The following is a 57,671-nucleotide window of genomic DNA, read 5'->3' as shown; positions in this document are numbered from 1 at the left end:
CTTGTACGCGCCGACGGCCCGGGACCCGTGCCGGCGGCTCAGATACCCGAGCACGTCGGCGCCCCGGTCGGCGTCGTCGAACAGCGCCAACGCGAGCGTCGTGGTCAGCCGCCGGGACGCGGCCACGACGGCGGCCTCGATGTCGTCGTGCGGCACACCCCGGGCTACCCGCCGCCACCACACGATCCGGTGGCAGGCCGCCTCGATCGCTGAGCGGCACAGCTCCGCCACCACCGGCCCACGCACCTCGGCGGCGATCTCCTCATTGCGGGCCAGGGCGTACGCGTCGTCCAGGTAGCGGCGTACCGGGTCGGAACCGTGCCGCAGGGTCACCACGGACCGTTCGGCGCGGGTCACCTCGACGATGCGGGACTGACCCAGATCGAGCCGGCCGAGGGCGTCGGGCAGCCGGGTGTCGTGGGTGAACACGATCACCTGCCGCTGCTCGGCCAGCTCGGCGAGCACCCGCGCCAGCCCGTCCACCTTGGCTGGATCCATGCTCTGCACCGGGTCGTCGACCACGATGAACCGGAACGGGCTCTCCGGCGCGCAGCCGCGCGGCAGGAACGTCGCCAGCCCGAGGGCGTGCATCTCACCCTGGCTCATCACCCCGAGCGCGGTGCCGTTGTCGGCGCCGTCCACGCTGACCGGGATCACCACCCGCCGCCGGGTGTTCGTACCCTCCAGGGTCATCGCGCCCAGCTCGACGTTGCTCTCCTGCCGCAGCTGCGCCCAGATCCGCTGCGAGTGCTCCGCGAAGGGCGCCACCCGCTGGTTACGCAGCTCCGCCCCGGTCGCCCGCAGCCACGCCCGAGCGGCCTTCACCCTGGCGAGGGCGGATTCCCGCTCCGGCAGCGCCCCGGCTGCCGCAATCCAGGAGCGCAACTCACCCGCCGCGGCCTGCCAGCCGGTGTCGCGCTGTCGGAGCAGGCCCTCCGCGTACGCCTGCGCGGCCTTCGCCGCCGTGAGCAGCGCCGGGTACCGGGCGGTCAGGTGGTCGGCGAGGTCCTCCGGCCCGCCCGGCGCCAACCGCAGCGCCGCCACGGCCGCCCGCAGCTCACCGACTGGGACTCCGGCGAGGTCGCCGTCGGGCACGTCGAGGTCGTCGATCAGGTAGTGCGCCCGCTGCAGCATGACGGTCAGCCGCGCGGCGGCCGCCTGGGCGGCCAGGGTGCGGTCACGCAGCTCCGACAGCGACGCGGCGGCGCTGGCCCGCCAGTCGCCGTCGAGGCGGCCGGTCGCGCAGACCGGGCACGGCCCGTCACCCCGGTCGTCGTGGTGCTCGAGGGCCAGCCGGAGCAGCTCGGCGCTGCGCAGCGACGCCCGCGACCGGCCGCCGTCGTGCCAGCGCGCCTCGGCGGCCGCCTCCCACAGCTCCCCGGCGAGCCGGGTCACCTCGTCGGCATCGGGCAGCTGCATCGCCACCAGCCGCCGGCACAGCAGCACCGCCTCGTCCGCGGTCGCCTCATCCGGCTCGGCGAGGATCGCCGCCAGCGCCGCCAGGTCGGGGCCCGTCACGAGCAGCGCCGCCGCCCGGCGCGCCCGCTCGTCCGGCACCTCAGCCAGAGCGGCGGCGAGAGTGGCGCGCTGCGCGCGTACCTCCTTGATGGCGGCGTCAAGGGGGCGCGCGGCGGCCATCAGCCGGCGGTCGGCGTCGGTGATCGCCTCCAGGCCGAGGATCGCGGAGATCGCGTCGAAGAGCTGGCTCTGCGTGCCGGCGCTGAGCCGGCCCAGCTCGGCGGCGGTGAGGAACGGCCGGTACAGCTCCAGCGGCCGGGTCAACCCCAGCTCGGCGAGATCCTTGTGGCTGCCGTGCCCGCTGGTGACGCTCACCTCGGCTTCGCCCAGCTCAGCTTCGGACGGCCATTCGCGGATCACGCGGGTGGGCGTGGCGACCCCGTCGACTCGCAGGTCGACGGCGATTCGGCACGGGTCGCCGGCGTGCAGGTTCCGCCACCCGGTACGCCACACGCTGTTGCGGTCGGCCCAGCGGGCGCTGTCGCCGGTCAGGGCCAGTTCCACCGCCTCGGCGAAGCTGGACTTGCCGGAGCCGTTGCGGCCGACCACCACGGTCAGCCCAGGGCCGGGCTCGATCGCCAGGGTGCGCTCCGGGCCGACGCCGCGGAAACCGGCGACGGTGACGGACGAGAGCCAGATCCGCTCCTGCGGCTCGTCCGCTGCCGTGCGCTGCGGTGCGAGGGTGGTCGGCTCGCCGGCGAGCGCGGCGGCCAGGTCGGTCTCGCCGCTGAGCGCGGCGAGGACCACCTCGGCGGTGTCATCGGGTACGTGGTCGGCGGCGAGCCGGTCGAAGATCAGCTCGACCAGGGGTTCGGTGCGGTTCATCAGGGCCTCCGCTGATGCGGCTCGGGGAGGGCGTGCGGTGCCGGCGGCTCGGGCCGGGCCGCTGGCATGTGTGGTGCTGCGGGGATGCTGTGGAGCTGATGTCATAGATGGATCAGGCGGGCGTGATGGTCCAGTAGCCGTCGGCGGTGACCTGGACGAGCGCGGGCGCCGACAGCGGACGGACGCCGGAGTAGCCACCGATCTCGTTGACCAGCAGCCCGCCCTCGCCCGTGTCGATCGAGTAGGCGTAGACGACGAAGTTGGAATCGCCCCGACGGTGGGTGATCTTGGCGGCGGTGGCGTCGCCACCCAGCACCAGCACGTCGTCGCCCTTGCCGGAAGCCTTGCCGGTCGGGAACTTGGTGGCCATCTGGGCGACGGTCCCGATGGTCAGCGTCCAGGATCCGCTCGCCTCGATCTCGAACTGGGTGGTCAGCGAGCCGTCCTCCAGGTTGATCCACCGCTTGCCGGTGTACGAGCCGATCTCGTTGACCAGCAGGCCGTCGCCGTCACTCTTCAGCACCGTGTTGCTCGTGCACTTGCAGGTGAACTTCACGATGGACAGGTCGCTCAGTTCGCCGACCCGCACCAGGTCGTCACCGCGTCCCTTGATCACCTTCGGCTTCGGCGTCGGAGGAGCGGTGGTGGGCGCCGGTTCCGTGGTGGCAGGGGCCGCCGACGTGGGCGCAGCCGTGGTCGGTGCGGCTGTCGTCGGCGAAGCGGTGGTGGGGGCGGCGCTGCTCGGGCTGGCCGACGTGGCGGCGATGGACTGCGGCTCAGCGCCATCGTTTCCGTTGATGGCGTTGATGGCGGCGCCGCCGCAGCAGAGGGCAACGACAAGGGCGATACCACCAACGGCCCACGCGCGAGCGTTGGACCGCTTGGCGGGAGCGGCCGGGATGGGCTGGCTGAAGAGGGTGGCGTCCTGGGGTTGAGGGGCGGGCGGAGGGCCAGCGGCGGAGAGCGGGGGCGGCGCCGGTTGCGGCGGGCCACCGGCCTGGTTGGCGGGCTGGTCAGGCGGCATCGGGCTGGTGGGGTCAGTCATGACCGTCTCCTCTGTGAACGGGAATCGGGGACGGGAAGGCTGGGGCGGGCGGTTGCGCCCGCCCCGGCGCCTCGGTTGATCAGGTGAGGGAGACCGTCACGCCGCCGGAGAACGGCGAGTCGTGCAGCTCGAGCTTGGCGAGCTTGACGTTCTTCGGGATGTCGAAGACGACGACGCCGGTGACCTGGTTGCCGGGGTTGATGTCGTTGAGGAACGTCTCGGCGTTCTTGTTGGCGTAGATCGCGGCGCCGCCATCGGCCGAGTACTCGGTGCCGTCCGCGGCGTACGCCTTCTGGCTGCTGCCGTCGAACATCTGCGACTCCTTGCCGATGTTCTTCACGTTGATCGTGACCAGGCAGAACTGGCCCTGCGCCTTCGCGCCGACCAGGTCGGTGCCGATCTTGGCGGCGCCGCACTTCGACGACTTGACGGTGAACTCGAACTTCCCGTCCCGGGCCGGCTGGCCGATCTTCGCGGTCTTCGGCTTGTCGTCTCCCTTGCCGGCGCCGGCGTCGGCCTTGCTGCCGGTGCCCTCGTCGGTGCTGCCGGCGCCGCAGCCCAGCGCGACGAGGCCGGTAGCGATCAGAGCGAGGGTCGTGGTCTTGCGCATCGTTTTCCTCCTGCTGTGAACGTTGCGGCGTCAATGAGAGCATTATCTGTGAACACTGTCAACGCACATGATGCTTGACAGGTGTGACACACTCCGAACGTGCAGGAGACCCCGACCATCACGGCGGCGGAGATCGCCCGGCTCGCCGGGGTCGGTCGCGCCGCGGTCAGCAACTGGCGCAAACGGCACGGCGACTTCCCCGCCCCGGTGAGCGGCACCCCGGCGAGCCCCGAGTTCGACCTCATCCAGGTCGAGCAGTGGCTCCGCGACCAGGGAAAACTGCCCGAACTTGCCACCGCCGACCGGCTCTGGCAGCGCCTCGCTGCCGCGAGCCAGTCACCGGCCGCCGGCCTGGCTGCCGTCGGCGCCCTGCTCCTAGCTCGGCAACGCGGCAAACGCCCCGACCGATCAGCAGGTCCGCAGCTCACGCCGCTGCTACCCGACATCGACGCGCTCGCCGACGAACTCGCACCGCAGGGCGCCTTCGACGCGCTGTGGCAACGGTTCTCCGCCCCCGGACCCGGCCGACTCTTCGCCACCCCCGACGACCTGGCCGACCTCATGGTCGGGCTCGCCGGTGTCGGCGGCGGCTCCGTCCTCGACCCGGCCGCCGGTTCCGGCGCCGTCCTCCGCGCTGCCGCCCGTGCCGGCTGCACCTCGGCGCACGGGCAGGAAATCGACGAGGACCTTGCCCGGCTCGCCGGACTGTGGCTGGCCCTGCGCGACGTTCAAGGGGAGCTGTCCACCGGCGACTCACTACGTGCGGACGCCTTCGCCGGACGCACCTTCGACGCCGTGGTCTGCAACCCGCCCTTCGGCGCCACCAACTGGGGCGACGAGGAACTCGGTCACGACCCACGCTGGATCGTCGGCACCACTCCGCGCACCGAACCCGAACTGGCCTGGGCCCAGCACGCCCTCGCCCACCTGCGCGCCGGTGCCCACGCTGTCCTGTTGATGCCACCCACTGTCGCCAGCCGCCGCGCCGGCCGGCGCATCCGCGCCGAACTGCTCCGCCGCGGCGCCCTACGCGCCGTTATCGCACTCCCGCCCGGCGTGGCCGCGCCGCACGGCGTACCCCTGCACCTGTGGGTCTTGCGACGGCCCGCGCCTGAGGCACCGCCACCCGCGCGAACGTTGCTGATCGACGCCGCCGCCGGCGATGTCGCCACGAACTACCCGCGGATCCTCGGCACGTGGCGGTCCTTTGCCGCCGCACCGGACGCCGACGTCGAGGAAGCCGGCTTCGCCCGGGCCGTCCCGGTGATCGAGCTGCTCGACGAAGAGGTCGACCTCACCCCCGCACGCCGCCAGCCCGCCGTCAGGGGCGAAGCCACCGGAGAGCATCTGGTACGCACCCAAGAGCGCCTGGCCGCCATCGTCGGCGACCTGCCGGCGATGATGCCGCAGGTCACGCCGGCGCCCGCCGAGCAGTCGTCCTCGCCGATCCTGACCGTCGCCGAACTCGCCAAAGTCGGCGCGTTGCAGCTGATCGGCCCGCTGCGCCCGACAACAGGCCGGCACACTGAAGACGAGCCGGAGACAGCCGACGAAACCGCAGTGCTCACCGCCCGCGACGTCGTGGAAGGAGCCGCTCCTTCCATATGCAGAGTTGCGGGTCAACCCGTCAGGCTCGCCGAGGGTGACGTGGTGGTGCCGATACATGCCAGTCGACTCACCGCCCGAGTCATCACCGACGAGAAAGCCCTCCTGGGCCCGAACCTCTACCTCCTGCGGCCCAACCCTGCCGCGCTGGATTCGTGGTTTCTCGCCGGCCAGCTGCGCACCTCGGCGAACGAGAAGCAGACGTCGAGCCTGTCCGGGACATTGCGCTTCGACATCCGCAGAGCACAGGTCCGCCGGCTACCGCTGGACGAGCAGCGGATACACGGGGAGACGTTCCGGCGGCTGGACGCCTTTGAGTCGGCAATCCGACAGGTGGCGGAGCTCGGGGCGGAACTCGCCCAGCTGTCAACGGATGGACTGGCGCGAGGCGACCTCACGCCGGGCGCCCGGCGTCGAGACCAGCGCAAACCGCCGGACGGGCACTAGCCGCATGATCGTCCAGCGTTGTACGGTCATGCGTCCGCCAGGTGTGGGGCCGATACGGCGGGCAGCAACTTCAGACGGGTGTCATCGTGAGGGGGCGGGATGACGCTGGGCACCATTGGTGGCTTCGAGTTGATCAAGCCACTTGGGTCGGGCGGGATGGGCGACGTGTTCTTCGCCGTCTCCCCGACCGCCGACCGGGTCGCACTCAAGGTGATCAAGCAGCACCTCATCTCGGCGCCGACCGTCCGCGAACGGTTCGCCGCCGAGGTGGAAAACCTCAAGCTGGTCTTCGGCTCACGGGTGGCCCGCTTCGAGGACGCCGACCCCTACGCCGACCCTGCCTGGCTCGCGGTGGAGTACGTGCCCGGTGCCACCCTGCGCCAGCATGTCGACGCCCGGGGAGCGATGCCGCTGCCGGTGGCAGCCATGGCCGGCGCGATGCTCGCCGACGGGCTGGCCCGGGTGCACCAGGCCGGCCTCCTGCACCGCGACCTCAAGCCGCAGAACATCATCCTCAGCCCGGACGGACCGAAGCTCATCGACTTCGGCCTGGCGATCCTGATCGGACGAGACGAATACCTCACCCAGACGGGAGAGATGGTCGGGACGCCCGCCTACATGGCTCCCGAGCAGGTGCGCGGCGAGCGCGAGCTGACCGCGGCGGTGGACATCTACGGCCTCGCCGCGACCCTAGTCTTCGCCCTCACCGGGCACGGCCTCTACCCGTCGACGAACTCCTGGAACCTGCTCCTGCGCATCAGCGAGCCGACCGACCTGCCGGACCTGTCGGACGTGCCGGGCCAACTGATCGGACTGCTCGGGGCGATGCTCGCCTACGACCCGAGCGCCCGGCCCGCACTCGACGACGTCCGCGCCCGCCTGCTCGCGGTAGCCACCGCGACCAGCGGCAAGGGCATCCTCGACCTGCGGCACGAAGTCGCCGAGCTCACCTACGACAGCGGCACCGAACTGGGCGTTCCGCCCGCCCTGCAGGATCCGAAGCAGGACCCGGAATCCGCCAGGGTCATCGAGGACGAGACCGGCCCCGAGCCGGATACCACCCCGACCAAGGCCGACCCGGAACGAGTCGCCGACCAGCGCGTCGACGTCAGCTGGCTGGTCGACAAGATCCGCCGCCAGTACGCCCGCCGCTCGACCCTGTAGGAAGGCTCCACCAGATGACCACCTCCCAGGACGCCACCTTCGCCCCGGGTTCCCGCATCGTCGTACGGGACGAGGAGTGGCTGGTCCGCAGCGTCAAGACCGGCACGGCGGACGGCACCATGATCAAGGCCGTCGGCGTCTCGGAGTTCGTGCAGGACGTCGAGGCGACCTTCTTCACCGCCCTCGACGACATCACGCCGCTGGTGCCCGAGGAGACGGAACTGGTTCCTGACCACTCGTCGCGGTTCCGACAGAGCAGACTCTTCCTGGAAGCGGTGCTGCGGCGCACTCCGCTGCCCCGCACCGAGCGCGGCGTGGCCCTGGCCGACCGGTTCCTGCTCGACCCGCTGACCTACCAGCAGCGCCCGGTCGAACTGGCACTGTCCGGCCTGCGACCGCGGATCCTCCTCGCCGACGTGGTTGGCCTGGGCAAGACCCTGGAAATCGGGCTGATCCTCGCCGAGCTGATCCGTCGCGGCCGGGGCGACCGGATCCTGGTGGTCTCCCCGCAGCAGGTGCTCGAGCAGTTCCAGCGGGAACTGTGGACCCGCTTCGCCATCCCCCTGGTGCGGCTCGACTCGACCGGCATCCAGCGCATCCAGCAGGAGATCCCCGCCGGGCGGAACCCGTTCACCTACTTCAAGCGGGCCATCATCTCCGTCGACACCCTCAAGGACGCCGGCCAGTTCGGGCACCACCTCGAAGCCACCACCTGGGACGTCGTCGTCATCGACGAGTCGCACAACCTCATCAACAAGGGCACGCAGCGCAACGAGCTGGCCCGCCGGCTCGCCGCGAAGACCGACGCGCTGCTGCTGGCCAGCGCCACCCCGCACAACGGCGACAAGGAGTCCTTCGCACAGCTCATCTCGCTACTCGACCCGGCGGCCATCGCCAACGAGAAGGACTACGACGCCAAGGACATCGCCCACCTCTACCTGCGCCGCACGAAGATCAGCCCCGAGGTACGCGACCAGATCGGCGACCGCTGGGCCGACCGCGGCCCGTCCCAGGCACTGCACTGCCAGGCCAGCCCGCCCGAGGAACAGATCTTCGACGAACTGACCGACGTGTGGCTGGCCGGCAAGTGGAGCGACGAAGCGATCACCGGCCAACACCGGCTCTTCCCGTACACCCTGCTGAAGTCCTTCCTCTCCTCCCACCGTGCCCTGCACGAGACGGTGACCAACCGGCGCAAGAAGGCCACCGGCGCCGAGCGGGCGGCTCTCGATCGGCTCGCGGAGCTCACCTCTGCGATGACCGACCGGGACTCCAGCAAGCTGCGGAAGCTGGTCGAGGAGCTGAAGAAGATCGGCGTCGGCAAGGGCAGCGACACCCGGGCGGTGGTCTTCTCCGAGCGGGTGCCGACCATCAAGTGGCTCGCCGAGGTCGTCCCCGGCATGCTCGGCCTCAAGCCGAACGCCGTACGGGTCCTGCACGGCGGCGTCGCCGACACCGACGAGCAGAAAATCCTGCAGGAGTTCGAACTGGCTGGCAGCGAGGTGCGGCTGCTGTTTACTGGTGACGTCGCCTCCGAGGGTGTCAACCTGCACCAGCAGTGCCACCACCTGGTCCACTACGACATCCCGTGGAGCCTGATCCGCATCGAGCAGCGCAACGGCCGCATCGACCGCTACGGGCAGAAGCACCAGCCCCAGTTCCGCGCGCTCATCCTCACCTCCGACCGCGACGACGCCAAGGACGACCGGACCGTCTCGGAGAAGCTGCTGAAGCGCGAGGAAGTCGCCCACCACAGCCTCGGCAGCGTCGAAGCCGCCACCGGCCTCTACGACGCAAAAGCCGAGGAGGACCGCCTGGTCCGCGACCTGCTCAACGGTAAAACCGTCGACGAGTCCTACGAAGCCGTCCACACCGAGATCGACGTGATGGCCGACCTCTTCGGCGAGGTCGGCACCGCCCCGGTCGCCGCTGATATCGGGCGAGCCCGGGTGCCGAAGCTGTTCGACTCCACCCGCGACTTCGTCGACGCGGCCCTGCACGAGATCTATGATGACCGGCCCGAGGACCACATCGACCTGCGCCGTGAGGACGAGCTGCTGACCTTCCTCGCCCCCGACGACCTGGTCCACCGGCTCACCGACCTGCCCCGCTCCTACCTGCGCGCCCATCGCGAGGGCGAGGACCTGCGGCTCAAGGTCACCTTCGACCGCAAGCTCGCCCAGCGCAAGCTCGACCAGGCCCGGCAGAGCAAGACCCCGATGTGGCCGGAGATCGCCTTCCTCAGCGACGTCCACCCGATGGTCGACTGGCTGGTCGACAAGGTGCTCATCCGCCTTGGCCGCCAGCAGGCCCCGGTGCTCACCGCCGACGTGGCCACCCCGACCTACCTGATCCAAGGCGTCTACGCCAACCGCCTCGGCCAGCCGACCGTGGTGCAGTGGATGGCCGTCTCTGGCCTGCCCGCGTCGCCGGAGATCCGGCCCATGGACGAAGTGCTCGGCGAGGCCAACGTCAGCCCGTCGATAGTCAACCGCGCGGAAGCGATCGCGGTCGAACCGCTCAGCCAGCTCCTGCCGCAGGCCGTCGAGGTGGCCCGGGAGTACCTGGAGGGCAAGCGCGCCGAGTGGGCTGCGGCCAACGCCGAGCCGCTGGAGAAGTACCGCCAGCAGCTGACCCATTTCCAGCAGGCCAGCATCTTCGACGAGTTGCCCGCGCCGCATCGCGAGAAGCGCCGTCAGCGCGTTGACGCCACCGTCCAGGAGCAGAAGGACCTGCTCGACCGCTTGGAAACCGCAGGTGACCCGTTGCTGCGGGTGCTCGCCGTCCTCGTCCCGTCCCCGGAGAGTGCAGCATGAGTTTCGAGTCGCTGACCAACCGCGGCGAATACCTCTCCGCCCACTACCTCGCCGAGATCCTGCCCACCACCCTCAAGGGCGGCTTGCTCAAGCAATGGTCCGAGGACGAGAAGGGCGGGCGAGTCACGCCCCGCGCCGGACTTCGCGGCATGCGCCGGCCCTACTTCGATGCCAAGACGGAGCTGGCCGATGAGGAGTTCTTCGACCCGGAGCGGCTACGCAAGCTGCACCAGGAACTGCTGAAGGGACTCGGCTTCGAGCCGCAGCCGCAGACCATCACCGTCGAGCGCACCGGCCAGGAACACCAGCTCACCGTTGCCCACGCCGAGCTGACCACCGCGCACGGCATCGTCGCGCTCGACTGCGGCTGGGCCGTCGACGCCGAAGCCGCCCAGGACCCGGACGACGCCGGCCGCCTGCTCCACCCGGTCACCCTGCCCGGTAACGAGACCATCATCACGGGTGCGAAGCTCGCGTCCTGGCTCTTCGCCGCCGAGAACCCGCCCCGCTACGTGCTCATCCTCAGCGGCGGCGTCATCACCCTCGCCGACCGCAGCGCCTGGGGCGAAGGCCGCTATCTCGCAGTCAGCCTCGACACCGCGTACGCGCGCAACGACGACAAGGAGTACGACGTCGTCGCCGCGCTCTTCGGCGCGGACTCGCTGCGTCCGCCCGCCGAGGGCGGCAGCGAACCCCTCGCTGACCTGGTCGCCGGCTCCCGCCAGCACGCCGTTGGCGTTTCCAGCGAACTTCGCGAGGGCCTGAAGGTTTCCGTCGAGCTCATCGCCAACGAGGTTCTCGAACGCATCCGGCAGGCCGGCTACCAGCCGCAACAGGTGATGGACCTCGACGAACTGGCCAAGGAACTCGGCCGGGAAGCGCTGCGCTACCTCTACCGGATCCTCTTCCTGCTCTACGCGGAGGCCCGTCCCGAGCTGGGCGTGCTGCCGGTCAACGACCGCGAGTACGTCGAGGGCTACAGCCTGGCCCGTATCGGCGACCTCGTCTCCCGCCGCCTCGCCCCCTCCGCCGAGGGCGGCTTCCACCTGTACGAGTCGCTCGACCTGCTCTTCCGCATGGTCAACGGAGGCCACCGGCCGCGCGGCGGCGCGGAAGTCGGAGACAAGGCCAGCGAGGGCGAGGGACTGCGCTTCGAGCCGATGCGCTCGGACCTGTTCCTGCCTGAAAAGACCAAGCTCATTGGCCAGCTCATCCCCAGGCCCGACAGCGACGACCCGGACGCCCCCGACGCGCCGACCATCGACACCCGGCTGCGCAACAAGGTCCTTTACCAGGTGCTGCGCCGGCTGATGCTCACCAAGGGCGCCAAGAAGCGCCGCGGTGGCTTCATCTCGTACGCCCAGCTCGGCATCAACCAGCTCGGCGCGGTCTACGAGGGCCTGATGTCGTACACCGGCTTCGTAGCCACCGAGCAGCTCTATGAGGTTGCCAAGAACGGCGACCCCAAGGACGGCTCCTGGATGATCCCGGCCTCCAAGGCCGACGAGTATGAGGACGGCGTCTTCGTCTACAAGGAGGACCCGTACACGGGCGTGCGCAGCCGGGTCAGCTACGCCCCCGGCGCGTTCGTCTACCGGCTCGCCGGCCGGGACCGGCAGACGAGCGCCTCCTACTACACCCCACAGTCGCTCACCGAAGTCACCGTCCAGCTCGCCCTGAAGTACCGCCTCGACCAGGACGGCACGGTCACCCCGGCCCGCGAGCTGCTGGACTGGACGATCTGCGAGCCAGCGCTCGGTTCGGGCGCGTTCCTCAACGAGGCGATCAACCAGGTCGCCGCCGAATACCTGCGCCGCCGCCAAAAGGAACTCGACGTCACCCTCGACCCCGAGGACTACCACCTGGAACTCCAACGGGTGAAGGCGTACATCGCCCTGCACAACTGCTACGGCGTCGACCTCAACCGCACCGCCGTCGAGCTGGCCGAGGTGTCGCTCTGGCTCAATGTCATGCACGCCGGCCTCCAGGCGCCCTGGTTCGGCCTGCACCTCCAGCGCGGCAACTCGCTCATCGGCTGCGGGCGCAAGCTATACGACCCGAAGCAGCTCGCCGACAAGTCCTGGCTCACCACCGCACCGGCCGAGAAGCCGTTCCGGGACGGGCCGATCGACGAGGGCACCATCCACCACTTCCTTCTACCCGCCGACGGGTGGGGCGCGGTCGCGGGGGAGAAGGAGGCCCGCGAGCTGGCACCGGAAGAGACCGCCAAGCTCAAGGCATGGCGTACGGCGATGAAGCGCACCCCGTCCGCCAAGGGAAAGAACTCGCAGGTCAAGCGGTTGCAGGCCCTCGCGCGGCGGGTGGAGTTCCTGTGGGGCCTGGTGCAGCAGCGGCTCGCCATCTCAGAGCGGGAGATCCGCCGCGACATCAAGGTCTGGGGCGCCGACGACCTGCCCGAGGTGCGCGAGGCGGTGGCCCGGGAAAAGATCCTCGCCGACCTGACCGCTCCCGGCACGCCGTACTGGCGGCTCAAAACGCTCATGGACCTGTGGTGCGCGCTGTGGTTCTGGCCGCTCGACAAGGTCGGCCTGCTCGACGGCTCCGACCCGGCGTACCCGACCGCGCCAGTCCAGGTCTCGCACGTCAAGGACGTGCCAGCGTACGAGGAACCGGTGGTCTACGAGGCAACGGACATCTTCGGGAACGTGCAGCCGCAGCAGATGAAGCTGCCGACCAAGGCGACCGGCGGCACCCGGCGGATGAGCATTGCCGAACAACTCCGCCTGCAGGTGCCCCTGACCAACCTCGACGACTGGCTCACCTTCGCCGAAGCCCTCATCGGCCGCAGCGACGTGGACGAGGACACCGAGCGGTTCTACGGCCGGAAGCTCACCAGCCTGAGTGAGATGAGCGAGTTCGAGCAGAAGCTCGACGGCGTCATCGGCGTCGACGCACCCTGGACCCTCTCCGACCGCTTCCCCTGGCTCCTCGCCGCCGAACGGATCGCCGAGCAGCAGAGCTTCTTCCACTGGGAGTTGCATTTCGGATACGCCTTCATTAAGGGAGGCTTCGACCTTCAGGTCGGGAATCCGCCCTGGGTCCGACCGGAGTGGGATGAGGCAGGCGTTCTTGCTGAGGTCGACCCCTGGTTCAAATTGGTCGGCGCGGATGAGAAATGGGCTTCGCGTAAGCGATCGACTCTAGCAAGAACACAGGACTACTTCTTAGGCGAGATGGCGGCCAACGCGGGAATGGTTGCCACGCTTGGCGCCGCCGCCACTTATCCCTTGCTTAATGGTACTCAACCTGATTTTTACCGGGCCTTTATGTGTCGCGTTTGGGAGAATTGTGGGAGGGGGGCAACCAGCGGTCTGCTTCATCCTGATACGCATTTCGAAGGGATTCGGGAGGCGGCCCTCCGAGCCGCATCATACCGTCGCCTACGTTTCCATGCTAGCTATGTGAACGGGGGGAACTGGGCGTTTGCGAGCCCGATCAGTCGAACGCTTGAGTTCGGAATGCACATCTACGGAGGTCTTCATGCCGTGGACTTCCTCCATGTAAGCCATTTGTATAGTGTCTCCGCGCTTACGGGCTCATTGACGCACGCGGGTGAGGGCGAGATGCCTGGGGTGAAGTTCCAGGGAGATTGGGATCGCCGCCCCCATTGGGGCCGCTTGATCCACGTCGACCTCACTCGACTTTCTCAGTGGGCGCAACTCCTTGACAAAACCCAAATGCCCACCGAACAGGTGCCGCTGCTGTACCCGGTCAGTGTGGCGGAGGATGGGGCGATGGCTGCACTAGTTAAGGTTGGCCGGCGCCTTGGGGGTAGAGATTTCAGCATCAGTTCTGGCTATCACGAAAAGGGTGCCAAGGTAGCGGGCGTTATTCGAGAGAAGGTTAGTAGCCCTGGGGCGTGGAGTGATGTTATTCTCCAGGGTCCGCATATCAATGTCGCCACACCTGTAGCTAAGCAGCCGCCGCGGATGGGGAATGCCGATAGGCCCGTCGACCTAAGTCGCGTCGCCGTGGACTTCGTCCCTAGCACGAAGTACCTCCGCGCTTGCAGCTTAGACCAATACATTCGGAATCAAGATACCTGGAACGGCCGCCGCTACACAGAATATTATCGAGTCGCGTGGCGAGAAATGATCGCGGATAACGGCGAGCGCAGCCTCTTCGCTGCCATCATCCCGCCCGGCCCTGCTCACGTGCATGGTGTTCGTAGCATGGCGCTGCCAACGGAGAGGGAAACCGTTCTGGTTGCAGGCTTCTGGGCGGCGCTGCCTCTCGATTATCTGCTTCGTGTCACGGGCCGCCGTCATCTCGACGTCGCGGATGCAACCGTCATGCCAGCCCCCGAGTTGGATCACCCTCTTTCGTCGGCTTTGTTGCTGCGGGCTCTACGGTTGAATTGCGTCACCGAAGCGTACGCTGATTTGTGGAGCGCGCTTTATGATCCGAGGTGGGCTTTGGCTGAAGGCTGGGCAATTGAAGATTCTGCCCTCGCTTCCCTTTCAACTGTTAGTCGTGATTGGAAATGGGAGACGCCCCTAAGAACTGAACGTGAGCGCCGAGCTGCACTTGTCGAAATCGATGCTCTCGTGTCGGTCTGGCTGGGCATCGGAATTGAAGAGCTTATCGCCGCCTATCGCTCAAGATACGGGGTTCTTGCCAATTACGAGGCAGAAATGTGGTTCGATTCCAATGGGCGGAAGGTTGCCGGAAACTTTAACCAGTACGGGCATGGGCAGACCAAGGAACACTACTCGGCGCTACTGAGGCACTTGGAGGACTCTGGCAGCACTCCAGCGCCAGAGGGATACACTCCGCCGTTTTACAAGGCGGACCGGGAGAACGAGTATCGGCAGGCGCATGCTGTGTTCAGCAGGCGGCTTCAGGATGCGATCGACGCGGGCTGGCAGCCGTCGTAGCCCGCTATCCCTTCTCACCCCCGAGGAGAACAGATGGCTCCGAGTAACCACCAGAAGCACCAGGCTGGGCGGCACCTCGCGGTGGCCGAAGCCCTGTTGCAGGGCTATTCGGCGAGCCTGCATGGGCCGCAGACGTTTGTGAAGATCAACGGCAGCATCGCGGCCGTGCAGGTTGCCGCACGGGGCGCATGGATGATTGCAGATATCGACAAGACGGTGGAGGCGTCCGTCGACCTCTACGTCCTGGTGGACGTGACCGAGGGACGGCGGGACTTCTACGTCGTGCCGGGAGAAGATCTGCGCAGCGGGGTGCGTGAGCGGCACAACGAGTTCATGACCAGTGTCGGCGGTGTTCGCCCGCGCAACCCCGACAGCCGGCATACGGCCATCTACCCCACGAACGTGGAGGCGTGGCGCAACCAGTGGTCGCTGTTCGACAACGCGGCCGAGCCTTCGGGTGGAAGCCCCGCCTCCTGATCCGCTCGCAGGTCGGAGGCGCACCCGGTGACGGTCTGCCGGAGATGCGCCCCCGTCTCACATACGGCTCAGTACGCGGCCTTTGTGGACCGTATGGTTTCGGGGCTGGCGGGCTCAGAATTCGTCGCGGTCGGCGAGCCGTACGACGAGGACGGTGCCGTCCCGGCCCACCGACCGCACTCCTTGGTCGGGCCGGGAGGCCGACCACCTGCGGTAGGCGCGCGGCGCGGCCCGCAGGTACGGCCCGATCCGGCCCTCGGTGAGCTGCCGGTAGAGGTCGGCGTCCACGCCCCGGAACACCTCCAGGGTCTTGCCGCCCGGCAGTGGCGCCCGGTAGCGGGTGCCCTCGGCGCTCAGGCCATCGGGCAGGTGAAGCGTTCGGGCGGTGCTGGACTCCCAGGGAGGATCCAACTCGAACAGCGCCGGGGGCTCGGGCGCGGGCGGTTCTCCCCGCTGCCGGGGCGTGGCGTAATCGCGGGCGGCGGCGTTGTTACCGGCGAACAGCAGCGCGGTCGCCGCTGCGGCGCGGGTCAGGATCTGGGTGAACCAGCCGCGCCGCTCGGCCGGGATGTCGAAGACGTCTGGTGCGCCGGGCGGCAGATCCTCGGCGGGGGACAGGGACGTCTCGGCGGCCGGGCCGGCGGGTTCGGCCGGAAGCTCCCACCTTCGGGCCTCGTCGGGCGGCGCTGGCCGGGGTCGCCAGTCCTGGTCATCGGGGCTGGCGCTCAGCAGTTCGTCTAGGTCGTTGTCCGCGCCGGACCACAGCTCTTCGTCCCCTGGCGGGTCGAGCACATACGAAGTGATTCGGGTCTTGGAGAGGCACGAGGCGACCATGAGGGACGGCTGGCCACGCCCGCCCACCCGCAGGGCGTCCACCTGCACGGCCGCGCGGGCGAGCTGCCCGTAGGCGAAGCTCGCCGCCTGGTGGGTGCCTTTGCACTCCAGGATCACGATCTTCACCCTGCTGCGGCGACCGGAGCTGTGGTGCCCCAGCAGGATGTAGTCGGGCCGCTTCTTGGTCTTCGACGTGGTCTCCACGTCGCCGACGCCGTCGAGGAAACCGGCCTTCAGTGCCACCTCCGCGTCCACGGCGTGAAAGTCCCAGCCCGGGTGTTGCCGGCGCAGCAGCGCCTTGGCAACCACCAGGGCCAGTCCGATGCCGAGCTGCTCGGACTGGGTCACCTTGTGGTGGTACACCACGTTGCCGGCGTGGCGGGAGAGCGCGAGGTGGCCCCGATGCGCGGTCAGCGTGGTGCAGTAGCGGACGTGTGCCCAGTGCCGGGCCACCTGCGCCAGCGGTGAGGCGTCCAGCAACGTGGTGGCCACGCCCAACTCGTGGAGTACCTGTGCTGGGCTGGTACGTACCCCTGGCCCGACCGGAATGGGAGTGGGTTGTTTGCTGTAGCGGTAGGCGTCATTCTCGCCGGCGTGCTCCTTGGCGTACTTGAGCACCTCGTCGACGAGCTGGTCGGAGGATACGACCGCCAGCGTCGACTCATACCCAAGTGAGCGTACGAGGGTTTCGATGTTCACGGCGGCCCCGATGCTGACGTAGCGCATGAACGCAGACACCCAGCGTTACCGATGCATGTGAAGGTGTCAATATGATGAGGATCGGGTGCCCCCGGTCAACCGACGGCGTCTGCGGGGGATCTGACTCGATGCGCCGGCAGAGCCCCTGCACGGGCCGGGGAACCTGGCCAGCAGCGGGACCGCCTCCGCGGCGGCGACCGGGTCGGGCCCCCTACCCCGGTCAGGCTGCCTTGCCGCCCGCCGTCTGTCAGCCGAGGTCGTGCTCTGCCGGGCTGGCCTTGAGGAGCCAGGTGAGCGGCATGGTCGCGCGGACGACGTAGTGGTCGCCGGTCAGGTGGTGCATGGTGACGGTTTGGGCTTGATCCTGGTCGACCATCCAGTACTGCGGGATGCCGGCGGCGGCGTACTCGCTGCTTTTGGTCGCCGTGTCGATGCCCTCGGAGCCGGGCGAAATGATCTCGACGGCGAGGAGCACGTCGCCAACCGGCAGCCAGACTCCGTCAGCTTGGACCGTGCTCCAGACGACGAGGTCGGGGATGCGCCCGCCGACGCCGCCGTTACGGCCGGGGATGCGCAGCCCGACCGCTTGGGCGATCCGGTTGGCGGGGACGCCACCCTGGGCGAGCCACACCGTGAGCCGGGTCGCAATGATGGCGTGGGCGTATCCCGGCGGCGGCAGGATCGAGACGACTGCCTCAGGGCTAACCTCGTACCGGTGGTGTTCGTCCGCGGCCATCATCGCCGTGAGGTCATCGAGCGCCACGACCGGGGGCATGTGCCTGCCAACCGCCTCCGAGGTCATGCGAGCACCGTACCGGCTCACAGGGGCTCGGAGGCTAATCGCTACGAGGTGAGCACGCGACGGTGAAGCCGCGCGTTGACCGACTCTTTTCGGTATGCCGGCAGATCGACACGCACCAGCCGGGCGAACTCTTGACGTAGCCCGGGGAGGTCGACCGGGCGCCCCGCCAGGCGGGTGCAGAGCTCCGCCAGCGGCCATGGCATGTAGCGCCCAAAGCGCGCGGCGTAGATACCTACCGTGTGGAGCGCGAACCTGTCGGAGTAGTCCAGCAGCACGTACCCCAGGAGTTGGTCCAGATCTTCCCGGAGCAGCTTGGCGGGCCGGCTGCCGTCCACCCGGGGCTTGCCGCCCTGTGTGGCCTTGAAGTCGACCAGCACCCCGTCGACGATGAGATCGGCGTCTGCGTTGAGGTCAGCACTGCCGTCGAACGTCGTCCCGCTCACCACCGATCCGGAGGGCAGCGCCGGCAGCAGCCGCTCGACCGCGAGGTCCCGCATCGCGACCAGGTCGGCAACCTCGTCGGCGTTGGCCAGCGCGAGCAGGTCCGCGGCCCGGCTTTCCGGGCCGAGTCGCATCAGGCGGGATCCGTCGACCCGGGGCGCTCGGTACAGCTCGACCAACAGTGCCAGCGCGTACGACACTCGCGCCCACCACTCGTCGGACCGCTCAGCGAACCGGGCGGGTCGAATCTGCCCGACGAACTCGCCCTCGTCGTCGATGGCGCCCAGGTCGTGCAGCAGTTCGAGTCCAGCGCGCCGGCAAGGTACTCGGCGTGCGCGCAGCCCGGCTGCGGCGAGACGGACCGACGGTGCCGGATCGACCAGGAACCGCAACCACCAATCGATCGCCGCGCCCTGCGTGCTGAGCGTGACCGCCGAGGACGGCAGCACGCGGGCTACTCCGGCGGCCTCCCGGAAGTCGGCCTGGACATCATGGTGATGCGGGAACGTCGACCGCAGCCACTGGGCTACGGGGCTCCTCGGATTCGACACCTCGGCCGTCAGGGTGGACATGTCCCTACCTCCCGATTGTGTGGAAGCCCGCCCGCTGAGCCGATGATTCAGGCAATCAGCGGAGCGATCGCCGGCAGCAGTACGGTCAGGTCGATCAGTTCGACATGCTCGGCACGCTCGGCGGTGAAATCGCGGATCGGCACGTCCAATGAGCCGAACCGCTCCTCGAACCGCTGCCGCAGCACTGGGGAGGACCGTTCAAGCCCCAGTCCGCCGACCCCTTCGCGGTGCGTAGGAAGTGAATCGCTGGCGGTCCGGCGACATACAGTTGGGCCCGTCGGCCGGACTTGTCCAGTGCGAGATGCACCAGATCGGCGAACGCGCCGCGCTTCCGCATCGCGTCGGCGCCCTTCCAGACCGACATCTTGAACTCGGCGATCCTGCGGTCGGTCTCCAGGTCGTACGGCCGGCTCGGGTCGTTGCCGGCCGCCAGCGACGGCCGGCGCAGCACCCGCTCGCCCTCCTCAAGGATCAGCGGTACGACCTGCGTGATCACAGCGGCGTGGACGATGTCGCTGAGCCGACCGGCGTGCTTGCGCACCAGCAGTGCGGCGAGCAGGAGATCCAGGCTCATGCCGGACTCCTCGACGAGGTTCGACGCGGCCCCAGGATCGACGCCGACCATCCGGGCTTCAAGGGCGGCGATGCGTCCGGTCAGATCGGCCGAGCCGATGAAAGTAAGCAACGTCGCGAACGCCTCCGCTGGATCCGGCTCAACGCTCGGCGCGACCGTCGGTGTCCTGGCCTCCTTGTTCTCGCCTTCGGTGGGCAGCTTGCTGGTGGGGAAGCCAACGGCTCGGAGATGCCGCAGGGCGATGTGCGAGGTGAAGGCGTCCCGGCGGAGGCCCATGGCTGCCCCGAAGACCTGCTTAACCGGCCACCGGACACCGCCGACCTCTACCCAGTGGTCGCGGATGTCTTCGCGCACCTGGTTCGTTAGCGCGGCGCGGACCGTCTCGGTGTCGATCTGGTACGTGCAGCCGTCAAGCCGAAAGGTGTGGATCATCTTCGCCGTACTGTCGAACAACGGACGCGGGGATGTTGACCCGGACCGGCGGTTTGGCGGCGTCGGGCGGGACCACGATGATGTCGAGGCCGATGTTCCCATCACCCTCGTCCACAGGCTCGGTGTAGATGCGGTGGCCCCGGATCACGGTGTCGGGCTCGCCGAACTCCGCCACGGGCCGCATCACGCCGTCCGAGGAGTTTCTCCGGGGCTTCGGGTATCCCTTCGCACCCTGCCCCTTCCGGCTGTGCCACCAGACTCGAAGCTCCCCTTCCTGATGGGCGTGCCAAGCCGGCTGCCGGGGACCCCGCGCAGCGAGAGGTTTGGGCATGGGGTTGTCCGCGTAGCGGTGTTTCAGCTTCGCACCAGGTGGTGTGGGCTTGGACCAGCGCAGGTAGTTGTAAACGGTGTCGATCTTTACCGGGGGAGCCTCGGGGTGCTGCTTCCGGCGCTCCTCGGTCCAGATGCCGGCGACGTGCTCGGGAAACAGTAGGCCGCCGAGCGGCGTGATACTCAAGGGTCGACTCCTCACTGTCGTTTCGAGGCTAGGTGGTGATCGACAGTGAGAAGTGTCGAGAATCTGACTCACTCTTTCTGTTCGCGTGGTCGGGCAGGTCGGGCCTCGGTAAGGAGTGAAGTAGCATGCGGCGGTGATGCGCTCATGAGGCCGACCATCGCCGCCGACGCCCTGCGCCGGACCCTCACGCAGTACCTGACGACCACCTTCGGGCTGACCGAGGAGGGCGTACGCCAGGGCCTGGAGGGCTTCCTCTCCCACCCAGAGCAGGGCATCTTCCGCGGTCCGTACCTGCGGATCCGCACCCCCTTCCGCCCTGCGGCGGGGGACTGGCGCGCGTGCCTGGACTGGGCGCCGGCCGACTTCACCCCCTACCTGCACCAGGCGAAGGCGTTCGCGCGGCTGTCGACCAGGGGCAAGGCGGCCGAGCCGACGCTGATCACCACCGGCACCGGTTCCGGCAAGACCGAGTCGTTCCTGATCCCCGTGCTCGACCACTGCCGCCGGCAGCGGCAGCAGGGGAAGGCCGGCGTCAAGGCGATCCTGCTCTACCCGATGAACGCTCTCGCAACCGACCAGACGCAGCGCATCAACGAGCTGCTCGCCGATCCGGCGCTCAGCGGGGTCACCGCCGGGCTCTACATCGGCGACGTTGCGGCGATCGAGTACGCGCACGTGATGACCAAGCGGTCGGAGATGCGGCGGACCCCGCCGGACATTCTGATCACCAACTACAAGATGCTGGATCTGCTGCTGCAGCGTGCCGACGACCTGCCGCTGTGGGAGGAAGCAGAGCTGGCGTACGTGGTGCTGGATGAGTTCCACACCTACGACGGTGCGCAGGGCACCGACGTGGCGATGCTGCTGCGGCGGCTCGCCGCCGCGCTCGGCCTTGACGAGCCGGACCGACCGTTGGGGCCGATCTGTCCGGTGGCCACCTCCGCCACCCTCGGCGAGGGCGGTGGCCGGGACGGCCGGACGGCGATCCGTGAGGTCGCCGAGCAGGTCTTCGGCGTCGCCTTTGACGCCGACTCGTTGGTCGGGGAGGACCGCTACGAGCCGGGCGAGTTCATGGCCCGTCAGGACTTCAGCCTGCCGCTGCCCAGCCCCGAGCAGCTCGCCGCCGTCGATGACCGCCACCCCGACCGGATGATGGCCGAGGTCGCCGAACTGGTGCTCGGCGAACCCTGCCTCGACGACCCGACTCGGCTCGGTGAGCTGCTGCGCCAGCACCCGCTGACCAAGGCGGTGCTCGACTCGCTGCAGGCACGGCCGGGCACCCTCGACGAGATCATTGACGTGCTGCCCCGGAAGAACGCCACCGGCTGGGGCAGCGCCATGAAGACCCGCCCCAGGGTCACCGCGAAGGCCCTCTCCCGCTTCGTCGGCCTGCTCTCGATGGCGCAGAATCCGCAGGCGCCGGGTCGCCCGCTGCTCAACATCGAAACCCACCTGTGGGTGCGCGCGGTCTCCCGGCTGCTGCGCGGCACCTCCCACCAGCCCGCCTTCGGCTGGTACGGCGAACCACCCCGCGAGCTCGACCCGTACGCGCCCGACGCGGACGTGGTGGTCGCCGACAACCGATACCCTCGGCTACCGGCCATCTACTGCCGGCACTGCGGCCGTGCCGGCTGGATGGCGCTGTCCCCGGAGAAGGACCCGCAGGAGCTGGAGACTGACTCGGACAAGATCTACCGGGCCAGTGTTGGCCGGGACAAGCGCCGGGTTCGCGCGCTGATCGCGGCAACCGAGGATGAGATCCGGCAGCGCCCCGGCGGCCTGCTGATTCTGGAGTACGGCCGCCGGGTGCGCCCCTTCGATCCGCAACGGGACAGCGAGCCCAGCGACGACGCGATCGTCGTGCTCGGCGATCTGTCGGCCATCGACGCGGCGGAAAAGGATCGTTGCCCGTCGTGCGAGATGGACCACGGCATCCGCTTCCTCGGTGCCGGCCTGGCCACCCTCGCCTCGGTAGCGATCACCCAGCTCTTCACCGGAGGGGAGCTGGACGAGCGCGAGAAGAAGACGCTCCTCTTCAACGACTCGGTCCAGGACGCCGCGCATCGCGCCGGTTTCGTCGCCAACCGCTCCTACACCTTCTCCCTGCGCTCGCTGCTGGCCGACCAGCTCTCGCCGGGTGAGTCCGTAGGGCTCGACGATCTTGTGGCGAAGATGGTGGAGGCGGCGGCGCAGCCGGAGATCCTCTCCACCGTCGTCCCGCCCGACCTGCACGACCAGCCGGGGGTCGACGACCTCCTCGCGGGTGAGCACACCGGCAGCCGGGAGACCTGGTCGCTGATCAGCGAGCGACTCGTCTTCGCCGCCGTGATGGAGACAGGGCTGCGCTCCCGCCAGGGCCGCACCCTGGAGCTGACGCGCAGCGTCGCCGTCGAGGTCGCCCTCGACGATGCCGCGAAGGCCGCCGCGATCTGCCGGGATGTCCACCTCACCGGCCCGGCGCAGCTCAGTGCCGCGCCCCCGGACGACGCCCGCTACCTCGCGTTCCTTCGCGGCCTGCTGGAGCGGCTGCGGACCCGCGGCGCGGTCTACCACGAGTGGCTGGCGCCGTACCTGAAGCGGGGTGGCACCCGGTGGCAGGTCTGGGGCGGCCGCCCGGCCGGTATGCCCGCGTTCCCGAAGGGTGTGTCGGCGCCGGCGTTCCTGCTCGCGACGTCGAAGTCCCGCTCCGAGTTCGACGCGATCGCGGCCCGTGGCAACTGGTACCAGGACTGGACCTCGCGGTGCCTTGGCATGGACCTCGGCGACACCGGCACCTATCTTGCCCGGCTGCTGCCGGCCCTGGCCGCCGCCGGCATCGTCGCCGCCGGCGAGGCCGAGGACGGCAACGCGGTGTACGGGCTGATGCCCGGCCACCTGCGAGTCACGCGGCTCGCCGACGCCGACGCTGTGCGCGCGGGAGTCGGCTGCGACACCTGCCACTGGCAGCAGACCGAACACCCCGACCGGGTCGGCGACTGGATCGGCCAGCCGTGCCGCCAGTACCGCTGCCGCGGCCGGCTCCGGGCCGCCCACGACGACACCGCGCCGGACGACTACTACCGGCGGCTCTACCTGGAAAGCTCCGTCTTCCGGGTCGTCACCGGCGAGCACACCGGCATGCTCACCCGCGCCCAGCGGGAGACCGTGGAGAAGCAGTTCCGCGAGGGCCAGCGGTACACCGACCCGAATGTCCTGTCCTGCACACCCACCCTGGAAATGGGCATCGACATCGGGGCGCTCTCCGCGGTCGTGCTGGCGTCCCTCCCGCACGGACCGGCCAACTACGTGCAGCGGGCCGGCCGGGCCGGCCGTAAGAGCGGCAACGCCCTCGTGCTCACCCTGGTCGGGCGCAGCGAGCGGGACCGCTACTACCTGACCGAGCCGCGGGACATGATCGCCGGGCAGATCGTGCCACCCGGCTGCTTCCTGTCCGCCGTGGAGATCCTGCGCCGGCAGTACCTGGCGCACCTGATCGACCTGGCCGCGCGCGGCCGGCTGCCCGGAGTGCTGCCGATGCCCCGGCGGGCGCACGTCCTCTTCGGGCCGAGCGGCTGGCTCACCAACCTCGCCGAAGCCGGCCGCCGCGACGGCGCCCGGCTGGTGGAGGACTTCCTGGCACTGTTCGGCGACAAGGTCCTGCGCGCCGCCGCCGACCAGCTCCGGGAGTTCGCGGTCGACGGCATCGTGCACCGGGCGAAGGAGGCCGACGAGACCTGGGAGGAACGGCTGGCCGATCTGCGGCGCCGCCTCCAGGAGATCGCCACCGCCCGCGGCACCCTGGTGCCCAGCGACCCGGACCACGCCCGCGAGATCAGGATGCTCAAGGCGGAGGAAGCCGCGGTCCGCCGCCGCCTACGCGAGGTCAGCGCCGCCGCCGCCCACGGCACCATGGTCGAGTTCGGGCTGCTGCCGAACTACGCGCTCATCGACAGCCGCACCGACCTCGAAGCCACCCTGACCTGGGAGGAGCAGACCGACGGCGACCGCCGGTTCCACAGCGAACTGCGCGAGTACGCCCGCCCCGCCCGCCAGGCCCTCGTCGAGATCGCCCCCGGCAACAGCTACTACATCCGCGGCTACAAGCACGAGATCTCCGGCCTCGACGTCGGCCCGGCCGACCGGCCCGCGTACGAGCAGTGGCGGGTCTGCGCCCAGTGCGGGTACGTGCGCACCCACCTGGCCAAGGAGGACACCAGCGCCTGCCCGCGCTGCCAGGATCGGGGCATCGCCGACCACGGACGGCTGTTCCAGGTGCTCCAGCCGACCCGTGTCTACAGCCGGGACAAGCGCGACGACGCCCGGATCCGGGATGACAGCGACGACCGGGACCGCCGCTTCTACGCCATCACCGTCGCGGTCGACATCGACCCGGCCAAGGTCGGCTCGTCGTGGCGGCACGCGCACGACACCTTCGGCGTCGACTACAGCCGGCACGCCATGATCCGCCACTTCAACCTCGGCGCCCAGCGGTACGACCGGGCCGCCGAGCTCTTCGCCGGTGACGAGGTGCGGATCAACCGGTTCCACACCTGCACCTCCTGCGGTGGCACCACCGTGGACGGTCTGCCGGCGGCGAGCCAGCAGCTCGCCGCGCAGGCCTCCGGTGCGACCGTCGTGCAGGGCGCGGAGCATCACCGGCCCTGGTGTCCGTACCGGCGCTCCCCGGCGGTGCCGGAGGCGCACGTGGACCTGATCCTGGCCCACGAGCTGGAGACCGAGGCGCTGCGCATCCTCATTCCAGCGGCGACTGCGATGGTGCAGGAGCGACTGCTGTCCTTCGCCGCCGCGATCAAGCTCGGCATATCGGCCCAGTACGGCGGCGAGCCGGCCCATCTGCAGGCCGTGTCCGCCACCATGCCGGATGGGCAGAGCGACGGCACCCGCAACTTCGTGGTCGTCTACGACACCCAGCCGCAGGGCACCGGCTACCTTCACCGCCTGGCGAAGCCGGAGGAGTTCCGCGCGGTGCTGGAGCTGGCCCGGCAGCGCATCGCCGACTGCGACTGCCGGCACGAGGCCAAGCCGGTGTGCCACCGGTGCCTCCTGCGCTACGCCCGCAACGAGCACTTCGCGCTGATGAGCCGCGACGAGGCGCTGGGCATGCTCGACAAGCTTCTCGACACCTGGGACGTCCAGGAGGGCACCCGCACCGATGAAATTTCGCTGATCCATCAGGTGGAGAGCGAACTGGAGCTGCAGTTCCTGACCAAGCTGCTCACCCTCGGCGAGACGCCGGGCTCCGGGCTGCGCATCGACCGGCGCCGGGACCACGACGGCGCCCGCATCGCCGACCTGCGGTTCATTCGGGACGGCGGGCAGAGCGTCACCCACTGGCAGATGAAGCTGCAGAACACGGTCAAGGGCACCCGACCCGACGTGCACTTCAAGCGACTCGACGCCCCCTCTCCTGAGGTCGCGGTCTATCTCGACGGGTTCAAGTACCACGCCACACCCCAGTACAACCGGCTGGCCGACGACGCCGAGAAGCGCGCCCGGCTGCGCGCCCACGGCTACCTGGTCTTCGCCGCCACCTGGGATGACGTCAAGACCTGGGGGAGCGCCGAGGGACACGGGCGCTGGATGCCGTACGGCGGGGTCTGCAAGCAGGCCGCCCGGGACAACTATCGGAAGTTCCTCCCGGGCGCAGACCCGGACGAACTCGAAGAGACCATCTGGACCAACCCGGTCGAGCAGCTGATGCGCTTCCTTGCCGACCCTGATCTGCTGCGATGGCAGCGCCGAGCGGAAGCGACCCTGGCCGGGATGCTCAAGCAGGCCCGCGACAACAGCCCCACCGACTCCGCCGGCGTCGGCGAGCGACTGCTCGCCTCGCTGCGCGGCGAATCGCTGCCCGCGCCCTCCCCGCACCGCCACATCATCGTCGGCCGCGCTCGGGACCACGCGGATTGCTCGGTGACGGTGGTTGTCGACGGCCGCAGCAAGCCGCTGCCGACCTGGTCGGCGCTCACCGTCGTCGACGACCTGCCGGCCGCAGTGGCCGACGAGGGACACAAGGAACGCTGGGCAGCCTGGCTCGCCTGGGGCAACGTCATCCAGTTCCTCAGCAACGGCGGTGGTGACGCCGGCCAGCTCGCGGTCTCCGCGCTGGACGCCTTCGACCCCGCGTCGATGGCGGTCACCGAAGGCACCGGACTGGTGCTGACCCAGCGCGCACTGCCACTGGACGAGGCAACCGCCACCTGGCTCGGCGTCGCGCCCCAGTCGGTGGCGGCCGAGCCGGAGCCGGTCGACGACGAGTCGCCCTGGCAGGAGGTCCTGCGGTACATGGACCGCGACGAGAACACGCTGGAGCTCCTCGTACAGCAGCTCGCGCGGCAGAACCTGCCCGCGCCGGTGGTGGGCTACGAGCTCGGCGATCAGGCGTGGCCGGCCGAGCTCGCCTGGCCCGATCGGCGGATCGCCATCGTGCTCACGGGACCGGCCGACGACCCGGAGACGGAAGACCGGGATCGCGCGTACGCCGAGGCGGGCTGGCATGCGCGGACCGCGCGGGAGTGGTCGGTTGAGGAGTTGGCAGCACAGCTGACGGGGACGAGTGGGGGACAGAGCTGATGAGCACCGGAGCCACCCTGCGGATGCTGGACCGAGCCGACAAGGAGGTCATGAAGCTCGCCCGCGCCGACATCGGCGCGGTCTACGAGTTCATGCACAAGTTCCGGCACAACCCTGAGAACCCGGGGCTCAACTTGAAGTCGCTCAACGGCGACTCCCGGCTGATGTCTGCCCGGGTCAACCGGGACTACCGGGCGCTGCTGCTGCACATCGCCGACCGGGACTATCTGCTCGTCGACGTCAAGCATCGGGGCGAGGTGTACGACGACCTGTCCCGGTACGCGTACCGGATCAACCGGATCACCGGTGGCATCGAGGTCGTCGACCTGGCGCCGGTCGGCGACAGCATCGTCGGCCGGGTCGTGCCGCCGGACACCGAGCCGGAGCCCGCTCAGAAGCCCCTCTTCGACGTGTACACCGACGCCCAGCTCCTGGACCTGGGGGTCTCCGAGCCGCTGCTGCCGCAGATCCGGGAACTCACCACCGAGGCCGAGCTGCTGGAACTGCTCGACCGGGCACCGCAACTCACCACCGACGTCCTGTTCGCGCTCTTCGACGGCACCCCCTATGGCGAGGTGCTCAAGCAGGTCACCGACCCGGTACGCGCCGACGATCCGGTCGACCCGGAGGACTTCGAAGCGGCGGTGGAACGCCCCGCCACGCAGGTCACCTCGGACGACGAGGCGCTGCAGGCGATCATCGGTGAAGCCTTCGAGCGGTGGCAGATATTCCTGCACCCCACTCAGCGCAAGCTGGTCGAGAAGAAGTACAACGGCCCTGCCCGGGTCGGGGGCGGTCCCGGCACCGGCAAGACGATCGTCGCACTGCACCGGGTCGCGCACCTCGCCCGGCAGCTGCCGCCCGGCACGGACAAGCCCATCCTGCTCACCACCTTCAACCGCAACCTCGCCGCCGACCTGCGGACCCGGCTGCTGGCACTCGGCGGCCAGGAACTGGTGGCGCGCGTCGACATCGTCAACATCGACCGGCTGGCCAGCCGCGTCGTGACCGAGGCGAAGGCGGGTGGGAGCCGGCGGGTCGTCGACGACAACCGGGTCCCCGAGCTGTGGAGCGAGTTCCTCCTCGAGACCGGCGAGTCCGGCTGGGACGCGGAGTTCCTCGCCGCCGAGTGGACCCAGGTGATCCTCGGCCAGGTGCTCAACTCTCGGACTGAGTACTTCAAGGCGCGTCGCCCCAACCGAGGCCGCAGCCTGACCCGCGCCGAGCGGGACCAGATCTGGCAGCTGACCGAGCGGTTCACCACGTGGCTCGAAGGCCGCGGTGTCTGGACCTGGCGCCAGGTGGCCCAGCGGGCAGCACGACTGGAGATGGACCGCGCAGCCGAGTCCAGCGAATCATCCGGCGGCTTCCACCGCCCCCGCTACCGCCACATCGTGGTCGACGAGGCCCAGGACCTCAGCGCCGCCCACTGGAAGATGCTGCGCGCCATGGTTGCTCCAGGCCCGGACGACATGTTCCTCACCGGCGACACCCACCAGCGCATCTACGACAACCACGTGACGCTGAGCAGCCTCGGCATCAACATCCGCGGTCGCTCGTCCCGCCTCACCCTCAGCTACCGCACCACCCGTCAGATCCTGGCCGACGCTCTGCAGATCATGACCGGAGAGGTGTACGACGACCTGGACGGTGGCGAGGAGGACCTGGCGGGTTACCGCTCGCTGCTGCGGGGTGCCCGGCCGGCGTTCCGAGGCGCGGCGACCTGGGCGCAGGAACGGGATCTGATCGCCGAGCAGCTGCGGGCCTGGGGTAACCCGACCGACGGCTCGGTGGCCATCTGCCTGCCGACGAGGGAACTGGCGGCAGACGTGCTCAGCCGGTTGGAAGCCGACGAACTGCCGGCCGTGGAGATAGGGCCGGACGGCCCGAAGCAGCCGGACGGCATCCACGTCGGCACCATGCACCGGTTCAAGGGCCTCGAGTACCAGCGCATGATCATCGCCGCCGTCAGTGACGGGCTGGTGCCACGGCAGATGATCAGCCGGTACCGGGACACCGACCCCAAGCGCTACCAGCGCGAGCGCCAGCGGGACCGGTCCCTGCTCTTCGTGGCGGCCACCCGGCCCCGCGACGAGCTGGCGGTGTTCTGGCACGGCACGCCCAGCCCGTTCCTGACCGCTCGCCTCGTGCAGCGGCAGCTGACGTAACTGCCGGCCGCGGCAGGGGCCGGCACGCGAAAAGGGGGAGGCAGAGGTGCAGGCGCGGGACCGCATCGCCGATCGGTATGAGCTCACATACCCGATCGGGCGTGGCGGGATGGGCCAGGTCTGGGCGGGCTACGACGAGCGGCTCGACCGGCCGGTGGCCGTCAAGTTCCTCCGGCAGATGGATGTGCCGGAGGACGAGCGGGACGTCGCGGTCAAGCGCTTCCGGCGGGAGGCGCGTGTCACGGCGCGTCTCGACCACACCGGTGTGCCGGTCATCCACGACCTCGGAGAGCACGGCGAAGACCTGTACATCGTCATGCAACTCGTGCGGGGCATCGAGCTCGCCGACCTTATCGCCGAGCGGGAGCAGCTCAGCGTCGGCGAGTCCACCTCGATAGCCAGCCAGGTCTGCTCCGTGCTCGCCGCTGCCCACGCTGCTTCGCTGGTGCACCGCGATCTCAAGCCCCAGAACCTCATGATCACTCCCACGGGAGGAGTCAAGGTCCTGGACTTCGGTGTCGCAGCCCTGCTCGGTCCCGCCGAGGCATCCCGTCTGACCGCTACCGGCCACACGCTGGGCACCCCGGCATACATCGCGCCGGAACAGGCCGCCGGAAACCCGACGGGACCTGCGGCCGACCTGTACGCGCTCGGCTGCATCCTCTTCGAGATGCTCACCGGACGCCCACCCTATGAGGCCAAGAACGCCCCGGACATGCTCCGCCGGCACATCCAGGCACCGATCCCCGTCATCACCGAATACCGGCCTGACGTTCCCGACGACCTGGCACACCTGCTCTACTGCCTGCTCGCCAAGAAGCCGACCGACCGCCCTGGATCAGCAGCGAACGTCGAACAGTTGCTCGCGCCGTTCCATCCGGAGACGGATCAGGCCTCAACGGGAAGAGGACGTCGGACATCGCCGGAAAGGACTGACGGGTCAAACGAGCGAATAGACCCGGCAGAGGACGACGCCCGCGCCGAGCGAGCCCGCCCCGTTGGTGAGCCCCAACAGCTGGAAGAACTGCGCGAGTGGGGGCGAGAGTTGGCCGAGGCGGAACGCTTCGCGCAAGCTGCGGAGGTCCTGCAGCAGGCGTTGCTGTCGACGCGAGCAGGCCACCTTGAGCCGCAGGTCATCGCTGTCCGGATGGACCTTGCCAACGTCCGCATGCTCGCCGGGGACTATCGGAATGCCCGGCGCGACTTCGACGCACTCGCGCAAGACCTCGGGGGACCGGGCGGCGACCGCGATGTTGCGCAACGATGCCGGCAGCAAGCCCTCGCGTGCGACGCTGAACTGGCTTGATCGCCGCTGCCGGCACCTGCCGATCTGGCCGGTTGACGCGGCCGCCGTCACGAGTGGCGGTCCGGCTTGTCCTCAAGGGGCCTGCCTGCCGATGACTGCTGATGGGACGGCTCGTCTCGTTGCGGCCGGCGGCGTTGTGCTGTTGGGGGGTCAAGAACAACGCTGCGTCAGCCATTTCCTGATCAGGGCGAGATGCCGAGAACGCCGACCGTGAGACCGTCGGCGATTTCGCGGGCCAAGGCGGCCCCGGTCGCGGCGGCTTGGTCGAGCTTGGTGCGAAATGTGGCGAGTTGGCGGAAGGCTTGCCCGTATGTTCGCTGCTGGTCGAGCGGCAGCACGGGAATGGTGAGCCGTCTGACGTCGATGCGAAGAGTGCCGCTTCCGGTGCTGGAGGCGCGGCCAGCGACGCGCAGGTTCTCTGTGCGGGAGATGACGCCAGCGACGAACCACGGGTCGAAGCGGCTCGCGTCGACGCGCATCAGCTGCACGCCCGGGCCCAGTTCTGCTCCGATCTGCTCCGGGGTTGCTACATGGGCGATGATCTCACGGGCGACGGTCGGGATGAGGATGTCACCGGCCTGCACACGCGGTCCCGGGTGGTCGTCTTCAGCCTGATCGGTAGAACCGGTTGCCGATGGTCCGGGCTGGATGTTGGAGGCAGTCAGCACTGCGTTGTCGGAGGCGGCGCTGATTGATCGGGTGCGTGAGGTTGCGCGTTGCACGGAAATGCTGCCGGATCGAATCAGGTCGGCAATGTCGGCTTGTGGTGCTGCGTGTAGTGCTGCGGTCTGTGCCTGCTGTACGGGTGGGAGGCCGCGCCGTACCTCATTGAGGAGTTGGTCGAAGTCGCTGATCTTGGCGAGGATCTGCGCCGGTGTGGCGGTGAGCTCGTTGGCCTGCGGTAGGTAGCGTTGCGGTGTCAGGTCGACCTGATCATCGAGCACATCGATGGCCGGTACGGTGCGGTGGACGCCGGGCTCCTCGGCGGTGTCATTCGACAGGTAGGCACGCCACGCTGTCTCCACGATGTCGGAGAGGCGGCGGGTCTTCGAGGCGGTTGTGGTGTCGACGACCAGTAGACCTCCTGCGGGTGGCTGCTGCGGGTTGGGCTGGGCGAGGACCCAGACGTGCAGGCCGATGCCGGTCGGTGGCATGAGGCCGGCGGGCAGGGCGATGACGGCGCGCAGCGCTCCGCGGCGTACCAGTTCGGCGCGGACGCGGCGGCCGGCCGGGCGCAGCGCGGCGGCTGGGGGCATGAGTACGACGGCGGTGCCGTCGGGGGAGAGGTGGGCCAGGGCGTGCTGCACCCAGGCGAGTTCGGGTTCGGTGCGCGGGGGCAGGCCGTAGGTCCAGCGTGGGTCGTAGGCGAGGCGGTCGTGGCCCCAGTCGTGGATGCCGAACGGGAAGTTGGCGACGACGACGTCGGCCCGCAGGTCGGGCAGGGCGTCGGCGAGCAGGCTGTCGCCGACGTGTACGACGGGCGGCTCTGCGGCGTACCCGGCGCGTCGGGCACGCAGGTGCACGAACCATAGGCGCAGCAGGGTGATCAGCGCGTACTGCGGCTTGATCTCCTGCGCGTAGCAGCGCGTCATTGTGGCGTTTCGAAGTGCCAGGTCGGCGGCCATGCGCAGGATCGATCCGGTGCCACTGGTGAAGTCGAACGTGCGGGCCCCAGAGCCGGCGAGCGTCAGCATCACTTCGGCAACGCTGTCCGGTGTGCCGGCGAGGCCGGACAGTGAATTGGCCGACGTCACATACTGGTTGTGCAGGTACTCGAAGGCGAGCTCCGGGTCCTGCTCGGAGGCAAGTTGGTCGACCGTGTGCAGCAGGGTGCTGAGCTGCTGCGTCCATTGTTTCGGCAGCAGGTCGTCGACGAGTTCGGCCAGGTCGGGGTCGAGGGCGGCCAGGCTGGTGACGAGCTGTTTCGGGGCGGGCAGGGCTTCGCCGGCGGGCTCGTTCTGCTGGGAGCGGACGAGTAGGTAGGCACCGGAGATGCTGAGGGCATCGGTTATTTGTGCTGCGGGCTGGTAGCTCTCGATGTGTCGCCAGGCCCACTGCTCGATGCTGGCTCGGTGCAGTCGACCGTGCTGGCGGAGCCACTGCTCTACTTCGCGTGCGTCGAAGGATGGGCTGGTCGGGGTGCCGCCGACTGGTGACGGGAAGTCGGCGTAACGGCGGCGCCAGTTGCTGACCGCGGCCCGGCCGACGTTGGCCAGGCGCGCAATGCCGCTGGCGGTCAGGGTCGCGTCTCCGATGACCATGTTCGGCTCTGTTGTCACACGTGAACGCTACCATGTCGCCGGCTCTTGTTTACAGGGTTCACAAGGGCTACATTGCTCCTGGTTCCGATACACAAGCCACCTTTGGGGGTCTCCATGCCTCGTCGTGGACGTAGCACCACCGTCGGCAAATTCGCCAAGTTCTATCAGGACCGTCGGGTCTCCGAGATTCGCGTGCTCGGCGAGCTGCTGCGCCGCGAGCAGCAGGCTGCGTCCGGCGACGGCGCAGAGGTGACCGACGTGCGGGAAGGCGCCGTCGCCGCCCACTGACCGGATCCATTTCATCCCAACGATCGAAGGAGGACCATGAACACCCTTGCTCGCGTCTGCGCTGCCCACCGCCTCGACCTCATCCTTCTCGCCGGTCGCCTACCTGCTCACCGGGGCGCGGCAGTACGGCTCGGAAAACAGTTCGGCCATCCCTCCCGAGGCGTATGCGCGTGTGCGCCTTGACCCCGTGGTCGGTGCGGCCATCGCCGACGCCTACATGGCCGCGCCGACCTCGGACGAGCGGGCCTACACCGCGTACGCCGCGTTCTGTCGGGAGACCGTGCGGCAGTACCACTTCCTGGTGGGCCGGGTCGAGTTCGGTGGCCTTGGCGTGACGGTGCGGATCGTCGACGAAGACCCGTACCTCGATGTGGAGTCCATGGTCGAGGATGTGCGGGGACGCCGGTTGAAGGTGTGGGCCAGCGCCGCGACCGGCAACCCGCACCCGTACCTTAGTGACGGCGAGAACGACATGTTCCGCGCCGTGCACGACGCGTTCGGTCACGCGGCCAGCGGCCGGGGCTTCGACCGACACGGCGAGGAGGCGGCCTGGTTGAAGCACAGTGCGATGTACTCGTCGCTGGCCCGGCGGGCGCTGGCGACCGAGACACGCGGTCAGAACTGCGCGCAGATCTTCCACTACGGCGGTGGCCGGTTCGCGGAGCAGAAGGCCGTGCTGTTGCCCCGGTCGTTCAGCGATCCGCGTCTGGTGCAGATCGGTGGGACGGGGATGAAGACGAGAGCTGCTTGATTAGCCGCTCAATCTCCTGCCGCAGCTCCATCACCGTGGCGTGTTCGGGTCCGTCCAGCCGGACACGGTCTTCTAGCAGCACGTTGAGATGACGCAACGCACGCTCGTGCTCGCCGAGTGGTACGTGGGCGCGGGCGGCGCGCAGCCGGAAGTCGAACACCAGTCGGTGGTCCTCGCCGTGCCGCTGCGCGAGTTCACTGGCGAGCCGCCGCCACTCTCGCGCGGCGGCTCGGAACTCGCCGGCGGTGTGCAGCTGCTCGGCCTGCTTCGCGGCCTGCTCGACATCCAGCTCGGCGTTCCCAGTTGCCGGCGCCACGCTGTGTGGGGTCGGCTGCGGCACCCGCCCGATGATCGCGGCGTATGCCCGCACGGGGCTCATGCCGTCGGCGACCACGCCGGGGAGGGGAGGAAGGTCCTGGGCAAGTGGCACCAGTACGTCGTACACCTCGGCAGCGTTCGCGGGCCGATCCTGCGGGCGGCTCGCCAAGAGCGCGTGGACGAGATCATCGAGCTCGGTAGGGACGTCGTCGCGCAACTCGGCGGGGCGCGGCGGGGGGTCGGCCAGCTGGTGCCGCACCGTGGTCATCGTGGTCACGCCGGCAAACGGTGCACGGCCGGTGAGCAGGTCGAACAGCGTGGCGCCCAGGCCGTACAGGTCGGTGAGTTGGTCGGTGGGCCCGCCGAGGATCTGCTCCGGTGCCATGTAGCCCACGGTGCCCAGACTCTGTCCGCTCAGGGTGATCCGCGAGTAGCGGTCATCGTCGCGCATCACGGCCAGGCCGAAGTCGAGCACCTTGACCGCGCCGCTTCTCTCCAGCATGACGTTGCTCGGCTTGATGTCTCTGTGCACCAGACCGATCTGCTGCGCGGCGAGCAGGACGCTGCTGACCTGTGCTCCGATAGCGGCTACCCAGGCGATCGGAAGCCTTCCCTGCTCGGCCACCAGATCCGAGAGCGTGATCCCGTCGATCTTCTGCAGGACCACATAGGGCAGGCCGCTATGCTCGCCCAGGTCGTAGACGGCGGGGACCCCGGGATGATCGAGCCGGGCGGTCAGGAGCGCCTCGCGTCGGAACCGACGTACCAGATCAGCGCTCAGGGCGCTGACGACCTTCACGATCACACCGCGGTCGAGCAAGGTGTCGTGAGCTGTCCAGACCTCGCCCATGCCCTTGTGCGCCAACGGGAGCCGGCTCACGTTGTACCGGTTCTTGAGGCTCGCGCCCGCCACCACGATGGCCAGCATAACCGCCAATGACCGGCCAGGCGCGGACGGCTCGGGTGAAAGGCGCCCTAGTGAACGTCCGCAACAAGATGACGCTTGCAAGCGGCGTTCACAACATGGTTCACTGTGGTCGGTTCGGGGTGCGGGTGCCAGGACGCCACCGGGCGGCCGTACGTGTCGCGCGGGCGCCGCCGCTCACCCCTGTCCAAGGCTCACGACAGTGCCAGCACATGGCGCCTCGGTCTACCCAAGGCGCCGGCGACGGGGGGAACGGTATGGCTGAGCTGGCCATCGACCGCGGATTTCTGCCCGCGTACGCCAGGCTGGGAACCTGGCTGGACCAACGCGTGGAACCACACGCCATCGGCGTGGCCGCCCGCACCGGACAGCTCGTCAGCACCATCAGCAGGATCCTACGCGGCGCCAACATCCCCGTCGCCGACGACAAGCACGGCATCGACGGGGTGCGGGTCGCCACCATGCACCGCATGAAGGGCTTGGAGTTCCAATGCCTCGCGGTCGTCGGACTCGGCGCGGGAGCACTTCCTGCGCCACAGGCGGTGACATCAGCAGCGGAGGATCCGCACGCCCACAAGCAGGACCTGCAGCGTGAGCGCTGCCTGCTGTTCGTCGCCCTCACCCGGGCCCGCGACGTGCTCTATCTGTCGCACAGCGGCACACCCAGCTCCCTGCTGCCGGTGTCGCCATGAGCGCCCGCATCGATGTCCGCAGGAGCCGCAGTAGACCAAGCTCAACGTCACCGCCGAGATCGAGGCGGCGTACGGTGGCCGGCGCTCTCGGAGGGCGACACCTGGCAGGTCGTCTACCAGCTCACCGGCGACGAGAGCGGCCCGATCATCGGCTCGTTCGAGCTGGTCGGCGACCGGGACGACTGCGGGTACGGCATGGACTACGAGCCGGCTACGTGGTTGCCGCTCGACGACCAAGAGCCAGGGAGCCCACGGCCGGACCGCCATCCAGGTCCGTGGACAGGCAGTGCTTTAAGACCAGCCGGATGGCCGAGTGTGGGGTAGCGCTGCCGCCTCTACGTTCGAGCAGATCTCCATGAACGATGACATCACTCTGCTCCCGCATTGCACGCACCACGATCGCTGCGCGGAGCCGCGGCTGAGAGCGCGCCGTGGCCTGCCGATCGTCGGCCGGTCGGCCTGCCCAGGCGGGACATGGAGCATTTGACTTCTCGACGGGCGCCTGCCCAGCAGCGCGGTAACAGAACCTGAGACGTGTAGTACGGATGGAGAAATCTGAAATGGGCGGCAACGCCGGTATGACCGAGAACCTTCCGGCGCAGGATCGGCTGCTGCAGGCGACCATCCGTCAATGGCGTGACAGTCTCATCAACCTCTCCGGCACGAACCGGCTCCTCAACTTTCGGCTGAGCAAGTCGGGGGCGGTTCGGGTGCTAGACCCGGCCGCCACGGAGGTCCTGGCCGGTTTGAGCGCCGGCCGCTACTTCCGGTTCCGTCCCGCAGAGGAGGGCAGCGACGAGTTCGAGAGGGCACTGACCGAACCGGGCCGCGCCCTCGCCGCAGCTGATCTCGGCACGCCGGGCAAGGGTTTCCGGGTTGACGTCCTCCGCACGGACAAACCGGTCGGTGATCTGAGCTCGGCACTTCGCAACCTCATGCGCCGGTCGAACCAGGAGTTCCTGGACCGAGGCCTGTGGATCCTTTATCTCGCCTTCGGCTCGCTCACCTGGACCGACGGTGACAAGGCGCGATACACCAGTCCGCTGCTGCTCGTCCCGGTCCGGCTCGTTGCGACCGGGGCGCGGCAGCTGCCCTTGCTGCAGCGTGCGGATGAAGATCCAGTCGTCAACCCGGCGCTGACGCTCAAGCTCAACCAGCTCATGGTCACGTTGCCGTCCGTCGACGAACTCGAGGACGTCGCCTATGCCGAATTCCTGGCCGACGCGCGGGCCGCCGTGGCCGGGCACGCCAGCTGGCGGGTCAACGATGAGGTCACGCTCTCCTACTTCTCATTCGCGAAGGAGGCGATGTACCGCGACCTGCTCGACAACGAGGCCACTGTCGCAGGACATCCGGTGATCCAAGGGCTGGCGACGGGTGGGCGAGGCTCGGGAGGCAGCGGCTTCCTCTTCGAGGAGCTGACCGAAGACCGGATCGACCAGGACATGCCGGCGGAGCAGGTGCCGCTGGTGCTCGACGCTGACTCCTCGCAGCGGGCCAGCGTCGCCGCCGCGCTGGCGGGCCGCTCGTTCGTCATGGACGGCCCGCCCGGAACCGGGAAGTCGCAGACCATCGCAAACATGATCGGAGCGCTGCTGTACGCCGGTAAGCGGGTGTTGTTCGTCTCCGAGAAGGCCGCGGCGCTCGAAGTGGTCCGGAACAGGCTCCACGACGTGGGACTCAGTGCCTACCTGCTGGAGCTGCACTCCCACAAGGCGACGCGAAAGGAGGTGGCGTCGGCACTGGGGCAGGCGCTGGAGGCCGTTCCGGTCGCCCCGAGCGGGATGAACGACATGGATCTGGACAACGCCCGGCGCCGCCGCGAGGAGCTGAACGCGTACGCCGAGGCCATGAACGTGCCGCGGGCGCCGCTCAACTACTCGCTGCACGACGTCCTCGGCATGGTCGCCAACCTGCACAACGTTCCCGCCGCTCCGATGAGTGGCATCGCGCCGGTCGATTTGACTGTCGAGATGTTCGGGACCGTGCGGGCTACCGCTGCGGCGCTGGCCCGGGCCTGGCGCCCCGCTACTCAGGGGCGCTCGTTCGCCTGGCGTGGCGTCACGCATCGCGGCTCCCTGGACGCCCGTCTCTACGCAGCCGCGTCAACGCTCGACGCGTTGGCCGGCGTCACCGCGGCCCATGCGCCACTGGCCGCCGCGTTCGGCGTCAGCCGGTTGTGCCAGGCACCCGCCCTCACGCGCGTCGTCGCCCACTGCGCTATACGGCCGGCCGACGTGCCCCAGCAGTGGCTGACGGCTGCTCAGCTCGACTCGGCCAAGGAATCCGCGGATCGTCTCGCTACGGAACTCCGGGAGCTTGCCGACCGGCAGGATGCTGCCAATCGTGCCGCCGGTGTGTCCTGGTCCGAGCTTCCCAACGCGGACAGCACGGCGGATTTCGACACCTCAGCGCTGGAAAGCCTTGTGGTCGCGCCACTGCACCTCGCATCGCTGACCTCGGAGCAGGCGGCGGTGCTTGCCGACACGTTTCAGCGCGACGCAGAAACACTGCAGGCCGCTGGCCGGTCGCTCAGTGGGCTGGCCGTCATGCTGGGCCTGCCGCCCGTTCTGTCGTTCGACGATGCCGAGGCGACCTTGGCGGTAGCCGGTCTCGGCCGCAGCGACAACCGCCCCGAACGGGCGTGGCTGTCCGCCGAGGGGCATGCTGCCGCCACCCAAGCCGCGCAGGCGCTCCAGCAGGCCATCGTCGCCCTGCTGAATGCGGAAGAGTCGGCGGCAGCACAATACACCGACGCCCTGCTCGCGGCGGATGTCGAAGGCTTGGCGCATCGTTTCGTACATGAGCACCGGGGCCTGAAGAAGCTCAGCGGTGCCTACCGCGCCGACAGGCGGGCTCTTGCCATGTTCACCTGTGCGGGTGTGAACTGGCAGTCGGCGCGTGATCAGCTGACGTTGGCGATTACCTGGAAGCAGGCCGCGGCCGCCTTCAACGAGGCGGAGACTCGGCATGCGGCGGCCCTCGGAACCTACTACGACGGCCGCTCCACCGACTTCGACCTGATCGCCCGGGCGTTGGCGACCGCGGACACCGCGATCCGCCAGGCCCGCACCGCGGACCTGGCGAAGCTTGCTGATCACATCGCCCGTGACGCGATCCCCAACACCAGCGTGCTTGCTGTCGCCGACGAAACGCGCGCACGACTGCAGGACTGGCGCGCGCGTCTGGCACCGGAGCCGCTGCCCGCTGCACGGCCGGAACTCGTGTTGCTTCCGCTCACTGAGGCGGCCGGATGGCTGCAAAGCCACCAGGGCCCGCTGCGGTCGGCGGCTGCGCTGGCGGGGTCGGTCAGCCAGGCAGTGCGCCGACAGCTGACCGTCGCCGAGTCTCGTCACCTGCTTGAGCTGCGCGCGTCCGTCGACGCCGCCTATACCGTGCTCGCAGCACACGGCCACGGCTACTCGTCGGTCCTCGGTTCGCTGTATGCCGGTGAGCGGACCGATCTGCCGGCGGTGTACACGGCCCTGGACTGGGCGATGCAGATGCGCGCCTGCAGGAATGGCTTCGACGCGCCCTTGACTGCCGCTCAGGCGGAGGCGCTGGAGAGCGTCGTCCCAACGCCGCAGCTGGGCGACATCGAACGGCGGTGGGCCGGGGCGCGTGCCGACCTGCTGGCGGCCTTCGAAGCGGGCAGGCACGCAGAACTGGGTTCCGAACTCGACGACTACGCGGAGGCGGGCGATCTCATCGCGGCATTGCGTGAGGACAGCGCCGGACAGGACGAGTGGTTCGCGTATCAAGGCGCCCGAGCTGAACTCGTCGCCGTAGGACTCGAGACCGCCATCGACTTCTGCATTACCGAGGGCTTGAGCGCCGAGCAGGTGCCGTTGGTACTTGAGCGCGCCCTGCTGCAGGAGTGGGCCGACCACCACCTGCATCAGGATGCGGCCCTGCGCGTGGTGCGGGCCGAGGACCGCGACTCACTCGTGGCCGAGTATCGCGGCCTGGACCGCGCGCTCATCGCGGCGGCGACCTCGCGGATCATCACGGCGTGCAATGCGCGCCGGCCTCGCAACAATCTGGGTGAGTCGGGTGTCATCCGCCGCGAAGCCGGCAAGAAGAAGAAGCACATGCCGGTGCGGCTGCTGTTGGAGCGCACGCGCAACGTCACCCAGGCGATCAAGCCGTGCTTCATGATGTCGCCACTGGCGGTGAGCCAGTATCTCCCGTCCGACATGCGATTTGATGTCGTCATCTTCGACGAGGCGAGTCAGGTCGCACCCGCCGACGCTGTCAACTGCATCTACCGAGGCGACGCCCTGATCACGGCCGGTGACCAGAAGCAGCTCCCACCGACCAGCTTCTTCACGGCCGGCGTCGCCGACGACAGCGATGAGTGGGATGAGGAGGCCGAGGACGGTGTCGACTTCGAGTCCGTTCTCGACCTCATGAAGGGCTCGGCGGAGTTCCGCGCGCTTACGCTGCGCTGGCACTATCGGTCCCGGCACGAGGCGCTCATCGCCTTCTCGAACTCGTCGTTCTACAAGGGCCGGCTTATCACGTTCCCCGGCGCCGAGGATGTCGGACCCGACGTGGGCGTGGAGCTGTTCCACGTCGCCGGCACCTACCGGCGTGGCTCGTCGCGCGACAATCCGGTCGAGGCGGCCAAGGTTGCCGAGCGGGTCATCCACCACTTCACCACCCGCCCGCATCTCACGCTCGGTGTAGTCAGCTTCTCCGAGGCGCAGGCCGCGGCCATCGAGCATGCCGTGGAGCAGGCACGCCAGGACCGGCCAGAACTGGACAAGTTCTTCACCGACGATCGGCTTGACGGCTTCTTCGTCAAGAACCTGGAGTCGGTGCAGGGCGACGAGCGCGACGTGATGATCTTCTCGATCGGGTACGGCCCGGACGAGGCCGGCAAGACAACGATGAACTTCGGCCCGTTGAACCGGGTCGGCGGATGGCGGCGACTAAACGTGGCCATCACCCGGGCGCGCTTCCGCAACGAAGTCGTCACCAGCGTGCAGGCTTCGGACATCGTTGCCGCTGCCGGCAGCGAAGGGTTGCGGCATCTGCGCCGCTATCTGGACTACGCCGAACGTGGCATTGCGGCCCTGGCGCTGGACACCAGCACCGGCGGCGACGCCGAATCACCGTTCGAGGAGTCGGTCATCTCCGTGATCCGCTCCTGGGGCTACGAGGTGACCCCGCAGGTCGGCGCCGCCGGCTACCGGATCGACATGGGGGTGCGCCATCCGGATCGGCTCGGCGTCTACGTGTTGGGCGTCGAGTGCGATGGGTTCCAGTACCACTCCTCCAAGGTCGCCCGGGACCGTGACCGGCTGCGTGACCAGGTGCTGCGCGGTCTCGGGTGGCGATTGCACCGGATCTGGGGCACCGCTTGGTATCGCAATCGTCTCGGCGAGGAGGAGCGCCTTCGTTCCGCGATCGAGAAGGCGGTGGCCGCTCCGGTGCGTGGGCTGTTGTCCAGCCTGGAGGACGTGATCGAGCGTCCCGCCGTCACCACCGAGTCAGCAGCCCTCGAACTGCAGCCAGTCTGGATGACGCCGTACCGGACGGCGATCGTGGATCGCCTACCGTACTGGGCCGATCCGAGCGAGCGCGGCAGCGCCCACGCCATGCGGATCGGCGTGGCCGAGGTCGCCGCCGTCGAAGGGCCGGTGCACATCACAGTCATGCACCAGAGGTTGCGCGACTGTTGGGGCATCGGCCGGATCGGGTCGCGTATCCGGGACAACATCGACGCCGCGATCCGGCAGGCCGGGCTCGACCGTGACGGGGAGTTCGTATGCGTGCCGGGCGCCGTGGTCAGTGAGGTTCGTAGCCCCGTTGACACCTGCAGCCGCAGCGTGGAGCAGGTCCACGACGACGAGTTGGCGCTCGCCTTGACGAACCTGGTCCGGGACACCGGTGGCGTGGGCCGCGACGAGCTGAGCGCACACGTGGCCAGGCTCTACGGTTGGAGCCGGCGCGGACCGGACATCTCCCGGCGACTTGAGCTGCTACTCGACCGCCTAGTCGCCGACAGTGTACTTCTCGCCAACGGCACCAGCTTGTCCCTCAGTCTCCGCGCGCCAAACGAGCTCTGATCTGGTGAGCCAGCTTTATGGGCACACCAGACACTGAATACCCGTCTTATCGCGGTCGCGCGTGGGTTGCGTCCACGGAGGTGGTGTACGACTTGCCCGTGATAAGCGTGTTGCGTAGATGAGAGACGGCCATCGCGTGATCCTTCGAGACGACCAAGTCAATGAAGGAGCGGAACGCAATGGCCGTATCTGAGAGTGTGAACCCTGTCGACCTGCTGTGCGAGCAGATCGCGGGCGCGTCCGGGCGTCGCCGGACGCGTTGCAGGCGATGATCAAACGCAGGCGTTGATGTCCGCCGAGGCCGACGTTATGTGCGGTGCCGGCTGTGGGCAGCGCAGCGAGGAGTGGGTCAACTCCCGTAACGGCTACCGGACAAGAGAGTGGGACACCCGGGCTGGCACGATCGATCTGGCGATCCCGAAGCTGGGGCAGGGTAGCTATTTCCGGACTGGTTGCCGACGCACCGGCGGCGGGCCGACCAGGCCCTGGTGTCGGTGGTAGCACGTCGGCCGGGGCCAGCTGCCGGTCGTCGGCACCTGGTGAAGGTGCCGGCCGCCACCGTTATGTGGCCGGCCATTCCGTCACAGGGCTGCTGCGGACACGTCGAGCCAATGTTTGGGGTCGCCCCTCTGGCCGGCGCTCTGCAAGGGCATCAACTGGCATCCGCTGAGAGAGTTCACTATGGTTGGTGAAGCCGGCTGAGGTGTTGCGAGCAAGGCTGCGATCACGGCAGGCGAAATCGATTAGCCGCACCTTGTCCGGGTGTAGTCGCAGCGAGTACTTCGCGAACCGCTCGCGCAGATTCCACCTGTCCGAGCAGACGAGTCCCAGCTCACATCAGGTGCGACGAGTTCTGCACGGCACACCGCGTGGACGAGGTCATCGGCGTCGTCCGAGTCCCGGCGATCCTCCGCGCCATGCACGCGTGTCTCGATCGGGCCCGAACTCGATGTCGTCGGTCGGTGGTCTGTCATCCAACTCCGCCATTGCGACCTCCACGCGGTCGGCGCGGATTCGTGAATCGCGCCGCTCGCGTCGGTCCTCGACGTCGTCGCTCGGCTGGCGTGGGCGCCCTTGTCGATCCCGGCTCATAACGAGTGAGAATCGCATCTCAGGCCCGCTTCTTCAAGAGCCGAACGACCTGTCGCCACCTTGCCGCCTGAAGAGGCTCACCGCTTCGCCGCCGGGCCGCGCGCCATGGAGGCCGTGGCCGACGCCGACGAGACGAGACCGTGGTGCGTCACCGGCGCCTACCAGGCACCCGTTCTTGAGCGCCGGCCAGGTCCACTTCGAACCCGGCGACCAGGACCGCCCTCAGACCGAAACACCCTTCTGTTCGACGGTTGGACCGCACTCCCTCGCGACTTGCGCTGGTCATTGGGTTGCCGGGACGGACAGGTCCATGGTGAGGGCGGTGGCGAGCGGGGGTGGAAGTGGGATGCGGGCGGCTTGACGCTCGGTGGCCCACTCGGAGCTGTCGGGGGACTCGCCCATGACGATGCCGAACCAGCGTTCGCGGTCCTTGACGACCCGGAACATCTTCTCGTCGTGGGTGCCTCCGACATACGGCTCGTAGACCACGACAGGCTGGCCGACCCGGGCGGCCTGGGAGCCGATGCGGTCGACACGGCCGGTCCGCTGCTCCAGCATGCTGGGGTTCCAGTCCAGGTCGTGGTGGATGATATGGCGGCAGGCGTGATGCAGGTCGACGCCCTCGGCCATGACACTGCTGGCGATGAGCACCTCGGGGAAGAACGGGGTGTTGAACGTCTGCATGAGCGTTTCGCGGGTGGCCGGCTTCGCCTCCCCGTTGACCAAGCGGACGTTGGGTAGAAGCACCTCCCGGTCGTGGGAGCGCTCGGACGTGTCGAAGTGTTCGCTGGCGACGCGGATGCCACCGGTCTGGATGCTGACGAGAGCGGTAAGCACGTCGTCCCGCTCCTTGTCGACCTGTTGGGCAAGGGTGGCGGCGAAGGCACTGATCTGGTCTGCGAAGGTGGCGCCAGGCGCGCCGCGGTCCAAGCCAGCGAGTAGCCCCTCGATGGTCAGGTCGGGGGAGAGGTCAACATAACGGGTCAGGAATGAAGGCGTACGCATGAAGCGGACCGCGACATCCTGCACCCGTTGCGCCGTCCCGTCATCGAGTCCGTTGACGTAGCTGGCGACTCGTTCCCGGAAGGCGTCGTACCCGCTGACATCGCTGCGAAGCAGGCGCTCGGCGATCGCGTCGACCTCAGCTAGCACGTCGTCGTCGGCGGGCCTCCCGAGGGCCTGCGCGGCCCGGTCGATGATCTCCCGCCGGATGGCGCGCGAGATGTGATTGCGCAGGGCACGGCCGGTCTCGCGGTAGAAGCAGAAGACCAAGACCTTCTCGCCGCGCCGCCATAGGTCGACGACGCGGCGGACAGTCGCGGCGACCTTGGGGTGAGCCGCCCAGCCGTCGACGGTGTCGTGCGGCAGGGCGGACTTGATGCGCTCGACGTACCACCGGAGTTGGTCCTTCGCGGCGGTGGTGGACGCGTCCGGCGTGTAGTCGTCGGGTGTTCCGAGGTCGTCGAGCCTGGCGATCCGGTGGGCTCTCGTGTCGGCGTAGGCCTCGAAGGATGAGGCGAGCCCGTAGGCGTAGTAGCCCCGCACCGGGCTGGCCTTGCCCGCGTTGTGGAGGTTTGCGATGGCCTCGGCGCGGGCGGCGAGCAGAAACGGCAGAACTGCTTCGCCTTCGACGGCCAGGCCCGAACCCGTGTCACGTCCGTCCAGGATCGCCCGGCCGGGGTGGTAGTCGCGACGCTGAGTCCGGCTGGCCCTGGTGTGTCGGATGACCCATGGGCGCAGCAGCTTCTCGGCCGATCGGAGCTCGTCGTGCGCTGCGGCTGCGGCGGTGATCGCCGTACGGACCCGCTCAGATTGCCCTTCCTCAACGTCGAATGTGCCGACGGAGGCAACCTGGGGGGCGTCGGACTCCTCGAGCCGCGACCAGGCCCGTTCCAGCCGCAGCGCAGCAGCACGACTTCGGTTGAGCCCGTTCTGGATTTCTTCAACCTGGTCGTCGAACCGCTCCCGCGCCGCCTGCGACGACCAGCGCACCCCATGGAATCTACGCAAGATCCGGATCAGCTCGTCATGGTTGAGCTGGAACGGCGTGGCGGTGAGGAACAGCATCCTCTCGAACATGTTTCCCAGCGCGCCGCGCTCGTCAACAGTGTTGGCAAAGAGGTCACCGAGCTGGGTCCTGTTCTTGACGTGATGGGCCTCGTCGAGTATCAGCAGCGGCAGCCGGACATCCAGGCGCTGCAGGGCCCCCTTCCAGACCTCGCCAAGTGCCCACTCGAGCTGTGCCCGAGCGACCTTGAGCCGCTCTTCCAGGTTGGCGGTGCGGTAGACAGGAACGGCGGCCAACGCCTGCCGTAGGTCCTCGAGGTCGAGCCCAGATACGGCGTCGAGCAGTGCCGCAGGCACGGGGTCGTCGTCGAGCGGATCCTCGGGTCGCGCCCGGTCCCACGCCTGCTTCCACCGGCCCGGTTGTTTCTCGAGCAGCGTCGCCACCAAGGCCTGGCCCGCCGCACCCCGGAACCGGCGTTCCCGCAGCAGTGCGTGGGCATGCTTGGCCAGCACGCGGCGGTGCTTGTCCCGATCGCGGTCGTAGCGGGTCGCCTGGCGCAGCAGGGCGAGTCGGATAAGCGGGTCGGTGAGCCTGCTGGTGAGCGCAGTGTGCGTGGCGAAGATGAGGTGCTGGCGCTCCTCAGGGGGGTCGTCGAGCAGCTTGAGCAGGTCACTGCCTCGCTTGACCGGCCGCGACCCGCGCAGCCCGTGGCCGGGCGGGAGGCAGTGCTCGGCGAAGACCTGCCACTCGCGGGGCCATTTCTCGGCGACCGCCGCTGGGACCAGGACGACGACGGGGTTGGCGCGCCCGATTGCTTCCAGGACGGAGACCGCCACTGCGAGGGCAACGTAGGTCTTGCCCATACCGACCTCGTCGGCGAGCACCACGCCGGGCTGATCGGCCAGGGAGCGCAAGATGGCGTCGGCTGTACGCAGCTGCCGGGCGGCGTCCTGAGTGGATACCCGACCAGCCGTAGCGAGATTGATCCCAGGTTTCAGTGGCCACACTTCGCCAGGGCCTCCTCCACCGCATCGCGGACATACTGGTCAAGGGTGGCGTCCTGCGACGAGGGCAGGCGCTGCGTCTGCTTCCGGATCTGCTCCAGCACCGCCGTCACCTCCCGCCTGATGTCACTTCGCTCGTCGACGTTGAGGACGGCCGACCAGTCCACGGCCGCGATGGTGAGAGCGAGCTCGGCGAGCATGAAATGCTTCTCACCGTTGACCATCTGCTCCTCGGACGTACGGACCACGCTCTCGGCGAGGGTGAGCGGGCCGAGCGCCCCGTGCAGCCGCCACCGCACCGCATCGAGGTTGCTCGCCGGCCGCGCGAGCCGTTCCTGCAGCCGCATCAGCGCGAGCGAGGATTGCCGGACGCGTTGCATCAGGTGTGCCTTGTTGTAGCGCGTCAGCGGATCCAGCCCGGTGTCCGCGCCAGCCTCGGCGACCCGCTCGAGTTTGCGTAGCTCCTGCTCGACGGCGACGGGCAACGGTCGCGTCGAGGCGAGCGCGGCGAGCAGGGCGTGGACGGGGATCTCCCGTAGCTCGCTGGGCGGTGGCAGAGCACCGCGGTCGTCGATATTCGCGGTCCAGGTCGACTCAACCTCCTGCCCGTCGATGTGCCAACGGACCAGCAGGTAGGCCGGCAGCGGCATGCCCGGCGCGAGCGAAACCCGTACTTGAGGCTGGACGGCTGCCGACCAGGTCGCGCCGTCGTAAAGAGGGTGACCTGCCGGGTCGAGGATCCGCCAGCTGGCGGGCAGCGTTGTCGGATCGAGGGTGAGGGTTGCGGCTGGCTCGGGTTGCAGGTGCAGGAGGCAGTCGACGAAACCGTGCGGCAACTGATGCCCGGTCGCCTCGTCCTCGTCGGCCGGCGTCTCCCACTCCTGCGCGTCGGACACGATCGGGTCGCCCTTGGCGGCGAGAGCCCGCAGCGCCTTGCCGTCGGCCGAGTTCAGTTCGCAGCCGATCCACATGTTGAGCTCGCGGTGCGCGCCTGGATGTAGGCCCAGGCCGTACCTTGTCATGTTCGACGAGCCGACCATCGCCGCCACCCACGTGTCACTCTCCAAGAGCACGAGCTTGGCGTGCAGTGTCCTCCGCTCCTTGTCACGCCTGGCATAGACGGACACCGGTGCGCCCTGATCAATCAGGGATGGCGGTCCCTGCACCTTGCCGGTGAACGGGCTGATGTCGGCGAGGATGGTCAGCTGGCGTTCCTGCGCTGGCCGCCCGGTGAGCAGGCGGCGTACTGCGTCAATGCCGGGCGCGGGCGTCCCGTCGTCCCAGAACGGCGAAAGCACGGTCGCGCGCAGCGGCTTGCCCCCGCGCCAAACCGCCTCGTGGCGGTTGAGAGGGTTGACTCCCGGCCCGGCAGGCGCGAGTGCGATGTGGATGCCCGCAGTCGGCCAGGCAGGCAGGCCGGCGGCCTCGATGCGCTGCCGGAACAGGGCCAGGGTGGCCAGTGCGCGCGCCTTCGGGCCGAGCTGTGACGGCCCGGGAGCGAGGTCGACGAGGTCGCGCAGTTCGTCGTGCAACTCGATGAAGACCGTCCGTGGTACCTGGCAGTGCTCGTCAAGGTCCAAGGCGAGGCCGAACTCGACCTGCTGCCGGTAGCCAGCGGCGGTGAGATTGGCCGAGCCGAGCAGCACCCGGCAGCGGCGCTCCCAGAGCAGAAGCGCGGCCTTGGCATGCAACAGACCATCGCCTGGTACGGCGACCGGGAGCAGATCCCAACGCAGGTTCCGCTTCTGGGTGCGCGTGCTGCGATCGGCGAGCACGGTCACCTGCGTCTCGGCAAGCCGATCCTCTTCCTCGAGAATCGAGGCGATGGTGGAGATCCGATCGCCGTCGCCGGTGCCTGTGGAGAGCGACAGGAAGCGGGATAGGCAGTCCTGCGCGAAGAAGTCGGCGTCAAAGGTGAAGGTGGTGGCCAGGCATGCCACGGGTCGGCCGGCGTGCTGCGGCGCCGACCAGTGCTCAAGCAGCCGTACTGTCATGATGTGGCGCCGATGAAGCTGCGCAGGGTGTGAACCCGTACGGGGTGGACGAAGTGGTTGAGGTCCGGTCGTTCAGGGCTGCCGTAGGGCGGGCGAACGACCCAGCCATCTCGCAGCGGCTCGAACCAACTGCGTTTCCCGCCGGGCTTGCCCGCTTGGACCTGCTCGTGATGGTGAAGTGCGAACTCGGCAAGGTCCTTCGGCGAGCGGGGGTAGACGAACTCGCCGAGGCGTTGCTCCAGGTCGATGTCATGGCTTATCTCGGCCACGCAGTCGGCGGCGCGCTTGAACCGCTCAGGGATCTCGCGAGCGCACCGGCCGAGCATCTCGTCGTCAGCGACATGAGCGGCGGTGAGCGGCTGGCCGCCAAGCGAGTACGACACGCTGCAGAGCAGGCGGAAGGCGGCATTGACGAGGACCGCCAGCTTCTCGTAGCTGACCACCGCGTCGATGATCCGGCCCAGCTCTTGAGATGCGTGCTTCCGCGCGGCGGCGAGCAGCTGCGGCTCGGCGGCGATGCGATCGTCGCCCGCCAGCAGGAGGGCGAGTTCCGCGCGGTGCTCGTGCCTCTTGTCGGTGAGAAGCCGGCGCAGCACCCCTGCCTCGGTCGGTCCGGCCTTGTCGGGGCGCAGCGTAGTGGCGAGCCGCCCGAGCAGCTGCGCGCCGGTGGCGACCGTGAGGGACCCCTTCTGCAGCGCCGCGCGCACCTCCTCGTGGATCCGCCGTCGGATCGCCCCGCCCTCGGTGCCGGGCACCTCGTCGGCGAAGCCGGTCAGGCCGTGGTCGTGCTCCCACGCCCGGACCAGCTCGACGCACCGCTCGGCCGGCGCCAGATCCTGGGTCAGCACACCCGCGTCAACCGCGAACGGCTTGTAGACGCCGTAGAAGCCGAAGACCCGCGGACTGTTGAGGTAGGTCTGTCGGGACAGCCGCTCGCCCCGGTTGATCGCGGTGCGCGTCTTCTGGCTGCCAGGGACGTCGGAAGGAAGGCCTCGCTCGATCCGGCGCACGAACGCCTCGATGAGCAGCCACTCGAAGCAGATCGCCGGAGTCGAGACGCCGTCGTGGGGCTGCTCATCGGCCAAGGACTCGGTCGCGACCGCCCCGACCGCCATCGCGGTGGTAAACCGCACCCAGCGCATCCGCGCCCGCAGCCCCGGCACCAGCACCTCGGCGAGCCGATCGGAGATCGCGCTCAGACCCATGGGGTCGAGACTCCCCTCACCGGAGGCTGGCGGGTCGTAGGCGGACACCGTCGGAAGTGTGAGTCCCATCAATGGCATCGCGAGAATCACCCCCAGGGGGACCGATAGGAACGCGGCGGTTTTTCCAGGCGACTCGTAGCGACTCTATCTGTCAGCTACGACAATCCGCGGATGACCGCGCCCAAGGCCTGAGCCCGGGCCGCTGGCCGGGCGGCTCCAACGGCGGCAGTGGCTTGTCGCTGCTGGGGCACGGGCCCTTGGATCGAGCCTCGCCTGGGGACCGGATATGCCGTTAGTGTCCGAAAGGCCACAGCGGTCCGGAGCGGGCCCTACGCGTTGCCACTAAGATCGGTGCGCTTCCACTTCCCTCGGCCAGCCGGACGCGGCGTCCGCCGCTGATGCAGCCAGATGGCGTGGTCGAGTTCCCACGGGGTACAGCCGAGCTTAGATGCGGTGGCAACAACACGTGCGCGGGCGTCAGCCGCTGTCGGCAGCGACGGAAGGCCCAAGGCGTCACCGACCCATCGGCGAACCATGGTGTCGGGCTTGATCCGCTGATCATCACCGACGAGCATCCAGAAGTAGTTGAGCCGAACGTCGTTCAGCCCGTTGCCGGGCACCCGTCGCAGGTCAGCCTCAACCCTCGCCAGGCGGCCGCCGTCGGTCAAGAGTTCAGCCGCATCCCGCAACGATGTGATCCCGTGCCTGCACAGCACCTCGGCATACGCGAGAACCGCGACGCTCTTGTAGGGCGCAAGCCGGTCGCGGTGTGTCCTGTTGCGGCATTGCAGATCCTCCTCAGCCAGGCGATCGGCGCCGCGCTGGACAGCCCAATCCCGGAAGCTGCGCAGATCCTGTTCCCCCGTCACTTTGGACGATTCACCGACGATGAGATAGCGGTCCCTGAGGCCGGCGATATCCGTGTACCTGTTGCAGATCCCGACAACTTGCTCGTACCGTTGGCCGATCGAGTACACCGCGTCGAGGATGCACAGACCCAGGTGCGCCCACCGCCGCGTGCGCGGCTCGATTCGCAGCGCAGCGGCCGCCGCGACGAGCGGGTCCACGGGCGCCGCGACAACCGAGTCCGCCGGAATCGTGGCCGTGAGCTCGGCGAACATGTCAGCCGCCATCAGCACCGCCTCGGCGCGCCCATGCGCACCGAGGGCAACGGGCGCATGGTCGCCGGCTCGGAACCGCTCGAGGATGCTCGGTAACCGCACCCTCGCGTCTCGCACCGACAGTGTCTCAGCGATGATCATGCCGGCTCCACAATCGAGGTGAACACATTAATTGTGTACACCTTAAGTATTGTGACTGGCCAGGTCAATGTGGTTCGGCCGGCCGTGATGCTGACCGAAGCGTCGCGCCCCGATCAGCCCTGGCCTACTTCCGGTTGCGCCGGGACCGCAGAATGGGGCCTCTCCCGCTCTCGGCGGGCGAGCGCCGCTGGGTGGACGAGGCGCCGGCCACCGCAGCCCGAGCCGTGGACCGGTTCGCTGCAGGGCAGAATGGCAGGCCAACGTGCTGTACGAGATTGATGACGCCAAGGTGATCGAATCGCTGGTCGAGGTCAGCGAGTCGGTGCAGAGCCTGGTAGACCAGGCGGGCTTCTGGACGGCGGAAGCGAAGGAGTGATCCTACGTGGTTGTGCAGTTGCTTGAGGACAGGATTCCGTGGATGAGTGGGGTGGCCCGGACGACATCGCCTCGGTATTCGCCGAACGTTCACCGGCCGTGATTGCGCGACGCCTCGGAGTTGTCGGCGTCGTCTTGGTGGACGCGACCGGCGAGCGGCGCGAATTCGAGTCGTAGGACTCGTGGGCCCCATAGGGGCAACCATGCGCGGGCTCCCGGCAGTGGCAGAGCTGGGGAGACGGCAAATAAGATCGTCACATCCGAGGGGCGCACATCCTTAAGCGCTCGGTTTTCTGGACTGATTGGCGACCCTTGTCGACCGGAGGCTCCGTTCCCCGAGGGAAGGGATCGCTGGTGGTACGACCAGCAGGAGGCATCGAGAAATATGGCGTACGGTGGATTTGAGTCGTCGCTGGGCCGGCACATGGAACTAGCGAGCCTGACTAGCATCCGCCGGCACCTGGTGCAGGCCGTGCTGCGTGCTGCTCGGGATCAGTCCTTCGTAAGCCGTCATGCGTCGACGTATCCGTCGCTAGCGAGCGAGGTTAGCAAGGCATACGTCGTGCTCGAGGGACACGCCCGCTCGGGCCAGCCAAAGCCCTGGCTGTTGTCGCGCGTTTGCGATTCGGCGTTACGGGCGGTAACGGCCGCCCAGGCGTTGCTTCCTGGTGATCCGGTTCTAAGCTCCCTCGCCCAGGTCCTGGCACGGGTGCCAGGAGAGTCCAAAGCTGGGACGGATCCTCTCGCCGCGGACCTAGCAGTTGCGTCAGCCCGACTCGAAGGCGTCTTTCCCTTGCTACTGGACCGTGCTTGGAGCGCCACGACGCCGGACAGCCTCGACCGGATCGCTATGGAGATAGTTGGACGGGCATTGCTCGACGGCCGGGACTACGCAGACCTTCGGGATGACCTGCTTGGAGCGCTTGCCAGCTCGACCTTGGATTGCGCAACACTTTACCGGGCTATCGTGCCTGCCGAGGTGGACTTCAATGTCGCGTGCATCGTGCGTGGCGCATCCTCCCTGTCGGCGCTGGAGTCTCTGCTGCCGACCGCGCAACAATGCGACCTGCGAGAAACCCCGCAGTACAAGTTCCGCGGCTGGGGCGACGGCACTCCCAAGCTCTACCGGTTCGCCGAAGCCGCACGTGCAGAGCAGGCGAGGCGGCCTAACCGCCGTGCGTGTCTGGTCTCTCTGATGGTCCGGGCACGCGACCGGGGAACCGCCGTCCAGATCGGCCGCCGCGAGGTTAGCGAGTTACTCGACCAGTACGTTGCCGGTCACCGGATCGCCGACCTGCGGCTGGCGTCGATCTCGCTAGGTGGTCGCGTCGGGAGCAAGAAGGTCGCCGCGTTGCAGGCTGTCGGCGCGAGCGTGGCAGTCGCATACCCGCTAACTAGAGCCTGGCCCGTTCAACTGCGGGAGGCGCTGCGCATGAGTCACCTTGCCACGACGACAGATGCCCCCATGTCTCGTGTTTCGCTGGCATGGACGGCGATGGAAGCATGCGGCGTCACAATGAGTACCCAGGGAAATGTAGAGGCGCTTGCCGAGGCAATGGCGCTGCAGTCGCTGCGGCAGCAAATCGTGGAGAGCCACCACAACATGCGACAGGCGGTCGCTGCGGTGCTGGCGATCGCGGCAGAGGACGCCGCCGCGGCCGAGAGCCGTAAACGGCAGGCAGTCCGTGCTGCTCAGAGGGTGCCGCTCGACTCCCCGCACAGAACACACCTAGAGGACCGCGCTGAGGCCGCCGCCGAAGCAGCGCGCACCACGGATCATGGCCTTGAGTCGTTGCGACGAGACCTCAAAGAGCTGCTTGCCGAACTGCATGCCTACGCCGCCACGGACGCCCGCGACCATCTCATAGACGTCAACCAGTGGTTGGACGTCCTCCAACCCCCGCAGGCACAGGATTGCGAAGATCTGCGTAAGGCGCGAGCCGCGTTGACAACGTTAGGCGGTCGCGTGCCGGGAATCGCAGCAGCCGAGCTGGCACAGTGGCGCGATCGGCTGGCCAGGCCATCCCGATGCGCCGATTTGTTGGATGAGTGGACCGACCGCTATCGCCGCAAACTGGACTGGCTCTATGCCGTTCGCAACATGTCGATGCACTCCGGTGCCTTCATGGTTCCAGGTGATCTGGCCACCGCCCATGGTGCAGTCGCGCTGGCCGACTTTCTCCTAGAGTTCCTAGGAAATTGGTACGAGGTCGCGCGTCGGACCGGCCGGGCTGACCGAGAGGCGATGCCGACGAGGCAGGTGATCGAGTGTCTGGCCGATCGCAAAAGGAAGATCGCCTCGGCGATGCGTACGCAGCCGGATGCTTATTCGCTCAACCTTTCCTATCTCACCAGCCCAACCTCTGATGGTTGGGACAGGGTTCGATGAGGTGGGGGGTGTCCTACCAATTGGACGAACCGTCCGCGTCTAATAGACGGACGAGCCGGGATTCGAACCCAGATTTCCCCCGAGCGAACCGGTGCGGTTGTGAGCCGCTGACGTCTTCCACGCCGGCTCCGCAAGCAGTCTACTGCCGGGCAAGGACGGGGGACTAACTGGGGCCCTGACCCGGTAGACGTTGGTGGCGACACCTGATGCGCTGTACCGGCTTGGGGCTGAGGCTGGCGCATGGGTGACGCGGCAGAGCCGCACTCACCACTCGGTGATCAAGAAGTTTGTGACCAGCACGGATGAGGTTTTCAGCACCTGCAACGGCGAGCCCGCCCCCCAAAATGCAGGGCACCCGTGCCGAGTCGACGCAGCGGGGCCACATTTGAGGCATTGATGATCAGCTCGTTTCGTGGCGCCGGATGAGTTTGCAGCTGCAGGTCAGGCCACTGGCCGAGAGAGCGCAGAGGCGGCACCACCATTCGTCGGTGGTGCCGCCTCTGCTGGCGATCTCCTCCGCGCCGCTCTCGTCAGTGCGGGTTCGATTACGCCGCCGACGGTTGAATCACGTCCCGTACACCTGGAACGTGAACAGCGAGTAGCCGGCCTTCCTGCTGCCGCGGGCCGTGCCGTAGATGCGTACGTACCTGGTCGAGGCGTTCAGGGCGAAGTTGTCGTCCTCGCCGCCGTTGCCGTTGGTGATGGTCCCGATCGTGGTCCAGGTGTTCCCGTCGGCCGAGGTCTGGATCTGGTAGTTCTTGCCGTACGTGGTTCCCCACACCAGCAGGACCCGGTTGATGGTGTACGTGCCGCCGAGGTCGACCCGGATCCACTGCGGGTCGGACGACGCGCTCGTCCACTGCGTCGTGGGGGAGGCGTCCACGGCGTTCGAAGCGGGGAAGGAGGCGTTCTGCACGCTGGACGCCGTGGCGGGGTGGTTCAGCGCCAGGTCCGGCGGGGGAACGCTGACCGTGCAGTCACCGGTGCCCTGTGCGGCGTAGCGGATGCCGCCGAGCAGGTGCGTGCGGTAGTTCGCCTCGCCGTAGCTGCCGATGGTGTGGCCCATGCCGGTGTAGAACGACCGGCCGCCGTCATAGGCCCGGCACCACGAGATGGGATGGTCGCCGCCCATCGTGCCGCCGGTGTAGGTGGACTCGTCGAGCGTGGCGAGGACATGCACCTGCGAGCGGGGGTTGGTGCGGTAGTTGTACCACTCGTCGGTGCGGGTCCACGCGACCGGCAGACCGACCGTGGACGGGTGGGTGGTGTCGGCGATGCGGACCGTCGCGGCCTGGATTGTCGGGTGGCTGGCGAAGTACGCCCCGACGAGCCCGCCGTACCAAGCCCAGTCGTACTCCGTGTCGGCCGCCGCGTGCACGCCGACGTAGCCACCGCCGGCGCGGATGTAGCTCTCGAACGCGGTCTGCTGGGTCGCGTCGAGTACGTCGCCGGTGGTGGACAGCCAGATGACCGCCTTGAACCGGGCCAGGTTCGTCGGGTTGAACTGGGTGGCGTCCTCCGTGGCCTCGACGGCGAAGTTGTTCGCCGTGCCCAGGTCGCGGATCGCCTGGATGCCGGTGGGAATGGAGTCGTGGCGGAATCCGGCGGTCTTGCTGAAGACGAGCACGGTGAAATCCGGCGCGGCATGGGCCGGCACGGCGTTGAAGCCGAGCGCGGCGACCACGATGGCGAGGCAGAGAGCGAGTCTACGCGTCATGATCGGTGGTCTCCCTTCTAACCAGTGACGAACGTGAAGCTGTCCAGGTCGAACAGCGCGCGCTTGCCGTTGCCAGCGAACGTGACGTACAGCGAGGTGGTGCCTGCCGGTGCGCCGCTGATGGTGCCGCTCACCGTGACGTACGTGTCCCAGGACCCGGTCTGGGTGACCGTCGCCGAGCCGATGATCGTGCCGGTTGGTGATCCCGTCCGGAACCGCAGCGTGCCGCCCGCACCGGCCGACGACACCCGGGCGGTGAACGAGGTGACGTTGTTGAGCTTGTACGGGTCGAACTGGATCCAGTCGCCGTTGTTGATGTCGCCGACGGTCATGCCGCCCTCGGCCGTGGCCCTGCTGACCTTGGTGACACCCGACGAGGTCTTGTAGTGCTCGGCCTGCCGGTGCTTCGGCGCCAGGATGTTCTGCGCGTGGGTGGTGAGGCCGCCCCTGTCGGTGTACGACGCGTCGAAGATCGGGAAGATGTTCGCCGCGTCGTCGTGCTCGCCGTCCACTGGGATGGTGATCGTGCCGGAGCAGCCGGTCTGCGAGGTGATCTGGTGGGCGTGCTGGTCGTGCCCGATCAGGTAGGCCATGGTCACCTTGGCGCAGTCGATCGCGCCGTCCTCCGGGTCAGTGACCGTGACGCTCCACGGGACGCTGTCGCCGAAGGCGGCCAGTTGCCCGGAGGTGGGGCTGTTGACGACGACCGTCGGGGCGGTGTTGCCGACGCTGATCGGCACGCTGGCCGTGCCGGTGGCGCCCTGCGGGTCGCGCACCGTCAGAGTGGCGACATAGTTGCCGATGGTGGTGTACGTGTGCGATGGGTTGGCGGCGGTGGAGGTGCCGCCGTCGCCGAACGCCCACGAGTAGGTCAGCGTCCCGCCATCGGGGTCGCTGGAGCCCGCCGACGAGAACGTCACGGCCAGCGGTGCCGCGCCGGATGTCTTGTCGGCGCTGGCGACCGCGGTCGGGGCGCGGTTGCCGGCGGCGCCGACGTAGTCGTAGCGGTAGACTGCGGAGTTGGCGTCGCCGTTGAAGTAGCCGGTGCCATAGTCCAGGACGTACAGCGACCCGTCGGGGCCGAAGGCCATGTCCATGACCTGCTTGCCGTTCCACGGGAAGTTGTCGATCACACCTGGCGAGCCGTCCGCGTTGACCACGATGGGCTTGATCCAGCCGCGGCCGAATTCGCCGGCGAAGTACTGCCCGTCCAGGCTGGCGGGGAATTTCGTGGTCGACGGGTTGGCGGCGTCGTACCGGTAGACCGGGCCACCCATCGGCGACTCGGAACCGGTGCCGAACTCGGGCGGGGAGCCGGCGTCGCCGGCGTAACGAATCCAGGCGGGCTTGGCCGCCGGCAACGTGGTCAGGCCCGTGTTGCGGAAGGAGTTGTTCGTCGGGCCGCCGGTGCAGTTGAACTTCGGGCCGGTGGAGTTGGTGGCGAAGTTCCACTCGTTGTACGTCTCGGTGGTGGTGTTGGTGCCGGTGCAGTATGGCCAGCCGTAGAAGCCCGGCCCCGTGATCCGGTCGAACTCGACCTGACCGGACGGGCCCCGGTTGGCGTCGGTCCGGCCCGCGTCCGGCCCGTAGTCGCCGAGGTAGACGATGCCGGTCGCCTTGTCGACGCTCATCCGGAACGGGTTGCGAAAGCCCATGGCGTAGATCTCGGGCCGGGTGTTGGCGGTGCCCGGCGCGAACATGTTGCCGGCCGGGATTGAGTATGTCCCGTTGGCGTTGACCTTGATCCGCAGAACCTTGCCGCGCAGGTCGTTGGTGTTGCCGGCGGAGCGCTGCGCGTCGTAGGCGGGGTTGCGGTTGGTGCGCTCGTCGATCGGCGAGTACCCGCTCGACTCGAACGGGTTCGTGTCGTCGCCGGTGGACAGGTACAGGTTGCCGGCCGCGTCGAAGTCGATGTCACCGCCGACGTGGCAGCAGATGCCGCGGCTGGTCGTCACCTCCAGGACGGTGACCTGGCTGGCCATGTCTACCGTGTAGTCGGCGTTCAGCGTGAACCGGGACAGCCGGTTGACCCCAGTCCAGGTTACCCAGTCGGTGGCGGTACCGGTGGCAGGCGCATCGCCGGCCGGGGTGCTCAGCGGCGGCGCGTAGTACAGGTAGATATTGCGGTTGCTGGCGAAGTTCGGGTCGGCGGCGACGCCCTGCAGGCCCTCCTCGTCGTGCGTGTACACAGGTATGTTCGCGATCACCGACGTGTTGCCGGCGGCGTCGGTGCGGCGCAGGGTGCCGTCGCGCGCGGTGTGCAGCACCGAGCGGTCCGGCAGCACCGCGAGCGCCATGGGTTCGCCGGTCTCGGCTACGCCCTTGGCGAGCGTGACCTGCTGGAAGTCTGCGGGGTTGATCGCCGCCGCGGCCGGGGTTGCCGGCGCGGCGAGGACGCTGAGTCCAGGGGCGACCAGAAGCAGGGCGGCCGCCATTGGCTGCCATCGAACGATGGGCTGTCGTTTCACCAGTGCCCCTTCCTGACCAAGTTCGCCAGGCAGGGCGCGCGCCGCCGCGCCGCAGCCGAGGATGCCGCGACGTCGACCTGCGTCGTCGAGCACACTTCACGCGTCCGCCGCCGAACGGATCGTATAGAGAGCGGTCTCAGGCCGTGCGATCACAGTAGGGGACTCTGATCGATCCGTCTATATGTACCGATGCCGCGCGTGAAACTTTGCGGCCGTGACCAAAAGGCGGCTGTGGATGGATAGGCAGGTCGCTCAACCATGCCGAAGGTCTACTGTGGACCAGATGTGATGGATCGCACCTGCAGTCCGACGATACGAGAGCTTTTCCGAACCAGACATGTTCTGCTACCCGCCCACCACGCCGCGAGTCCAGTGGGCCATGGTCATCGTCATGGCCCGCCGCCTCGCCCGCCACCAAAGCACCTGAAAACCTTATTTACCAGGCTCTAAGCTTGTTCTTTAACCCTGACGTCTCGGCGGCCGTGATGGTCCTTTGTGGATTCGGCGTGTCGTGGAGACGGAAGC

29 protein-coding genes and 2 pseudogenes (1 of these 31 running past the window's edge) are annotated in these 57,671 nt (G+C 68.4%); 14 read left to right on the top strand and 17 right to left on the bottom strand.

Annotated features, from left to right (window positions below; translation table 11 throughout):
• From ACFYML_RS32440 to ACFYML_RS32430, 3 genes are all read right to left on the bottom strand, one after another.
• Positions 1 to 2,343, bottom strand: partial view of an AAA family ATPase gene (locus tag ACFYML_RS32440; protein WP_387424256.1) — the 5' portion only. Its footprint begins 123 nt before the window's first position; only the first 2,343 of its 2,466 coding nucleotides appear in the window; its start codon is at positions 2,341 to 2,343; its stop codon lies beyond the left edge, outside the window.
• 112 nt (positions 2,344 to 2,455) lie between these two features.
• Positions 2,456 to 3,388 carry a hypothetical protein gene (locus ACFYML_RS32435; protein WP_387424254.1) on the bottom strand — a complete coding sequence of 311 codons (933 nt, stop codon included), beginning with the start codon at positions 3,386 to 3,388 and terminating at the stop codon, positions 2,456 to 2,458.
• A gap of 79 nt (positions 3,389 to 3,467) precedes the next feature.
• Positions 3,468 to 3,998, bottom strand: coding sequence for a DUF4352 domain-containing protein (locus ACFYML_RS32430; protein ID WP_387424253.1), 531 nt, complete (start codon positions 3,996 to 3,998; stop codon positions 3,468 to 3,470).
• Positions 3,999 to 4,097: 99 nt separating this feature from the next.
• On the opposite strand from ACFYML_RS32430, the gene ACFYML_RS32425 reads away from it, so the two are divergent.
• The 5 genes from ACFYML_RS32425 to ACFYML_RS32405 all read left to right on the top strand — a co-directional run bounded on the left by ACFYML_RS32425 (position 4,098) and on the right by ACFYML_RS32405 (position 15,405).
• A complete protein-coding gene (locus ACFYML_RS32425) occupies positions 4,098 to 6,050 on the top strand; it encodes an N-6 DNA methylase (protein ID WP_387424252.1) in 1,953 nt (650 codons plus the stop codon).
• Between the two features lie 99 nt (positions 6,051 to 6,149).
• A complete protein-coding gene (locus tag ACFYML_RS32420) occupies positions 6,150 to 7,214 on the top strand; it encodes a serine/threonine-protein kinase (RefSeq protein ID WP_387424251.1) in 1,065 nt (354 codons plus the stop codon).
• A 14-nt stretch (positions 7,215 to 7,228) separates the two neighbouring features.
• Entirely contained in the window at positions 7,229 to 10,030 is a 2,802-nt protein-coding gene (locus ACFYML_RS32415; protein WP_387424250.1) for an SNF2-related protein, read from the top strand.
• Entirely contained in the window at positions 10,027 to 14,928 is a 4,902-nt protein-coding gene (locus ACFYML_RS32410; RefSeq protein WP_387424249.1) for a class I SAM-dependent DNA methyltransferase, read from the top strand. The genes ACFYML_RS32415 and ACFYML_RS32410 overlap by 4 nt, the downstream gene beginning before the upstream one ends.
• A gap of 33 nt (positions 14,929 to 14,961) precedes the next feature.
• Positions 14,962 to 15,405 (top strand): hypothetical protein, encoded by a 444-nt coding sequence (locus ACFYML_RS32405; RefSeq protein ID WP_387424248.1) that lies wholly within the window; start codon positions 14,962 to 14,964, stop codon positions 15,403 to 15,405.
• Positions 15,406 to 15,519: 114 nt separating this feature from the next.
• Here ACFYML_RS32405 and ACFYML_RS32400 read toward each other — a convergent pair whose 3' ends face one another.
• From ACFYML_RS32400 to ACFYML_RS32380, 5 genes are all read right to left on the bottom strand, one after another.
• Positions 15,520 to 16,965, bottom strand: coding sequence for a hypothetical protein (locus tag ACFYML_RS32400; protein WP_387424247.1), 1,446 nt, complete (start codon positions 16,963 to 16,965; stop codon positions 15,520 to 15,522).
• A gap of 220 nt (positions 16,966 to 17,185) precedes the next feature.
• Positions 17,186 to 17,740, bottom strand: coding sequence for a Uma2 family endonuclease (locus ACFYML_RS32395; RefSeq protein WP_387424246.1), 555 nt, complete (start codon positions 17,738 to 17,740; stop codon positions 17,186 to 17,188).
• 41 nt (positions 17,741 to 17,781) lie between these two features.
• Entirely contained in the window at positions 17,782 to 18,753 is a 972-nt protein-coding gene (locus ACFYML_RS32390; RefSeq protein ID WP_387424245.1) for a hypothetical protein, read from the bottom strand.
• A gap of 94 nt (positions 18,754 to 18,847) precedes the next feature.
• A complete protein-coding gene (locus tag ACFYML_RS32385) occupies positions 18,848 to 19,759 on the bottom strand; it encodes a hypothetical protein (RefSeq protein WP_387424244.1) in 912 nt (303 codons plus the stop codon).
• Entirely contained in the window at positions 19,737 to 20,276 is a 540-nt protein-coding gene (locus ACFYML_RS32380; RefSeq protein ID WP_387424243.1) for a hypothetical protein, read from the bottom strand. The genes ACFYML_RS32385 and ACFYML_RS32380 overlap by 23 nt, the downstream gene beginning before the upstream one ends.
• 144 nt (positions 20,277 to 20,420) lie before the next feature.
• Here ACFYML_RS32380 and ACFYML_RS32375 point away from each other — a divergent pair, with 144 nt between their 5' ends.
• The 3 genes from ACFYML_RS32375 to ACFYML_RS32365 are packed head-to-tail and all read left to right on the top strand — an operon-like array spanning position 20,421 to position 30,323.
• Positions 20,421 to 26,849, top strand: a complete 6,429-nt coding sequence (locus ACFYML_RS32375) for a DEAD/DEAH box helicase (protein WP_387424242.1) — start codon at positions 20,421 to 20,423, stop codon at positions 26,847 to 26,849.
• Positions 26,849 to 29,017 carry a UvrD-helicase domain-containing protein gene (locus tag ACFYML_RS32370; protein ID WP_387424241.1) on the top strand — a complete coding sequence of 723 codons (2,169 nt, stop codon included), beginning with the start codon at positions 26,849 to 26,851 and terminating at the stop codon, positions 29,015 to 29,017. Before ACFYML_RS32375 ends, ACFYML_RS32370 begins: the two co-directional genes overlap by 1 nt.
• A gap of 46 nt (positions 29,018 to 29,063) precedes the next feature.
• Positions 29,064 to 30,323, top strand: a complete 1,260-nt coding sequence (locus ACFYML_RS32365) for a protein kinase (RefSeq protein WP_387424240.1) — start codon at positions 29,064 to 29,066, stop codon at positions 30,321 to 30,323.
• 182 nt (positions 30,324 to 30,505) lie between these two features.
• On the opposite strand, the gene ACFYML_RS32360 is transcribed toward ACFYML_RS32365, so the two are convergent.
• Complete coding sequence (locus ACFYML_RS32360) at positions 30,506 to 32,602, bottom strand: class I SAM-dependent DNA methyltransferase (RefSeq protein WP_387424239.1); 2,097 nt, start codon at positions 32,600 to 32,602, stop codon at positions 30,506 to 30,508.
• Between the two features lie 96 nt (positions 32,603 to 32,698).
• Between ACFYML_RS32360 and ACFYML_RS32355 the strand changes: the two genes are divergently transcribed.
• Together ACFYML_RS32355 and ACFYML_RS32350 are read left to right on the top strand one after the other, a co-directional pair.
• Complete coding sequence (locus ACFYML_RS32355) at positions 32,699 to 32,872, top strand: hypothetical protein (RefSeq protein ID WP_387424238.1); 174 nt, start codon at positions 32,699 to 32,701, stop codon at positions 32,870 to 32,872.
• Positions 32,873 to 32,918: 46 nt separating this feature from the next.
• Complete coding sequence (locus ACFYML_RS32350; RefSeq protein WP_387424237.1) at positions 32,919 to 33,623, top strand: hypothetical protein; 705 nt, start codon at positions 32,919 to 32,921, stop codon at positions 33,621 to 33,623.
• Here the strand turns inward: ACFYML_RS32350 and ACFYML_RS32345 are convergent.
• Positions 33,565 to 34,869 (bottom strand): serine/threonine-protein kinase, encoded by a 1,305-nt coding sequence (locus ACFYML_RS32345; protein ID WP_387424236.1) that lies wholly within the window; start codon positions 34,867 to 34,869, stop codon positions 33,565 to 33,567. The two genes, ACFYML_RS32350 and ACFYML_RS32345, sit on opposite strands and share 59 nt — an antisense overlap.
• 254 nt (positions 34,870 to 35,123) lie before the next feature.
• Here ACFYML_RS32345 and ACFYML_RS32340 point away from each other — a divergent pair, with 254 nt between their 5' ends.
• The 3 genes and pseudogenes from ACFYML_RS32340 to ACFYML_RS32330 form a co-directional block, all read left to right on the top strand.
• Positions 35,124 to 35,558: a 3'-5' exonuclease gene (locus ACFYML_RS32340; protein ID WP_387424235.1), complete on the top strand. Its 435-nt coding sequence runs from the start codon at positions 35,124 to 35,126 to the stop codon at positions 35,556 to 35,558.
• Between the two features lie 545 nt (positions 35,559 to 36,103).
• Positions 36,104 to 41,632, top strand: a complete 5,529-nt coding sequence (locus ACFYML_RS32335) for a DUF3320 domain-containing protein (protein ID WP_387424234.1) — start codon at positions 36,104 to 36,106, stop codon at positions 41,630 to 41,632.
• Between the two features lie 282 nt (positions 41,633 to 41,914).
• A pseudogene (locus ACFYML_RS32330) lies at positions 41,915 to 42,135 on the top strand (transposase); the annotation flags it as partial.
• 871 nt (positions 42,136 to 43,006) lie between these two features.
• Here ACFYML_RS32330 and ACFYML_RS32325 read toward each other — a convergent pair.
• The 4 genes from ACFYML_RS32325 to ACFYML_RS32310 form a co-directional block, all read right to left on the bottom strand.
• Positions 43,007 to 45,619 carry a helicase-related protein gene (locus tag ACFYML_RS32325; protein WP_387424233.1) on the bottom strand — a complete coding sequence of 871 codons (2,613 nt, stop codon included), beginning with the start codon at positions 45,617 to 45,619 and terminating at the stop codon, positions 43,007 to 43,009.
• A 107-nt stretch (positions 45,620 to 45,726) separates the two neighbouring features.
• Positions 45,727 to 47,676, bottom strand: a complete 1,950-nt coding sequence (locus ACFYML_RS32320; RefSeq protein WP_387424232.1) for a hypothetical protein — start codon at positions 47,674 to 47,676, stop codon at positions 45,727 to 45,729.
• Between the two features lie 50 nt (positions 47,677 to 47,726).
• On the bottom strand, positions 47,727 to 48,983 hold the full coding sequence (locus ACFYML_RS32315; RefSeq protein WP_387424231.1) for a hypothetical protein: 1,257 nt from the start codon (positions 48,981 to 48,983) through the stop codon (positions 47,727 to 47,729).
• Positions 48,984 to 49,264: 281 nt separating this feature from the next.
• Positions 49,265 to 50,197 (bottom strand): hypothetical protein, encoded by a 933-nt coding sequence (locus tag ACFYML_RS32310; RefSeq protein WP_387424230.1) that lies wholly within the window; start codon positions 50,195 to 50,197, stop codon positions 49,265 to 49,267.
• Positions 50,198 to 51,551: 1,354 nt separating this feature from the next.
• Here ACFYML_RS32310 and ACFYML_RS32305 point away from each other — a divergent pair.
• Complete coding sequence (locus tag ACFYML_RS32305) at positions 51,552 to 52,961, top strand: hypothetical protein (protein WP_387424229.1); 1,410 nt, start codon at positions 51,552 to 51,554, stop codon at positions 52,959 to 52,961.
• Between the two features lie 565 nt (positions 52,962 to 53,526).
• Here the strand turns inward: ACFYML_RS32305 and ACFYML_RS32300 are convergent.
• The 3 genes and pseudogenes from ACFYML_RS32300 to ACFYML_RS32290 form a co-directional block, all read right to left on the bottom strand.
• Entirely contained in the window at positions 53,527 to 53,904 is a 378-nt protein-coding gene (locus ACFYML_RS32300) for a discoidin domain-containing protein (RefSeq protein WP_387424267.1), read from the bottom strand.
• 30 nt (positions 53,905 to 53,934) lie between these two features.
• A pseudogene (locus ACFYML_RS32295) lies at positions 53,935 to 54,678 on the bottom strand (ThuA domain-containing protein); the annotation flags it as partial.
• Between the two features lie 17 nt (positions 54,679 to 54,695).
• Positions 54,696 to 57,113 carry a PQQ-dependent sugar dehydrogenase gene (locus tag ACFYML_RS32290; protein WP_387424228.1) on the bottom strand — a complete coding sequence of 806 codons (2,418 nt, stop codon included), beginning with the start codon at positions 57,111 to 57,113 and terminating at the stop codon, positions 54,696 to 54,698.
• Positions 57,114 to 57,671 lie beyond the last annotated feature (558 nt).

Source organism: Micromonospora sp. NPDC007230 (assembly GCF_042869115.1).
Lineage (GTDB): Bacteria > Actinomycetota > Actinomycetes > Mycobacteriales > Micromonosporaceae > Micromonospora.
This window is presented reverse-complemented; position numbering and strand designations above follow the sequence as displayed.

Coding starts and splice junctions, on each gene's coding strand:
- ACFYML_RS32435 (WP_387424254.1), bottom strand. CDS start 3,388: ATGACTGACCCCACCAGCCCGATGCCGCCTGACCAGCCCGCCAACCAG.
- ACFYML_RS32430 (WP_387424253.1), bottom strand. CDS start 3,998: ATGCGCAAGACCACGACCCTCGCTCTGATCGCTACCGGCCTCGTCGCG.
- ACFYML_RS32420 (WP_387424251.1), top strand. CDS start 6,150: ATGACGCTGGGCACCATTGGTGGCTTCGAGTTGATCAAGCCACTTGGG.
- ACFYML_RS32415 (WP_387424250.1), top strand. CDS start 7,229: ATGACCACCTCCCAGGACGCCACCTTCGCCCCGGGTTCCCGCATCGTC.
- ACFYML_RS32410 (WP_387424249.1), top strand. CDS start 10,027: ATGAGTTTCGAGTCGCTGACCAACCGCGGCGAATACCTCTCCGCCCAC.
- ACFYML_RS32405 (WP_387424248.1), top strand. CDS start 14,962: ATGGCTCCGAGTAACCACCAGAAGCACCAGGCTGGGCGGCACCTCGCG.
- ACFYML_RS32400 (WP_387424247.1), bottom strand. CDS start 16,965: ATGCGCTACGTCAGCATCGGGGCCGCCGTGAACATCGAAACCCTCGTA.
- ACFYML_RS32395 (WP_387424246.1), bottom strand. CDS start 17,740: ATGACCTCGGAGGCGGTTGGCAGGCACATGCCCCCGGTCGTGGCGCTC.
- ACFYML_RS32390 (WP_387424245.1), bottom strand. CDS start 18,753: ATGTCCACCCTGACGGCCGAGGTGTCGAATCCGAGGAGCCCCGTAGCC.
- ACFYML_RS32385 (WP_387424244.1), bottom strand. CDS start 19,759: ATGATCCACACCTTTCGGCTTGACGGCTGCACGTACCAGATCGACACC.
- ACFYML_RS32375 (WP_387424242.1), top strand. CDS start 20,421: ATGAGGCCGACCATCGCCGCCGACGCCCTGCGCCGGACCCTCACGCAG.
- ACFYML_RS32370 (WP_387424241.1), top strand. CDS start 26,849: ATGAGCACCGGAGCCACCCTGCGGATGCTGGACCGAGCCGACAAGGAG.
- ACFYML_RS32355 (WP_387424238.1), top strand. CDS start 32,699: ATGCCTCGTCGTGGACGTAGCACCACCGTCGGCAAATTCGCCAAGTTC.
- ACFYML_RS32345 (WP_387424236.1), bottom strand. CDS start 34,869: ATGCTGGCCATCGTGGTGGCGGGCGCGAGCCTCAAGAACCGGTACAAC.
- ACFYML_RS32340 (WP_387424235.1), top strand. CDS start 35,124: ATGGCTGAGCTGGCCATCGACCGCGGATTTCTGCCCGCGTACGCCAGG.
- ACFYML_RS32335 (WP_387424234.1), top strand. CDS start 36,104: ATGGAGAAATCTGAAATGGGCGGCAACGCCGGTATGACCGAGAACCTT.
- ACFYML_RS32310 (WP_387424230.1), bottom strand. CDS start 50,197: ATGATCATCGCTGAGACACTGTCGGTGCGAGACGCGAGGGTGCGGTTA.
- ACFYML_RS32290 (WP_387424228.1), bottom strand. CDS start 57,113: ATGGCGGCCGCCCTGCTTCTGGTCGCCCCTGGACTCAGCGTCCTCGCC.